Here is a 57,671-nt window from a genome sequence, read left to right as displayed (position 1 = left end):
CGGCCGCGCGCTCTGCGGTTCAGCGTTTGCGCGCTCAGGCCGCCGTGGTGCTGACCGGTGCTGACACCGTGCTGGCCGATGGCGCGCGTTTGACTGTTCGTGCTGACGAACTCGGTATGGACAGCGAGCAAACCGCGCTGGCCATGAGCCGTCCGCCATTGCGTGTGCTGATCGACGGACGCCTGCGGGTGCCGCTCGATGCGCCGTTCTTCAAGGCTGGCCCGGCGTTGGTCGCCACGTGTGTCGCGATCGAAGAGCAATACGCTCACGGCCCGGAATGCCTGATCGTGCCAGGTGATGACGGTCAGGTCGATCTGCATCAATTGCTGATCGAACTGGCTGGCCGTGGCGTCAACGAGGTGCTGGTCGAGGCCGGGCCGCGATTGGCCGGCGCTTTTGCTCAGCTCGGTCTGGTAGACGAGTTCGTGATCTTCATCGCCGGCAAGTTCCTCGGTTCCACGGCGCGTCCATTGCTGGACTGGCCGCTGGCCCATATGAAGGATGCCCCGGAGCTGAAAATCACTGAAATTCGTGCGGTGGGCGATGACTGGCGAGTCACTGCCGTCCCTGTGCCATCGGCGAGCGTATAATTCCCGGCCATCGCGTTAGCGCTGGCCCAGTTCTCAAGGAGAACCCCATGTTTACCGGCATCATCGAATCCATCGGCAGTATCCGCGCATTGACCCCAAAGGGCGGTGATGTGCGGGTCCACGTCGCCACCGGCAAGCTCGACCTGAGCGACGTCAAACTCGGCGACAGCATCGCGGTCAACGGCGTCTGCCTGACGGCGGTTGAGCTGCCGGGCGACGGCTTCGCTGCCGACGTCAGCCGCGAAACCCTCGACTGCACCGCCATGAATGACCTGAAAAGCGGCAGCCCGGTCAATCTGGAAAAAGCCCTGACCCCGACCACCCGTCTCGGCGGACATCTGGTCAGCGGCCACGTCGACGGTGTCGGCGAAATCGTCTCGCGTTCCGACAATGCCCGCGCCGTGGAGTTTCGCATCCGCGCGCCGAAGGAACTGGCCAAGTACATCGCCCATAAAGGCTCGATCACCGTCGACGGCACCAGCCTGACCGTGAACGAAGTCGATGGCGCCGAGTTCATGCTGACGATCATTCCGCACACCCTGAGCGAAACCATCATGGCGTCGTACAAGCCAGGTCGCCGGGTGAATCTGGAAGTCGATTTGCTGGCGCGCTATCTGGAGCGTCTGCTTTTGGGCGACAAAGCCGCAGAGTCGGCATCCGGCGGCACCATCACCGAAAGCTTTCTGGCCCAAAACGGCTACCTCAAATCCTGAAGCTCTAAATTTCGAAAGAAGGGGGGTGCCTTGTGGCGCTCAATAGCATCGAAGAACTGGTTGAAGACATCCGCCAAGGCAAGATGGTCATCCTCATGGATGACGAAGACCGCGAGAACGAAGGCGACCTGATCATGGCCGCCGAATGCTGCCAGGCCGAACACATCAACTTCATGGCCAAGCACGCCCGTGGCCTGATCTGCATGCCGATGAGCCGCGAGCGCTGCGAACTGTTGAAGCTGCCACTGATGGCACCGCGCAACGGTTCCGGTTTCGGCACCAAGTTCACCGTCTCGATCGAAGCGGCCGAAGGCGTGACCACCGGCATCTCCGCCGCCGACCGTGCACGCACCGTGCAAGCGGCTGCTGCCAAGGATGCCAAGGCTGAAGACATCGTCAGCCCGGGCCACATCTTCCCGCTGATGGCTCAGGCCGGCGGCACCCTCGCTCGCGCCGGCCACACCGAAGCCGCTTGCGACCTCGCGCGCATGGCCGGTTTCGAACCGAGCGGCGTGATCTGCGAAGTGATGAACGACGACGGCACCATGTCCCGTCGCGCCGAACTGGAGGCGTTCGCCGCTGAGCACAACATCAAGATCGGCACCATCGCCGACCTGATTCACTACCGGATGATCCACGAACGTACCGTTCAGCGGATTGCCGAGCAGCCACTGGACAGTGAACTGGGCCAATTCAACCTGGTGACCTATCGTGATTCGGTGGAAGGCGACGTGCACATGGCGCTGACCCTGGGCACCGTGTGCGCCGAAGAGCCAACGCTGGTTCGTGTGCACAACATGGACCCGCTGCGCGACTTGCTGATGGTCAAACAACCGGGCCGCTGGAGCCTGCGCGCCGCCATGGCTGCGGTTGCCGAGGCCGGCAGCGGCGTGGTGCTGTTGCTCGGTCACCCGCTCGACGGCGACGTGCTGCTGGCGCATATCCGTGAAACCGGTGATCAGCCTGCACCGAAAAAACCGACCACCTACAGCATCGTCGGTGCCGGTTCCCAGATCCTGCGTGACCTCGGGGTACGCAAAATGCGCCTGATGTCGGCGCCAATGAAATTTAATGCGATATCCGGTTTCGATCTGGAAGTTGTAGAATACGTGCCCTCCGAATAATGACCGGTCGTTTCCGGACTCCGATTCGCGGCAAATAAATCACTGAGGGACGCGTAGCAGACGCGTCCCGGCTCTTTAAGAGATCTGACGAATGACCCTGAAGACCATCGAAGGTACCTTCATCGCCCCTAAAGGCCGCTACGCTCTGGTAGTGGGCCGCTTCAACAGCTTCGTGGTTGAAAGCCTGGTCAGCGGTGCAGTTGATGCCCTGGTTCGCCACGGCGTGAGCGAAAGCGACATCACCATCATCCGCGCACCTGGCGCCTTCGAAATCCCGCTGGTTGCGCAGAAAGTCGCCCAGAAAGGCGAGTTCGCAGCCATCATCGCCCTCGGCGCAGTCATTCGTGGCGGCACTCCGCACTTCGAATACGTGGCCGGCGAATGCACCAAGGGTCTGGCCCAGGTGTCCATGGAGTTCGGCGTGCCGGTCGCTTTCGGCGTCCTGACCGTTGATTCCATCGAGCAAGCCATCGAACGTTCCGGCACCAAGGCCGGTAACAAAGGTGCCGAAGCTGCCCTGTCCGCTCTGGAAATGGTCAGCCTGCTGGCGCAGTTGGAGGCCAAGTGATTACCGACGATAGCGATCGTTTCAACCCGCGCGATCCGAAACCTGCGGATGCCGGCAAGCCCTCGAAAAGCGTCAAGCGTCGCGAAGCCCGTCAGCTCGCGACTCAAGCGCTGTACCAGTGGCACATGGCCAAGCAATCGCTGAACGAGATCGAAGCGCAGTTCCGCGTTGATAACGATTTCACCGATGTCGACGGTGCTTACTTCCGCGAGATCCTTCACGGGGTTCCGCAGTTCAAGACCGAAATCGACAACGCCCTGTCGCCTTGCCTGGATCTGGCGATTGAAGAGCTGGACCCGGTTGAACTGGCGGTTCTGCGCCTGTCCACCTGGGAACTGCTCAAGCGCGTCGACGTGCCGTACCGCGTTGTGATCAACGAAGGTATCGAACTGGCAAAGGTTTTCGGTTCGACCGACGGCCACAAGTTCGTCAACGGCGTGCTCGACAAGCTGGCCCCGCGCCTGCGTGAAGCTGAAGTGAAGGCGTTCAAGCGCTGAAGCGCGCTTGAAACCTCATGGGCGAGTTCGAGCTGATCCGTAATTTCTTCGCCGCCGCGCCTTGTGCGCAGGGCGGCGAGGGCGTTGCTCTGGGGATCGGCGATGACTGCGCCTTGCTCGCTGTTCCTTCCGGGGAACAGTTGGCGATTTCCACCGATACGCTGGTGGCCGGTGTGCATTTCGCCGACCCCTGCGATCCGTTTCTGCTCGGTCAGCGCTCGCTGGCCGTCGCGGTCAGCGATCTGGCCGCCATGGGCGCCACGCCCGTTGCCTTTACCCTTGCCCTGACTGTGCCGACGGTGACCGCCGATTGGTTGCAAGCCTATGCCCGCGGTTTGAACCGCATGGCGCAGAGTTGCGGCGTGACCCTGGTGGGCGGCGATACCACGCGTGGGCCGTTGAGCCTGACCGTCACGGTGTTCGGTCGGGTGCCGGCGGGGCAGGCGTTGACTCGTTGCGGTGCGCAGCCGGGCGATTTGCTGTGTGTCGGGGGTGAACTGGGCAATGCCGCCGGCGCCTTGCCGCTGGTGTTGGGTCAGCGTGATGCTGACCCAGCAATCGCCCAGCCATTGCTTGAGCACTATTGGTCACCACAACCGCAACTCGCCCTCGGTCAGGCGTTGCGCGGCAAAGCCACGTCGGCGCTGGATATATCCGATGGCCTGCTCGCCGATTGTGGCCACATCGCGCTGGCCTCAAAGGTTCGGCTTGAGATTGAACGCGAGCGCGTACCGCTGTCGGATGCTTTAGTGGCGTTCCTCGGCCAGCGCGGCGCCGAACGTGCGGCGCTGAGCGGTGGCGATGATTACGTGTTGGCGTTCACGCTACCGTCCGTCGAGTTACCCGCATTGCTGGCCAAAGGCTGGCCGATCCATGTGATCGGTTGCGTGGCCGAAGGTCAGGGCGTGGTGCTGCTGGATCGCGAAGGCCATGACATCACCCCGCAAATCCGGGGCTATCAACATTTTCAGGAGACACCGTGACAGATCACCCGAAACAGGTTCCGGCCGAATTCGTTCCGCCGTCGGTCTGGCGCAATCCTTGGCATTTCCTCGCGTTCGGCTTCGGTTCCGGCACTCTGCCGAAAGCACCGGGCACGTGGGGCTCGTTAGTTGCGCTACCCTTTATTCCGTTGTGGCAGATGTTGCCCGACTGGGGTTACTGGCTGATGCTCGGGATCACCATGCTGTTCGGCTTCTGGCTGTGCGGCAAAGTGGCCGACGATCTGCGGGTACACGACCACGAAGGCATCGTCTGGGACGAAATGGTCGGGATGTGGATCACCCTCTGGCTGGTGCCGGAAGGCTGGTACTGGTTGCTCGCGGGTTTCCTGGTGTTCCGCTTCTTCGACATTCTCAAGCCGTGGCCGATTCGCTGGATCGACCGACACGTTCACGGCGGCGTCGGCATCATGCTCGACGACGTGCTGGCCGGTGTTTTTGCCTGGCTGGCGATGCAGGGGCTGGTGTGGATTTTCGCCTGATTCCGAGGGAAATCAGGGTCAAGTGAGGGACTAGGGATGGCTCGACGCTGGTTGGCGCTAGTGATGTTTGCTTTACTGAGCACTGTTGCCAGTGCGCAGGAAGCTGCGCCGACGCCTGCGGTCATCCATCTGGCCAGCGAAGACTGGGAAGACTACACCGCCGCCGACGGTCATGGCCTCGGTTGGGACGTGCTGCGCAAGGTGTTCGAGCCGGCCGGGGTCAAGCTGGACATTCGCACCGTGCCGTACACCCGTTCGATCGGACTGGTGCAGTTGAAGGAAGTCGACGCGCTGGTCGGCTCCTATCGCGACGAAGCCGAGCAAGTCCTGTATCCGCACTGGAATTTCGATTCCGACCATATTTACGCACTGGGTCTGGCGAGCAACCCGTCGCCGACTCAGGCGACGCTGGGCAAGTATCGACTGGCCTGGGTGCGTGGCTATCGTTACGAAAACTATCTGCCGAACATCAAACGCTACAACCAGATCGAGCGTCGTACCGGCATTCTGTCGATGCTCAAGCAGGGGCGCGCGGATTTCTACATCGATGCGCTGACCGAGATCGAAGCGGTGGTGAAAACGGCGGCGGATTCGACTCAATATCGCTATTCGCATCTGATCGAGTTGCCGCTGTACCTCGGCTTTGCCGACACCGCGCAAGCCCGGACGCTGATGGCGCTGTATGACCAGCGTATGGAGCAACTGGTGAAGAGCGGCGAGTTGAAACCGATATTCGAGAAGTGGCAGCAGCCGTATCCGTTCGGCTCGAACTGACGCGGTTGCCCGGCTGATAAAGAACCCTGTGGGAGCTGGCTTGCCAGCGATAGCGGTGGCTCAGTCACCAGAATGGCGGCAGATATACCGCCATCGCTGGCAAGCCAGCTCCCACAGGGGGCGCAGTTATCAAACTTTTTGATCGTTATGCCCGATAATTCAGCCTAAGCGTGTGCAGGAACCTGCTGTTACAATGCCCGCCTGCGAATTTTCAGACTCTTTTAGATCAGGAGCACACCGGTGCCTGTCGTCTTTGTCGCCGCTTCCAAGCTGCCAACACCCTTTGCGCAATTCACCATGCACGGTTTTCTCGATGAAGCCACCGGCCGCGAGCACGTCGTGCTGAGCCTGGGTGAAATTGCCGACGGTGCTCCGGTACTCGGCCGGTTGCACTCCGAATGCTTGACCGGCGATGCCTTGTTCAGCCAGCGCTGCGACTGCGGTTCGCAACTTGAAGGCGCGCTGAAAGCCATCGCCCGTGAAGGCCGTGGCGTGTTGCTGTACCTGCGTCAGGAAGGTCGTGGCATCGGTCTGCTCAACAAGATCCGTGCTTATGAACTGCAGGACGGCGGCGCCGACACCGTTGAAGCCAACGAACGTCTGGGTTTCGCCGCTGACCAGCGAGACTACGCGATGTGCCTGCCAATGCTTGAGCATCTGGGCGTGAAATCCCTGCGCCTGATGACCAACAACCCGCGCAAGGTCAAAGCTTTGACCGACATGGGCATCACCGTCGCCGAGCGCGTGCCGTTGCACACCGGCCACAACCCGCACAACAAACTCTACCTGGCGACCAAGGCCAGCAAGCTCGACCACATGATGGGCAACGAGCATCAAGGCGAGGTTGATCGCGCGTGACACGCGGTCAGGTGCGACGCCGATTGTCGGTCGACTGGTGGAAATACCTGGCGCTGGCGCTGGTGCCGCTGTTCGTGCTCAACGCGCTGTTTGGTCAGGGCGAGGGGATTCTGCCAGTACTGGCAATGCCGTTCTTTATCGCCGGTGTGGCGTCGATGTTTGTCAGCCTGAAGTTTTTCGGTCGGTACAAGCACGCACTGATCGCCACCCAAAAAGCCCTCGACACACCTGAAGAACCGGCGGCGTGGATTGCTCTCGCAGCGCGTCGTCGCACTGCATTTCTCGCGGCTGCATTGCCGGCGTGGATCGGTGCACTGGCGGTGTTTGTCGGTCTCGAAGCCGTGCCGCTGATGCTGCTGGCGCTGTCCACGGCGGTGCTGTTCTATCTCTACCGTATCCCGCGTCAACTCGGCTGATGCGCCGTCTGTGGCTGGCGCTTCTGCTGCTGGCCGTCTCGGCTCCGGTGCTGGCGAGCCTGCGGGTGGTCAGCCTCGCACCGTCCCTTTCTGAAATCGTTGTCGAGCTGGATTCGGCTGACTTGCTGGTGGGCGTGCTGGATGCCGGTGAGCGTCCGACCGAGATTGCCAGCGTGCCGTCGGTTGGGCGCTATGGCCAACTCGACATGGAACAGTTGCTGAGCTTAAAGCCTGATTTGCTGTTGCTCTGGCCCGGCAGCGTCGGCCCGGCGCAGCGTGATCAGCTCAAGCGTCTGGGCATCCCGACCTTCGTTGCCGAACCGCATTCCCTCGAACAACTCGCTGCGCAGATCGAAGCCATCGCCGCGCAATTGGGGCGTCCCGAGCGTGGGGCGAATCGTGCGGCAGCGTTGCGCGAACAACTCGCAGCGCTTCGCCAGCGTTATCGCCGGGATGCGCCGATGCGGGTGTTCTACCAAGTGTGGGACAAGCCGCTGTACACCGTCGGTGGCGGGCAGATCATCAGTGATGCGCTTGAGGTGTGCGGCGCGCGCAATGTCTTCGGCGATCTGAGTCTGCCGGCGCCGCAGGTGAGTATCGAGGCGGTGTTGCAGCGTGATCCGGAGGTGATTCTGGCGGGGGATCAGGCGCAGTTGAATGCGTGGAAGGCCTGGCCGCAAGTGGCAGCGGTGAAACAGGGAAAATTACTGTTGGTCACCGATAAAGGCCTGGAGCGCCCCAGCGGCCAAATGATCGACGCCACCGCCAAGCTCTGCCAATTGATCGCGCCGGACAGGTGATTCTGTAGGAGCTGCCGAAGGCTGCGATCTTTTGACTTTGTTGTTTGACTGAGTCGGAAACGCCGAAGATCAAGATCAAAAGATCGCAGCCTTCGGCAGCTCCTACAGGGGGCTTAGTTGATTTCGGGAGTCCAGGTCACCCCAAACATCCACACCCGACCTTCCTCACGATAACCATACTGACTGCCGTCATAGCTGTAATTCGCCCGGCTGTAACCTTTGTCGAAAACGTTATCAACTTTTAGATCGAGCTTGATCTCACGGTTCAGCGCCCAACTGCTGCGCAAGCCGAACAGCGCATAGCCTCCCAGCGGGTTTTCATTTTTCAGATCGTCATAACTGCAGCTCACAGCCTGCCAACTTGCACCGACGCCGAGCTGGTCAAACTGTCGATCCAGATCCCAGCTCAACGTCCGCCGTGCGCGACGCGCCAATGTATGGCCGCTATCGCGATCGCGCGGGTCGATGATCGATAGGCCCAGATTGCTTTGCCAGTCGAACAGCTCCTGCTTCAGCGCCGCTTCAAAGCCGTTGATTCGTGCTGAAGCGACGTTTTCCGGACGTGAATTGCTGCCGAAGATAATTGCGTCTTCCAGATCCGTGCGGTAAATCGAGGCTTCGAGACGGCTGCTGTCGGTCAACTGGCTGCGCCATTGCAGTTCGTAACTCTTTGAAGTTTCGGGTTTCAGATCCGGGTTGCTGAAATCCGGGTAGTACAGGTCGTTGAAAGTCGGTGCGCGGAAGCCTTCGCTGTAGCTCAGCAACAGATCATTGTCCGGGTTCAGCGGCAGGGTGAACGTGCCGCTCCAGGTGTTCTGGCTGCCGAATTGTTGGTTGTCGTCGTGACGCAGACCGAGTTCAGTGGAGAAGTTGTCCGCCTGATAACGATGCTGGATAAACGCCGCCCGGTTCCAGCGGCTGTCCTCGTCAAACGCGGTGCTGCTGTTGACCCGGTCTTCGTACCAGTCGCCGCCGAGGATCAGGCTATTGCGCGCATCCAGGGTCAGGTCGTTTTGCCAGTTCACCGAGTCGCGGTAGGTGTTGAATACCGTGCGATCGTCGCTGAGCTTGTCGAAGGTCTTCTCGCGGTTCTCGGTGTGGCCGAATTCGACACGGGTTTTCCAGGTTTCGTTGATCCGCGCATCGACGTAACTGCTGACGCTGCTGACGTTGAAATCGCTGTAGGGCTGCTGCTGCATCGACTCGAACGTGGTCGTGTCGAAGCGGCCGAAGGGGTTGTCGAACTCGCTCTTGCCCCGGTTATCCAGGAGGTTGGCGCCGACTTCGATGTCATCGGTCAGTGCATGGCTGAGGCTCAGGCTGACGGATTTATTGCGATAGGCATCGTGATCACTATCGCTGGGGTACGACTCGTGAGTGCGGTCGATCCCGGCGGTTTCATCCAGGCTCGCACCCAGATTGAAGCGGGTCTTGTCGTCGCCCCCGGACAGCCCAAGGCTGCGCTCCCATGTCTGGTTACTGCCGAACCCGACGTGCATCCGCGGCTGCAAGCCCTGTTCGCTGCCACGGCGGGTGAAGATCTGAATCACCCCGCCAATTGCATCGCTGCCGTAAATCACCGAGCGCGAACCGCGCAGGACTTCCACGCGCTCGATCTGCTCAATGTTCAGGTGCTGCAGATTGCTGTCGCCCGAGGTCGAGTTGCCGATGCGCTGGCCATCGACCAGCACCAGGCTCTGCGCCGACTGCGTGCCGCGAATGTAGATGCCCGGCAGACTGCCGCGCCCGCCGGTCTGCGCCACTTGCACGCCCGGCACGCGTCGTAGCAAATCCGGCACGTCGCTCGGCTGCAGGCGATCGATGTCTTCACGGGTGAAAACGGTATTGGCAGCGCTGCTGTCGTTGCGCGCTTCGACCTGACGGTTGGCGGAGATCAGCACATCCGGCAGCTTCAGCGCTTGGTCACGCTCGAAGGTGTCAGCGAAGGCGTTGGCCGATGGCAGCAGGAAGAAGGATAGGGCGAGGCGCGAGAGGTTCATGAACAATCCATCGGGGAATATCGGGTGTACACAAATATTGGGTTAGCACAAAACACTGTGGGAGCGGGCTTGCCCGCGAAGGCGTCGGCACAAACAACATTGATGTTGGATGTGGCGACCTCTTCGCGGGCAAGCCCGCTCCCACAGTGATTGTGTGTGTGGCGGATCAGCGGTTGAGCAATTCCAGACGCTGACGAATCGACGTTTCGATCCCGGCCTCATCCAGCCCGCATTCGGCCAGCATCTGCGCCGGTTTCGCGTGCTCGACGTAAACATCCGGCAAGCCCAGATGCAGCATCGATTTGAGGATGTTTTCCCGTGCGAGGAACTCGCTGACCGCGCCACCGGCGCCACCCATGATCGCGTTCTCTTCGATGGTCACCAGCAGCTCGTGGCTGCCGGCAATCTCGCGCACCAGCGCTTCGTCGAGTGGTTTGACGAAACGCATGTCGACCACGGTGGCATCCAGCTTCTCGGCGACTTTCAGCGCTTCGGCCAGTTGCACGCCGAACACCAGCAGGGCGACTTTGCTGCCCTGACGACGGACGATGCCCTTGCCGATTTCGATCGGTTCGAGATCTTTGTCGATGGTCGCATTCGGGCCGTTGCCGCGCGGGTAACGCACCGCCGCCGGGCCGTTGTAGAGGTGGCCGGTGGTGAGCATTTTGCGCAGTTCGTTTTCATCGCTCGGGGTCATGATGACCATGCCCGGGATGCAGCGCAGGTACGACAGGTCGAAGCTGCCGGCGTGGGTCGGGCCGTCTTCGCCAACCAGACCGGCGCGGTCGATGGCGAACAGCACGTCGAGGTTCTGCACCGCAACGTCATGCACCAACTGGTCGTAACCACGCTGCAGGAACGTTGAGTAGATCGCCACCACCGGTTTTGCGCCTTCGCAGGCCATGCCGGCAGCGAACGTCACCGCGTGTTGCTCGGCAATCGCCACGTCGAAGTAGCGCAGCGGGAAGCGTTCGCTGAACGCGACCAGGTCCGAGCCTTCCTTCATCGCCGGGGTGATCCCGACCAGACGTGGGTCAGCGGCGGCCATGTCGCACAGCCACTCGCCGAACACTGCCGAGTACTTCGGTCCACCGGCCTTTTTCGGCGCTGCGGCCGGAGCGTCCACCGGTTCGAGTTTGGTAATGGCGTGATAACCGATCGGGTCGACTTCCGCCGGGGCGAAGCCTTTGCCTTTCTTGGTGACGATGTGCAGGAACTGCGGGCCTTTGAGATCGCGCATGTTGCGCAGCGTGGCGATCAGGGTCGGCAGGTCATGGCCGTCAATCGGGCCGATGTAGTTCCAGCCCAACTCTTCGAACAGCGTGCCGGGAACCAGCATGCCTTTGGCGTATTCTTCGGTGCGACGGGCGATTTCCCAGGCGCCGGGCAAGCGCGACAGGACTTTCTTGCTGCCTTCGCGCATGCTCGCGTAAGTACGGCTGGAAAGGATCTTCGCCAGATAATTCGACAGACCGCCGACGTTACGCGAGATCGACATGTCGTTGTCGTTGAGGATCACCAGCATGTTGGCGTTCACTTCTGGCGCATGGTTCAGCGCCTCGAAGGCCATGCCGGCGGTCAATGCGCCGTCACCGATCACGGCAATCGCCTTGCGATCACTGTTTTGCAGGCGGGCGGCAATGGCCATGCCCAGCGCAGCGCTGATCGAAGTGCTGGAGTGGCCGACGCCGAAGGTGTCGTACTCGCTCTCGGAGCGGCGCGGGAAAGCGGCAATGCCGTCCTTCTGGCGCAGGCTGCCCATGCGCTCGCGGCGACCGGTGAGGATCTTGTGCGGATACGCCTGATGACCGACGTCCCACAGCAGACGGTCGTCCGGTGTGTCGAAGACGTAATGCAACGCGATGGTCAGCTCGATCACGCCCAGGCCGGCACCGAAATGCCCACCGGTCTGACCGACCGTGTAGAGCAGTTCCAGGCGCAACTCATCGGCCAGGGTTTCCAGCTCGGCTTCGCCTAACCGGCGCAGGCCGTCCGGCGTGTTCGCGCGGTCGAGCAGGGGCGTGGTCGGGCGCTTGCGGGGAATCTCATGAAACGTCGTGGGCATCAGGCGAATCGTTATAGGTATAGAAGATGCGGCAGTTTACCTGATGCATCGCCCCCTGCCCACGCGTTGGTTTTTTTTGGCGGATTCGCCGTCAGCTGCGGCGCTCGACGATATACCGGGCCAGCTCGCGCAAAGGCTCGGCCGCCGCGTCAAACGGTCGCAGGGCGTGCAGGGCCTGATCACGCAGTTCCAGCGCGTAGGCCTTGGCGGCGTCGAGGCCGAGCAGCGCCGGGTAAGTTGGTTTGTCACGAGCGATGTCGGCGCCCTGGCGTTTGCCGAGGGTTTCGGTATCGCTTTCGACGTCGAGGATGTCGTCCTGCACCTGAAAGGCCAGACCGATGGCCCGAGCATACGTCTGCAACGCCTTGAGTTGATCCTGCTCGGCACGGCCGCTGGCCAGCGCACCCAGTTTGACGCTGACTTCGATCAGCGCGCCGGTCTTGTGCCGGTGCATCTGTTCAAGGGCTTGTTGATCGAGTTTGAGGCCGACCGAGCCAAGGTCGATGGCCTGACCGCCGACCATGCCCGCCGGGCCTGCCGCCTGGGCCAGCGCGGTGACCATTTGCAGGCGGATGTCGCTGCTGCAATCGCTCAGGCGCGGGTCGAGCACGGCGCTGAAGGCCAGGCTCTGCAAACCGTCACCGGCAAGAATCGCGCAGGCTTCGTCGAATTTTTTGTGGGTGGTTGGCTGGCCGCGACGCAGATCGTCGTCGTCCATTGCCGGCAGGTCGTCGTGAACCAGCGAGTACGCGTGGATCAACTCGATTGCGCAGGCGGCGCCGTTGGCTTGTTCAGCCTTGCCGCCCAACGCTTCACACGCAGCATAGGCCAGCAGCGGGCGCACGCGTTTGCCGCCATTCATCACGCTATAGCGCATTGCCTCATAGAGGCGCGCCAATTCCGGCAGCGGTGCGTTGAACAGGGTTTCCAGCGCCGCATTGACCCGGGCCTGGCTGGTCGCCGTATACGCTGCAATCATTCTGGCTGTTCCGCGTCGAAGGGTTCCTCGGCGAGTTCGCCATCGCGCTCCAGCAGCACTTGCACCTTCTGCTCGGCTTGCGCCAGCGCTGCCTGGCAGTCACGGGTCAGACCGATGCCCTGCTCGAAAGCGGTCAGCGAGTCTTCCAGCGACAATTCACCGTTCTCCAGACGCTCGACCAATGTTTGCAGGTCGGCGAGGGACTGCTCGAAATCCAGTGCAGCTTTTTTGCGGGCCATGGCGGCGATTTCCGGTTGACGTTAAACCGGCGCGACACTAGCAGATAGGGGGGTTATGGGCAAATGAGCGGCCTACCAAGGCTGCGTGAAAAACCCTGCTGTTATTCATCAGGCCAGGATTTATTCGGCTCATTTTGTGAGCCGAATAATCTCGCTATTCGGCTCACGCCTGCCCAAAGTCCGATTTCCTACAGTTATTGCACATGTATCCGATTGTTAAAAAACCGCCGAATAGCTAATCTTCGCGCCTTCTACGACCCAGCAGTCACGGGTCTTTCAGACGAAACGCAGTTTCACCGCTGTGAAGTACCGAGGATCGGGTGCAAGGTTTCGTTTAGGCATGGCAGGAGGCATCACATGCGTTCATTTCTTTTGCTGCTGATTGGCCTGGCTTTCGCGCCGGCGCTGCTGGCCGCGCCAAGCGCCGAGTTGTCGGAACCGGTGGGTGGCTGGCGCTATCACGGCTTGCTCGATCGCACTGAAAACCCGCAAGTCGCCTACCCGACGCCGCCGATCGATCGCGGCATCCAGCGCAATCGAACGATGATCCAGGGCCAGCTCAAGGCCATTGGGCACATGCGCCCGCCGCACAGTCTCGCCGTGAATGGCAATCCACTGAATCTGTACACCGATGACCAGGGCCGGTTCGCCCGGCCGTACGCGTTCGGCGCGGGCTCCAACAGCGTCGAAGTGATCAGCGCCGAGGGCCAGTCGCTCAAGCGCGTGCAATTTTATGAAGCAAATAACTTGCGCACGCCGGCGCGTATTCGTCTTGTCTTGGGATGGGACGATCCGAAAGCCGAACTCGATCTGCACATTGTCACCCCTGACGGTCAGCATGCCTTCTGGGCGCAACCGGCACTGAGCAATGGCGGCGGCCTCGACCCGGATGGCGTCGATGGCCCAGGCCCGGAAATGTTCACCATGACCGCGCCGCTGCACGGCACCTATCTGGTTTACGTCAACTATTGGGGCAACTTCGGCAACGGCGGCTATAACTTCGAGGAGACCAGCAACCAGAACGAGGTGATCACCTCGCAAATCACGCTGGTGCTCAACGAAAACACCGTCGACGAAAAACGCGAAACGTTCATCGTGCCCCTGCGGGCTATCGGTGATCTGCTGCTGGTCAAGACGTTCAACTATTAAGTATTCCGCCACGGATGAGATCGGGTTTTTGAAGATGAGCGATAACACTGTTACTTCGGCTGCCGACACGCCAGCGGCCAAACCTTCGCGACGCTGGCCTTTGCTGCTGGCCGGGTTGTGCCTGGTGGCCGGGGTGGCGGGCGGATTTGGCTGGCTGCTGCTCAAGCCCAAGGCGCCGCCGGCGGAACTGGCGAGTGACAAGCTGGGCCTGAGCCGTCCGGACGCTTTGCTCGAGACCCGCTCCCTGAGCCAGTTGCCCAAGGACCTGCTGACCGTGCCGTTCCTCAAGGCCACGCTCACCGAAGATTTCGTCTTCTATTACGAAACCCATGCCGACCGTCTCGGGCTGATCGGCAGCCTGCGCCGGATCATCTACGAGCATGACCTGAAGTTGCAGGACAGCCTGATCGAACAGCTTTTCGATCAACCGGCCGATGTCGCGTTGTGGCGTGGCGCGGATGGTCGCTTGAAAGATTTTCTGCTGGTGATGGACCGTGGCGGTCTGGCGAAACTGCTCGAGCCACTGGCGAAAGTCGCGCTGGATGACACGCAGCTCAGTCAGATGGGCGAACTCAAAGTCGGCGGCGATTCTGTGCCGCTGTATCAGTTGACCTACAACGCCAGCAAAGCCCTGTTGTTCGCTTCCCACGGCGACAAACTGGTGGTGTTGTCGAACCCTGCCAAGTATTACGACCCGGAAAACGGCGTCTCTGAAGAGTCGGGTCACGTCTCTTCGCAAGCGCTGGCGGCACTGCTCAACGGCGAAAAACTGTTCCCCGAAGCCTTTGGTCTGCCAGCGAAAACCCCGGAAACCAAACAGCGTTTATCGGTCAATTCCAGTGTCCTCGCCATGGGCTATCAGCGCTTTATCCCGAACTTCGCCGGGTTGCGCTTCGACATGGACGACAAGGGCTGGCACAGCTATCTCGCCATGGACGAACTGGAAAACCAGCCGGACTTCGATTTCAAACCGGTCTGGCAAGCGATGCCGCTGGGCGCCAGTGCCTGCGTCACCTTGCCGGTCGCTGCCGAACCGCAAAAACCGCTGCTGGTAAAACTCGGTGCCGAAGAAGCCGTGGCGCAAACCCTCACCGAACACGTCGCGGGTGCAGCAGGGCTGTGCTGGTACGCCGATTCGCGTTTGTACACGCCGTTGCTGGTGGCCAGTCTCAAAGACGAAGACAGCAGCAAACTCGATGGTGACCTCGGCAAACTGTTCGGTTCGATGGTCGGCGCGTTCGAGGCCAACGTTGAAGAAAATGTCTTCCCCGTGGTCGAGAAACAAGAAGGCCAGAACCACGTCTGGCAGCGTCAGGTCAGCTCCAACTTCGGCCCCTATGCGGCGAAGACTGCCGAGAACCCGGACGCGATTTCCGGCAGGGCGTTCATGAAAGTCAGCCTCGCCCGTCACGGCTCGACGCTGCTGTTTTCCCTCGACGACAAACTCGTCGATAAGGCCCTCGGCACCCTCGACAAACGCTTCCCACCGATGGCCGACGTGCTGCCCAAAGACGTGCTGATGCCGATCTACTTCGGTCCGGACTCGATGGCGCAACTGATGCAGCAGGAAACCCTCGACAGCCTGCCGCAAGACATGGAACCGGTGTTTTACAACGCCGCGCAAACCTATCTGATTCCGAAACTGCGCACCCTCGGCGGTTACGGCAAATATGCCCTGACCTTGCCCGAAGGCAGCGAGCCTGACGGTCACTGGCAATGGTTGCCGTTGGAATGGAAAGCGCTGTGACGCCACTGATCCGCAGCCTCGGCCTGCTCGCACTGTTGCTCAGTGCGGGGGCGCAAGCCGTTGAAGCACCGGCACTGAATCCTGCGCAATCCCAGGTGTTTCGCGCCTGGTTCGTGCGTATCGCCCAAGAGCAACTGAGTCAAGGCCCGAGCCCGCGCTGGTATCAGCAGGACTGTGCCGGACTGGTGCGGTTTGCCGCCAACGAAGCGCTGAAGGTCCACGACGACAAATGGCTGCGCAGCAATGGCTTGTCCAATCGTTATCTGCCGCCGGAGCTGTCGCTCAGCGACGACCAGCGCAAGCTTGCCCAGCAATGGCAGCAGGGCGGCGGCAAGGTCGGGCCGTATGTCAATGCGATCAAACTGATCCAGTTCAACAGCCATCTGGTCAGCCGCGACGTCGCGCAGGCGCGGCCCGGGGACTTGATGTTTTTCGATCAGGGCGACGACCAGCACCTGATGATCTGGATGGGCCGCTACATCGCCTATCACACCGGCACCACCACCCCGACTGACAACGGCATGCGTTCGGCAAGCCTGCAGCAACTCATGACATGGAAGGACACCCGATGGATACCCGACGCAGCCAACCCCAACTTCATCGGCGTCTATCGACTGAACTTTCTCTCCCAATGACCGGTGCCCGCATGTTGCGACTCTGTTCCCGAATTCCATTGCTGCTGGCGCTGTTGCTGCCAATGGCGACCGTCAGCGCCGAAGATTCGGTCGAGCCGAGCGGTTATACGCCGATATCCGGCGAGAGCTTTTTCCTGCTCGCCGACAGTAGTTTCGCGGCAGACGAGCAGGCGATGGTGCGCCTCGAAGCGCCGGGCCGTGATTACCGCCGCTTCCGCATGGAACCGTACGGCGGCGCTGACATTCGCGTGTACCGCATCGACAAACCGCTGGATTTCCTCAAGCGCCAGAAGAATCTGCATCGTGTGGTCAGCGACGGCCAGTTCAAGAGCGAAGGCCTGTCCAACACCCTCGCGTACCTGTGGGATAACTGGTACCGCAAATCCCGTCGGGTGATGCAGCGCGCGTTCTCTTATGAATCGCGCAAACAGGTCACCGAAGAAGTGCCGGAGCTGAAGATGGGCAACGCCATCGCCGCACCGACACCGTACGACGCGCAGCCGCAATTCGCGCTGATTCCGGGCCTGCCGGTGGTCAGTCAGTTCCGTTATCCGTTGTGGCAGGCCAAGCCTATTCAGCCGCCTGCCGGGGTCAATCTGGCCGGCTCTTCCAGCGATTTCGTCAGCGTCGCGCCGGGCAATGTTTATATTCCGCTGGGCAACCTGAAACCGGGTCTGTATCTGGTCGAAGCGCTGATTGGCAAGTACCGCGCGACCACCATGGTCTTCGTTTCCAACACGGTGGCAGTGAGCAAAATTGCCGGCGATGAATTGCTGGTCTGGGCCGCGCGCAAACACGAGGGCAGTTCGGTGCCCAAGGTCAATGTGCTGTGGACCGATGGCCTCGGTGTGATGAGCAGCGGCGCGACCGACACTGACGGTCTGCTGCGCCTGAAACACGTCAGCCCGGAGCGTTCGTTCGTCATCGGCGAGGACGAAGAGGGCGGCGTCTTCGTCTCGGAAAACTTCTATTACGACAGCGAAATCTACGACACCAAACTCTATGCCTTCACCGACCGGCCGCTGTATCGCCCGGGGGATTGGGTGTCGCTGAAAATCGTCGGTCGCGAGTTCAAGAATGCGCGGGATTCGGTGCTGCCGGGGGCGGCGGACGTCAATGTCAGCGTGCTCGATGCCACCGGCACCGAGTTGCAGCGCCTCGATTTGAAACTTGATTCCAAGGCTGGCACTCAGGGCCGCTTCCAGTTGCCGGACAATGCGGTGGCGGGCGGTTACGAGATCCGCTTCAACTACAAGGATCAGGCCTACAGCAGCGCCTTCCGCGTGGCCGAATACATCAAGCCGCACTTCGAAATCTCGCTGAATCTGGCCAAGCAGGACTACCGCACTGGCGAGCCGGTCAAGGGCAGTCTGGTGTTGCTCTATCCAGACGGAAAACCGGTGGCCAATGCCAAATTGACCCTGAGCCTGCGCGCCCAGCAACTCTCGATGGTCGACAACGAGCTGCAATACCTCGGGCAATTCCCGGTGGAACTGACCAGCACCGAACTGACCACCGACAGCAAAGGCAACGCGACCCTCGACCTGCCGGCCGCCGACAAACCGAGCCGCTACATGCTCACCGTGTTTGCCAGCGATGGCGCGGCGTATCGCGTCAAGACCACCAAGGAAATTCTTATCGACCGTGGTGCCGCGAGCTTCCGCTTGAATGCGCCGCAACGCTTCAGCGCCGTCGGCGACAAAGTCGCGTTCAGCTATGCCAACGAGGGCGGCAGCGAGCAAGGCAAAGCAGTGACGCCGAGCAACTATGGCTGGGTGCGCCTGGAAGACCAGAGCACGGGCGAAGGCAAACTTGCGCCGGCGGATAAAGGTTTCAGTCTGGCCTTTGAGCGTCCGGGCACCTACAACCTGACCTTGAAAGATCAACACGGCCGAGTACTCGGTGCCACCGGGCATGCGGTCACTGGCGACGGCGTCAAAGCGGTACCAGGTACCGTGGAAATCGTCCTCGACAAGCCTGAGTACAAGGCTGGCGATGAAGCGCTGGCGCTGATCACGTTCCCGGAACCGGTCAGCGACGCTCTGCTTTCGCTGGAGCGCGACAAGGTCGAAGCCACCGCGCTGCTGGCCAAGGGCGGCGACTGGCTGAAACTGGAAAAACTCAGCGACACCCAATACCGCGCGCGCATCCCGGTGAAGGACAACTTCGCGCCGAACCTGACCTTCTCGGTGCTCTACACCAAGGGCGGTCAGTACAGTTTCCAGAACGCCGGGATCAAAGTGGTCGCGCCGCAAATCGACGTAGCGATCAGCACCGACAAGGCAGTGTATCTGCCGGGCGACACGGTCACGGTTGACCTGACCACGCAGTTCGCCGGCAAAGCGGTTCCGGCGCATCTGACCGTCAGCGTTGTCGACGAAATGGTCTACGCGCTGCAACCGGAAGTCGCGCCGACCATCGACCAATTCTTCTACCACCCGCGCCGCAACAATGTGCGCACCAGCGCCAGTCTGTCGTTCATCAGTTACGACGTTGCGTTGCCGGGTAGCCCTGGCGCACCGGGCAAGGCCAACCGCAGCGAGCGCGGGGTGAAAGTGCTCGAGCGCCCGCGTCGTGAAGACGTCGATACTGCCGCGTGGCAACCGGAGTTGTTGACCGGTGCCGACGGTAAAACCCGCTTCACCTTCAAGATGCCGGACTCGCTGACCCGCTGGCGCATCACCGCACGCGCCATCGCCGATGACGGTCAGGTCGGGCAGAAGAAGCAGTTCGTCCGTTCGGAAAAACCGCTGTACCTGAAGTGGAGCGGGCCGAGCGAATTCCGCAAGGGCGATCAGCCGCAACTTGGCGTATTCGCGTTCAGCCAGGCCGAGAAGCCGGTCAAGGCTGAACTGGTCACGCACTACGCTGGCGCCGAACAACGCCTGCCGGTGACCCTGAACAACGGCATCAATTACCTGCCGCTGCCGGCACTCGCCCTCGCTTCCGGCGAGTGGACGGCGGAGTTGGTGCAGGACGGTAAAACCGCCGACTCTCTCGCCGTGCGTCTGAGTGCGACCGGTGACGGCTGGCAAGTGACGCAGACGCATAGCCTCGATGTGGCCAGCGGCGACACGCCGTTGAGTTTGCCGGCGGACGCGACGGATATTCGCCTGCGTCTGGATGACAGTCCGCAAGCGCTGTTCCGTTCGGCACTCGATGATCTGCTCAGCTATCCGTATGGCGGTGTCGAGCAGACCGCCAGCCGTTTGCTGCCGTTGAGCATTGCCTATCCATCGCTTGCATCGAATCCGCAGATTCGCGACCGCTTGCGCTTGATCATGCAGAACAGCCGTCTGCGTTTGGTGCAAATGGCCGGGCCGTCGGCGAGTTTCACTTGGTGGGGTTACGACGGTGAGCCGGATGCGTTCCTCACCGCTTACGCCTATTACGCCGACTTCAACGCCAGCCAGGTGCTGGAACTGAGCTTGCCGCCGGAGCACTGGCAGCGGGTGCTGGAGGTGTACGCCAAGCAAGCGCCGAACACGCCGTTGCTGCAACGCGCGCTGATTCTGTCGTTCGCCAAGCAGATGCATCTGCCGGTGAATACGTTGCTGACAGGATTGATGGAGGATCTGGCCAAGGCCGGTGAAGGCAATGCTGAAACCATGCTCGACGATGGCGAAGACAGTCTGGTGATGGGCGATCCGGATTCGGCGCTCGGTCTGGCGGCGGCGCGGGTGTTGACCGCAGCGCTGGCCACTCAGTCGAAAGTGAGCTTGCCGGATGCGTTCAATCGTCAGGTGGCCACTGCGCAACAGCGTCTGTCGGTCAGTTCGCAGCCGTTTGCCGAAGCGCTGAACCTGTCGCTGCAACCGTTCGATCAGGCCCGGGCGACAGCGCTGTTGCAACGTCTGCTACCGCAGCAGTCCACCCTTGAGCGCGCACTGGCGCTGACCTGGCTGCAACGCAGCATCGCCCAGGCTTCGCCGACCATCGCGTTGACGCCGGGTGAAGGCTGGAAGAAACACTACGGTGCAACCGGTGAGATGTATTGGACATGGCAGGGCACGACGCCAGTGCCGAGCGTGTTGACGGTGTCCGGCACGCAAGAGCGTCCGCTGCGCGCGGCGCTGAGCTTCCAGACCCAGCAACCGCCGGTCGATCCGATGGCCGTGACCATCACCCGTCGCCTGTCGCGACTGGTGCCGGGCGATGAAGCCTTCACCTTCAAACTGGAGCCGGTTGGCAGCAAGCCGTTGTCCAGCGACAGCCTGTATCTGGACGAAGTGATCCTCACCAGCAAAGCGCCGAAGCCGCTGCGCTACGGCATGCTCGAAGTGCCGCTGCCACCGGGCGCCGATGTCGAGCGCACCACGTGGGGCATCAAATTGCAGGGCAAGGACGGCACCGAACCGACCGCGCTGGAGAAGGCGCGCTTCGAACCGGGGCAACTCGCTTACGCGGTGCCGGTGGATGCCCTGAGCGGCGAATTGCGTCTGCGCCATCTGGTGCGTTTCTCGCAGAAAGGCCAGTTCAACCTGCCGCCGGTGCGCTTCACCCAGGTGTACGCACCGCAGCATCAGGCCCAGGAAGCGAAAGTTGCTCTCGGTCAGGTCACGGTCAACTGACATGACCCGGCCGCTGCTGTGGCTGCTGATGTGTGTGATGCCTGCGCTGGCGACGGCGCAGGACGAATCGTTGCGCGTGGCGTACAAGGGCGAGCTGCTGTCGTTGAGTCAGACGCAACTGATCAAACGTGAACCGTTGCCGTCATCGCTGGAGACTCCGCTGGGCAGCCTGTGGAAGTTGTTCGTCTACGCATGGCTGGTGGATACCGGCGCACGGGAGCCGGCGTATGAGTGTCGCGGGCAGTCGAAGGAAGAGGTTTATTGTTGTTCGGCGGGCGGCAAGATCGAGCGTGATCAGGCCTTGGTGAAATCCTGCGGGTTGTATTTTGAGCCCGCACGGTTGGGAATTGCGGCGGGGGATTGGCGTGCGTATTGGCAGGCGCGGCAGGCGCCGTCGTGGTTGCTGGATTTGCCGTCGGTGCAACCGGCGCAACGGGTTTCCGTGGTTGAGTTACTCAAAATATTGGCCACTTTGCCGGCGCAGGATCAGGCGCGTCGGGTGTTGCTCGATGTGGTGCTGAACGCGGCAGACGGCAATGTCGTCGGCGAACTGGGCGGGCGTCTGCGGGTGAAAACCTGGAGCTGGCTCGGTGATCAGGACCCGCAATCGAGACAGGGTGGTTTCGCTGGCTGGACGGTGGATGGCGCGCCAGTGTGGGCGGGCGGTCGCGGGACCAGTCAGATGGTTCTACGTCATTACGGACAGGCATTGGCGACGGTGTTGCCTGCGGCTTGGCCGGCAGAGGCGGGACGTTGTGTTGAAGTCGGACTGTTCTCGCGCTATCCGCTTAGGCGCGTTTCGACTGGCGAGCGAGTGGTGACTTCCGGTCGGCTGCAGGGCGATTACCGCGTCGAGTTCGCCAACGGCAACGCGCTGGATATCCACAGCGACGGTGAACTTTTTCTGCTCAACGACAAACTCGTCGCAAGGCTTGATCGCGAAGAATACGTCGCCCGAGTGCTGGAGCGCGAAGCCAGACCCGAACCGGCCGAAGCGGCCAAAGCCCTCGCCGTCGTAATCCGCACGTATCTGTTGCAAAACGCCACGCGCAACGGCGATTGCCTGAGCATCGACGACAGCAGCAATCGCCAACGTGTAGCGCCGCGCCCGGCCTCGGCCGAATCACGCAACGTCGCCGCATGGACAGCAGATTTGGTTTTGGCCGGAAGCACCGTCACCTATCACTCCGATCAACCCGGCCCGGACAAACTCGCCTGGCAACAAGCCGTCGAGCAAGCCAATGCCGGTCAGCGCTACGACGCCATTCTGCTGCACGCCTATCCGCGCGCCAGCCTCAGCCGCTGGGACAATCCGGTTGCCTCCTGCGAAGCATTGCCTGCTGCACAAGACTGGCTGCAAAAACAACGACGGGGCTGGCGTCCGAAGCTGGAAAGCGAAACCGGCTACAACGACGTCAGCACTTTCGCCGTGTGCAAACTCGCCTTCGGCCGTCCCTTCGTCGACCGCGAACGCCAGCGTATCTACGTGCGCGGCGTACTGACCTTGCAGGATCGCCTCGACCTGACCCACGAATATCTGCACCTGGCGTTTGAAGCTCATCCCAACGGCCAGGATGAAACCTACATCGAAGGGCTCGCCCGTCACCTTTTGCTGGAATAGACCATGACACTCCGTTATCCACAGGTCTTGCTGCTGCTCTGCACATTGACCGCGCTATCGCCGGCCTTCGCCGCCGACAGCGTCAAACTCGACACCCCGGTCGGCGGCTGGCGCAGCGGCGCGCCCGAAGGCGAGGGCGAAAGCTTCCGCCAAACCGTCAACTACCCGGCCTCGTCGGTCAACACTCCGGTCGGCCAGGCCAACACCGCCCGCATCAGCGGCGATATCAAGGCCTCGCCCAAGAGCAACGAGCCCGGACGGCTGATCGTCAACGGCGTCAGCATGCCACTGAAAATCGACGACAGCGGCCACTTCGACCGTCCGTTCTCCTTCCCCAACGGCAGCAACAGCGTCGAAGTGCGCAGCCCCGACGGCCAGCAACGTCACCGCACGCAATTTCTCAATACCAGCGGCGGCGCCACCCCGGCGAAACTGCGCGTATTGCTGGCCTGGGACAGCGACGGCACTGACCTCGACCTGCACCTCGTCACCCCCGACGGCGCACATATTTGGTACGGCAACCGCACCGCCGCCAACGGCGCAGCGCTCGACGTCGACGTGACCACCGGCTACGGCCCGGAAATCTTCGCCATGCCCGCGCCGATCAAGGGCCAGTATCTGGTGTATGTGAATTATTACGGCGGAGGGTATCGCGGTGATGACGAGGGCGGGGATGAAGCCGTGCAACCGTTGACCACCGCGCAGGTGACGGTGATCACCGAAGAAGGCACGCCGAGCGAGAAGATGGAGACGTTCCTGATCCCGATGCGCGCGGTGGGGGAGTTGACGTTGGTGAAGTCGTTTAGTTATCCGTGAGGGGGCAAGGTGCTCTAGCGCAGATGAGTAGGTCAGCAGGTTGCTGACCTATTTCTGGATTATGGATAGCCGCATGAGAATCACAGTTCATGCAGACTTACCTTTACTCGCTGTGGCGCGGCGAGTCGTTCGGTGACGACACCAATGAGTTTTTCATTATCTTCGCTGAGCAATGACTGATTGAGCGGCAGCTTGACCCGGTCGACGACATATTTAAGTGTCTGATGCAGCCCCTCTGATCGGCGTGACCTCGATTTTTTTCAACTCGGACTATCCGCACTTTCTTTCAGGCATTAAAAAAGCCGGCTTGTGGCCGGCATTTCTTTAGTTCGCAGCTTTTCGCAGACTTCCTCAAAGCCTAGATTTTACAAGGCTTTAAGCCTACTATCAGTTCATAAGTGTCCGCCGTTGATCGCTGAAAACCGCGATTAAGGTGTGGGTCAAAGTGTGGGTCGGATTGAGGAAGCTTTTATGGGCAAGCTGACGATCAAGGCAATCGAATCACTTGCCCGGTCTGGAGACGCAGGCAAGACCAACGACGGTGATGGTCTGTATTTCCAGATAAGCAAAGCTGGGGTGTCCAGTTGGATCTTCCGCTACAAGATTGAGGGCAAAGGTCGTGAAATGGGCCTGGGTCCTTATCCAACCATCACTCTTGCGAAGGCCCGCGAACTGGCCGCAGATCAACGCAAGATCTTGGCTGCTGGCAGTGACCCTCTGGCCGCCCGTGATTTCGAGCGAGAGGTGAAGCGCGAAGCCGAGCGACAAGCGCAATCGCGTCGGGTGACTTTTGAGTCGCTTGCGACTGAATACCGCAACGCTCATGGTTCCACTTGGTCGGAAAAGTGGCGTAAAGGCTGGCTGCGAAAACTGGAGCTGTATGCCTTCCCCATCATCGGCAAGCTGCCTGCTGCTGAGGTTCAGACCGAGCAGGTCCTGAAAGTACTTCGCCCCATCTGGGCAACCAAGACCCGCACTGCCGACGAGGTGCGTGGACAAATCGAGCAGATCCTAGATGCCGCTAAAGCGCACAAGTTGCGTGATGGCGACAATCCGGCACGCTGGCGCGGACATCTGGACAGCCTGCTGAGCAAGGTAGAAAAGAAAAAAGCTCGCCAGCGCCAGCACTTCCCTGCGATGAAGTGGAAGGATGTGCCGACACTTATGGTCAAGCTGGCGATGGACGAAACTCGCGCCTCTGTGGCGGCTCGACTGCTCATCTTCACTGGTGCGCGGGCGCTCATGGTCCGCTTTGCAAAATGGTCGGAGTTCGACTTGAAGGCCGGTATATGGTCACTGCCTGCCGAGCGGATGAAAATGCGCCAAGCCTTCAACATTCCCCTTGCTCCCGAGGTCGTTGAGCTGCTGAAAGCCCTGCCGCGCGACGACGACAGCTCGTACCTTTTCCCTGGTCAGGGCAAGACTGGCGTTATGCATGCCAACGCTATCCGCAACCTGTTGCACGGCTTCGGGCATGACGATGTGACCCGTCACGGCTTCCGGTCGAGCTTCCGTGACTGGGCAAACGAATGTACTCAATATCCGCGTGAAGTCTGTGAGCTGGCTCTAGCCCATGACGAGCGCGACCAGACCGAGGCCGCTTACTCCCGATCCGATTTCCTCGAGAAACGCCGTGCCTTGATGGCTGATTGGGCGAATTTCATTACCACGCCGCCAGCGTCAAACGTCATTCAAGGTGGCTTCAAGCGCGCCTGATCAGGTTACGACCAGCCTAACCCGGTTGGGCGAAAAGCGGGAATACCCACCCTGCTGACTGGTCACGTTCTATGTGGGTCGCCTGTGGAGGCGCAGCAGTGGCAAAAATTGACCGAGTAAAAGACCTGCCGGTTTGGTTTGATCTGGAGAAGTACTGCCAGGCTGAAACGTTCGGGGACAAAGAGTGGTTCGAGCAACTGGCCTATCGAAAATGGTTGCTGACGAACAATCCGGAATACCCTATTCGTCGGACGATAACGCGCGCTATCGCCAAGGAAATCACATACAAAGATGAGAACGGTGAAATCGTATCGGACGGAGCATTATTGTTCGCCGGAGAGGTCGCTATGGATGACGCCGAAGCGATGTCTGAATGGAGGAAATGGGTTGGTAACGCTGCCTCTGCGTTGCGCGAATCCCCATTCGCAGTTGAGTGGGACAATAAATACATCAAGAACGCGCAACCTGTATCGAGCATGACTATAGGTGACATGCACGGCGTGCTTGTACAAGGAGCCTTGACGACAAAAAGGAGCGGAACCTCGTCCCTGTTGCAAGATTACATAGACACCTTCAAGTGCGAGGCGGTTAGCCGCAAGGCTATTTATCATCGTCCTTTCGCCCTAGAGCCAGTAATCAGGGCGGCCGTCATGATTAATCTCGATGCAACCGATGGCGAGATTAAACAAGGAATTGATATGTGGCTGAAGGAAGTCCGTGCTAATCAGCAGACCAAAGCAAAGCGTCAAAAACCATCTCATACGAATTGGGCACGTTATGGGCTGCTGCCATACCTCGACCTATTGATTTGGGCGATGGAGACCGACACCAATATTCCCGACCGGGTAATGTCCGCAGCCGTAAGCAAATACGACGCTGGCGAGGCTAATTTGCGCAAAACCTTAGTCCTGTTGGCTGCAGATCTGATGGCTAGCTTATCGACCCTTCAAGCGATGGTTGCTGCCCGAGTTCCAGCCGATCCGGAAGAACTCAAGGACTGAGTCTTTCCGGAAACACTCGAGGGCTGAGTGTTTCCGGAAACTGTTGATAGTAGACACTTGGATCGAACTCACCCGCGTTGGTGTATTGAATACGTAGCCATCCGCAGCGCCGCTGCGAAGTCGAGAGGAAAACGACAATGGCTGCAACCAACCAAGAATACGCCCAACAGAAAACCACCCAGCGTCGCATCATGCGGCTCCCTACTGTGAAGTCTGCAACGGGTTTGGGACGTACCAAAATCTACGATTTGATGAAAGAGGGCCGTTTTCCTAAGGCCCGCCGCATCGCAGGCTCGCATGTTGTTGGCTGGGACTCTCTGGAAGTAGAAGCTTGGATTTCCGAGCAGTTGGAGTGCCAGTAATGAAAAACGGCCACTCCCTTCGCCCGCAGAGTAACCACGCCCGCGGCTTTGCACTGATGCCAATCCACGCACTGATTCAGCGCATCGCTAATTCCGCTCTGGTGTATATCTACAATCTGCTGATTGACTGGCTGCCGGATGGCACTCGCAAGGGCAAAGAATATTGGGCGATCAATCCGGTGCGCGGTGACCGTAAGCCCGGGTCGTTCAGCATCAACCTGCACACTGGCATCTGGCACGACTTCGCCAGTGGTGACAAAGGCGGCGACCTTGTGTCGTTGCTGGCCTATCTGCGCGGCTGCCGGCAGATCGATGCCGCTCGCATTATTGCTGGGCAACTTGGGCTGCCGTTTGACGGTGACCACAAACGTGACCTGCTCGCCGAGAAAATCGAGCGCCAGCGTATCGCCCGCCAGCGTGAACAACGTCTGCAGCAGGCTGATGTAGAAACGCGGGCCAAGTGGGAGCAGGCCGCCACTCCTGCGCGTCGCGATTGGGCGCTCGCCGGCCCAGCTGATCCAAACCATCCGTACCTGGCCCGCAAGCGCATTAAACCTCACCATCTGCGTCAGCTCGGCAGCGTGCTGCTGGTCCCCATCTGCTGGCGCGGCGAATTGGTGAGCCTTCAGCGCATCAAGGCCAATGGCAAAAAGAGTTTCCTTAAAGGTGGCCGAATCACCGGCTGCTACTGTCCGTTCGGGCGTGTCGAGCCTGGCGTCGAGCTGTTCATCGTCGAGGGTATCGCCACGGCCGCCACGCTTCACGAGCAGACCGGCAAGCCGGTCGCTGCTGCGATGAGCGCTGGCAATCTTCCTCCGGCTGGCTTGGAGCTCAAGCGCCGCTATCCCAATGCCGTGCTGATCATCGGCGGCGACGATGACCGTGCCAAAGAATCCGAGGGCAAGCCCAACGCGGGCAAGCTGGCTGCCATCCATGCGGCTGCGATGCTTAACTGCGGCTACGTCCTGCCAGCCTGGCCGAAGAGTGCGCCGCTGCATCTGTCCGACTTCAACGATTTGGCCGTCTGGCGGGAGGGCCTGGTATGAACGGGTCACTGATGACCGAAGTAAAAGAGCCGGCCATCGAATGGCGCGAGCCTGATCCGCTGCCAATTGAGTTGCCGCCTAAGCCATATCCGAGCAACAGCCTTCCACGGACCATGCGTAATGCTGTGCTCGCCACCGCCCGACTTGTCGCCGCGCCGGTAGCGCTGGCAGCCCAATGCTTCATCGCTGCCGCCGCCTACCTGGCACAACCGCGGGTCAACGCGCCACATCTGCATAATCCGGAGGGCATTCCTTGCTCGCTGTTTCAGTTGGCCCTGGCCGATTCCGGTGATCGCAAGAGCGAATGCTACCGACTTGCCTTCAAGATCATCGAAGAAGCTGAGCGGACCAATCGTGATGAGTACACCAGGACAATGGCCCAGTACCGCAGTATGCAAGAAGGTAAGAGCGGCAAGGCATTGCAAGAGTTCAAGGAACAGGTAGCGTTGCCAAGCAATCCGCGCACGATGTATGCCGATGCTACCTACGAGCGTATTGCCGGTGACTTCGTTAATGGCATGTCCTCAGCCATGTGGACCACAGATGAAGGTGGCCGCATTCTCGGCGGGCACAGCATGAAATCCGACACCGTCGCAGCGACTATCGGGGGGCTGGTCAAATTGTTCGATAGTGGCCGGGTCGAGCGTGACCGGGTAGGTGAGTTTGGCAACGGCATTGCCTATGACCGCCGCTTCGGCATTCATATGTTGGCTCAGGAAGTCACGGTACGGTCGGCGCTCAACGATCCGCTGCTGCAAGGGCAGGGCTTCCTTCCTCGTTTCCTGATGGCCGCTGCGCCTTCGCTGGCGGGTACTCGCTTGTTGACCATCGAAACGATGAAAGCCAGTGCCCACTGCGACCCGGCAGTGCAACGCTATTGGGATCGCTGCGAAGAAATCGCGCGGATGAAGTCGTTCTCCGACCCAGATGGTGCGGTGAAACCACCTGTCATCGAGTTGACGCAAGAGGCTGAGCTGGTTTGGATGGCGTTCTACAACCGCGTTGAGGTCGAGCAAGGGAGCCTTGGCGAGTATGGCGGGCCACTCAAGCCGTTTGCCAGTCGCAGCGGCGAATTGGTACGTCGAGTCGCCGCCGTCTTCGCGCTTTTCGAGGGGGAGCCGGAGATTAGCGAGCAGACCATGATCGCGGCTTGCGAGATTGTTGAGCATTCACTGCAGGAGTGGTCGCGCTACCTCGGCCAAAACGCGGCAGAGTCCAACGGTAACCGCGAAGCATTGGAGCTGCTCGAATGGCTGAAGATGCAGCCTACTGTACGCACTGTGACGGCTATTACTAAGGTAGGGCCGCGCAAGTTTCGCCCTGTGGCCAAGGCTCGTGGTGCCTTGCTTACCTTGATCACAGCCGGGTGGGTGGTTTTCCCAAAAGGCGATAACCAAGCATTCGAGATCAATCCGCACCAGCACGTCCATGAAGTGGCGAATTTGGCGAATCCGGCGAAAACCAGCGTCAACGCAGACGTAGTGGTCGGCGAACTCATGGCGAACGATGGCGAATCTACGGCTGAGCAAGATCGCAGCGTTAACGTGCCTGGTGAAATTCGCCAACCTTCGCCACTCGTTCGCCACAGCAGCATCCAGCATATTCAAGAATTTTCGCCAAAATCGCCAAATTCGCCGCCTGCGTCTGCAGAAGGCACCAGCGGTTGGAGCATGACGGTATGAACGCCGCCGACCTGATTCGTCGCGCCGCCAATGCCGGCGTGTCAATGATCCACGGCGATGGCGCGTTGCAGTTCTACGCGGAGCGCCAACCGCCCGCCGATCTGCTGGCCGAACTGATCGCGCACAAAATCGAGATCATCGCGGCACTGGGTGCCGCCAACGATCCGATCCTGTCGAGCGCCTGGCTTAACCGTGTCGCACGCCTGCTTGATACCCGTCCTGCCGTACTGCTGGAGGAGGGGCATTTGGAGCCGCACGACCTTGTCGAGCTGGCCGATGCGGACGTCGTGCTAGTGGCCAACATCATCCGAGCTAGCCCGGCGTGGATCGACAGGCCGCAGCGTGTCGAGCAATCGGCCGAAGTCCACGCGGTGGAGGACGTTAAGCTGCAGCACATCATCCACACCGCCGCTACGGCGTCACAGGCATGGCGAGAGGCCGCTGTGGCGTACAACAACCACTGGATGAGTTGCCCTGACTGTTATACGGCAGCCGGTCGTTACTGCGTGGCTGGCCTTGATCTGCGCCAGCGTTATAACAACACCCCGATGGAGGCGAGCAAATGAACGATGCCCCGGCAGTGGAGTTTGTCATTGAGGAGAATGAGGAAAAGGCCAATGCCCGCAATTACCTGACTCCGGAGTGCAAGAACGCCGCATTGCTTGTCAGCAGTAACCTGCTCGGCCAGACGCCATTCCTCGAGGCTGTCCTGGAACTGGGTCGGCAGACGACTGCAATCAACCGCGGCGACATGACCCGAGCAGAAGGCATGTTGGTGTCGCAAGCGCACACCCTGGATGCTCTCTTCGTGCATCTTGCGGGCCGGGCACTGTCGTCTAAAAACATGAGCGGGCTGGAGTCCTACATGCGCCTGGCACTCAAGGCCCAGAATCAGGCCCGGGCCACCTTACAGACCTTGGGCGAACTCAAGGCCCCCAAGCAGGTCGCTTTCGTAAAGCAGGCGAACATCGGTAATCAGGTCCAGGTCAACAACGGTATCCCAGAGAAACCCGCGCGCACGCGGAAAATCAAAAAAGCGCAGAACGAACTATTGGAGGTTGAGCATGGCGAACGGCTGGACACCCGAGCGACGAGCACGGCAGGCGGAGCTGATCCGGCAATGGCGACCTTGGGACCAAAGCACCGGACCTCGTAGCGCTGAGGGTAAGGCTGCTTCGTCGTGCAATGCCTGGACAGGCGGGATTAGACCGCTGCTGCGAGATTTGGCCGAAGAGTTGCGGGAGCAAGACAAGATTCGTCGCGAAATTCTGGACTGAGCCAAAGCGCCACGGATGGCGCATAACCCCAATCAAACAAATTACTACGCTCCAAGTAGCGCCGAATCCGTTCATTTGCCCCAGTTGTTGGCTCGATTGAATATTTAGTCCTGATGTAATCAGCCACATCGCGTTGGAAAACCGGGTAGGACTCGCACTCACCGTCCCGTTCGCAGGAGCAGACCTTCCCTCCCGCTCTAATCACTCTGTAATTCCTTCCGATCTGATCCAAGCAAAACCTGGGATTGGACTTAACCAATAATTCATCCCTGTATCACTTTGCCTGCCTCCGATTTACTGCAACGGAAAGAACCTTCTCATTCCGCAAAAAACCAATTATTTCAGCCCCCTTTGAATCCGGATGTGTGTATCACTTGATGTGCACATAAACTGAAACGTAAAGCAAACCATGTTCATCCGTGCATACACACGCACCACTGGCATGGCTCCACTTGGTGGTTCTGGAGTCCGGAGCGGTCGTGCGGCATTTCCTCGAGCAGACTGCGGCAGAGGACGAGCAGGATGCTTTGCGGCCCCATGGCGCTCTGCTGCTATCTGTAGTGCCCGTGCCAGGTATCGAACGAGTGCTGACCGACAAGGAAATCGCCAAGGCCCTTGCCGGCAAGTTGGCGAAGCAACCGACGCCCGTAATGGATGGCGAGGACTGGCTGCGTTGCCTGGCGGCCCATCTGGGCGCCTCGCCCGAGTACTTACTAAAGCAAGGTTTTCTCGACAAGCATGACTTGGTGGAACAGCAACACCAATTGCCTAAGGCCGTGACATGTCTGATCCGCAGCAATCCGGACTGGCATGCTCCTCCTGTGGATCACTGATCGCCAAAACACTGCTGAGCCCCCATGAAACCGCACCACCCGTCAGGCCAAAAACCATGAGCAAAAACATGATATTCAAGGAAACACCCAAGACCCGGCTGATTGTGTCAGTTGAAACTGAAACCGTGAACGCGATTGATCGGCTGATCCGTTATCCCAGCGCCAACCGTTCAGAGTTCGTGCGTCTGGCTATCGAAGAGAAGCTGGAGCGTGACGTGGTTCTGTTCCAGAACCGTGTTTCAGCAGTTCCCTAAGCGTTCTGAAACAGTTGGATTGTCGTCGGCCCTAAGCGTGCGGATTTTGATGATTTTCAGACCAGTACGCGCATGCGCGCGTGCGCGCGTATATAAAGCAGAACACTCAAAAAATCGTGGCTTTATGTACGTTGGATGGCGGTTTCTTGTCGATTTCCGCCGACTGAGATAGTCAGCAATCGGCCAGCCGGGTAACACTTCCATCGAACAGATGGCCCTCGTCAACCGATCATGTAAGACGTTAGAAAGATACTGGCTTTGGGTCGACTGCGGCCCTTCGCGACAGGCAACAATCGGCCAGAAGCGGACGTTCTCCAGCAGCTAATTTAAGCCAAAAAAGACCTTCTCGGATTCATGACTAAACTTCCAACTCCATTCAAGCGTAACGGGAGTTCTCATGAAGAGAGCCATACTTGCCGCGTCCCTGCTTTCAATAGCGGTTCCGGCCTTTGCCCAGATTTCGGACAAAGTCGCAGAAGACGCCTACATCTATGCCTACTCGATAGATGAAGCCTACAAGTTCTTCTATGAAACGGCGGTGAAAACCGACACTCCACTCAATCGCTTCCAGAACATCCGTCACCTGGCCGACGACACCTATACCGCGCACCCGACCATCAACAACGACACCCTCCACCTCATGGGTTGGCTGGACGTCGCATCGGAACCGGTGATCATCAGCGTGCCCGACATGGACAAGGGTCGTTATTGGGTCCTGCACACCATGGACATGGGCCACTACACCACCTCAATGATCGGCGCCCGCACTCGCGGCACTAAGGGCGGCCACTTCATGTTCGCCGCCAAGGACTGGAAAGGCGAAGTCCCACCAAGTGTCGACGAAGTAATCCGCGTTGATTCCAACCTGGTGAAGGTGATGGGCCGAATCATGGCCACCAGCCCCGACGATGAAAAATTCGCACTCAAGTACATGGACGACTGGAACGTGCGGACGCTGTCGGCCTATCTGGGCGAGCCAGGGCCGAAAGAAAAGCAACGCACTTACCTCGACCCGGCCAAGACCAACTGGTTGCAGCGAGTCAACGCGGTACTGTGTGACGGCACCATGGGCAGCGCCGACAAGAAGTGGCTGGATCAGTACAAGGACATTGGCCTTGTACCATGCAATGAGAAGTTCACCCCGGAACAACTCGCCGCCGCAAAAACGGGCGAAGAGCTGGGCATGAAGCACATCAAGGAACTGGCGCCGAAGATGACCAACGCCGGCAAGTTGCTGGGCACTCGCGAACAGTTGGGTGACGGCGAGCGTGACCTGTTCGCCGAGGGTACTTATCTCGGTCAGTGGGGCTTGCCGCCGGATGAGAGCGTCTACCTAAAATCGGAAACCGACAGCAGCGGTAAACACATCAGTGGTGCCAATGGCCAGAAGTACCGCATGCACCTCAAGGCGCCCGACGTCAGCCAGTTCTGGTCGTTCACAGTCTATGCCTCGGACAACCGTCTGATGGCGCACAATGACTTGAATCGCCACAGTCGTGGTGACCGCACGCTCAAGCCTGACGCCGATGGAATGTACACCATCGAAATGAGTGCCAAAGGCGACGGTAGCAACCCCAACTATCTGCCTATCCCGGAGAAAGACGCCTACATCATCATGCGTATGTACGGCCCGAGCAAAGCAGTCCAGGAAGGCGCGTATAAATTCCCTGCCATCGAAGCCGTAGACAAGTAGTCAGCGCTGTTGCTCAGTGGCCTACGGCATTGCCGTGCGTCATTGAGCAGCATGCGGTGCTCGAACGGCTGCCAAGGGTCGATTGTCGCCCTTTGGGGCTGGCAACAATCGAACAGAAGCGGTCATTAGAAATGCGCCAAAAACTTGCTGGCGACCGGCTATCGGTCGCCAGCAAGCCAACATCATTTGACTTTCTTGATGACCGGCGGCTTCCAACTACCATCGAGGATGGCCTGCTCGCCCCAGTACGCTCGGATGTACAAAGAGATATTCTCCTTCGGCGAAGGCAGCCAGTTGGTTTCCTTGTCCTTGCCCGGCGAAGTTGGCCCCACATACAACGTCAGCGACCCATCGGCATTGTGCTTCAGATCCTTGTTCTTGGTGCCCAAGGAGTAACGTTTGAGCGCGTTGTCGCTAAACAAGTGGTGCTGGTTATAGAGCGTCAGTGACCAGAACCCCTGAACCGGTGGCTCTTGCCCTCTGGCGAATGTGACTTCGTAGCCATGGCTACCATTGAGCTGTGCACCGGCGCCATCAAGATCACTGTAAAAGTATTGAGTTTCGGTGGGGCGGTTGTCGAACATGTTCGACTTGGCCGTGCCGGTGCGATTGTAGTAGTCCACACCCCACTGGGCGTTGTTGGCGGATCGGTTCCAGCCATTGCCGGCCGGACGACCGTTATGTTTCCACTGGAAGAAAGGTTTGATCACCTCCTGCTCAGCTTGCTTGGCTACCTCAACGATTGCTTGCTTGATGGCAGGGTCCTTGGCGGCGGCATCCATCAACTGCCGGAATTGGGCGTAGAGCGATTCTTCACCGGGTAGCGGTGGAACCATTTTCAGTATTTGCGGGAACTCATCAAAGAACTTCTCGGGGACCACCCATTTGGTTTCACCGGCACTGGCAGAGGAAGCATTCGGGTTAGGGATGATGGGCGATTGCTTCCAGTCAACGGTTTTCATTTTCCCGTCAAAATCGCTGAGGGGGTAAAAGACAATCTGGTTGAGACTCTCCTCAATGGCCTTGCGATCTTCGGGCGTGCTGTCCATGAACACCCTTGGTATGACGTTGGCCAACGCCGTGGGACTGCGGATTATGCCTTCGACGCCTTCAGGTTTCTCACCCTTCCAATTGGGCCCGACCAATAGATAAAACCCGGGTTTGGTTTTGTACGGCTTACCCACTTCGCCAAACTGGTCGGTACGCTGGTCGTACAGGGCATAGACCCAGAAGCGATCACCGAAATCCGGCACCTGGGCAATGACCGGTTGCTCGTCCAGCGAGAAAAAGCCCAAGCCATAGGTCACGTCTTGATTCGGGCAAGTGACGAAGGTCTCTGACGGCAGAATGTAATCATGCAACATCGAGACATGGCCGAAGGGTGCCACCGGTAGAATCCCACCCAGCAGACCGGGCTTGGGCGCCTTGGTGATGGTCTGGCTGCGGTTGAGCATGTTCACCATTGGCCAACCCCACACATACGCCATACGCGCAATCGTCTTGGCGTACTCGGTGTGCATGGTCACATCGCTGGTCGGCTGCGTGAGGCTCGCAGGACTGACTTGAGCTTGCTCCTCAGCGTGGAGCGCGGGTGTACAAAAGGCCAGAACGGCCATGGCTGATGTAAGGGTTCTTAAAGCGTGTGTCATCGTCGACTTCCTCGCATGGTTTGACATCTGCGGCGTAGAGTCGAATTTATGGGCTGGTGTGAAAGTCTTGTGTAGCGGACACCCAGCATCCGTGCTCCCGACCAACGCGTAGGAGTCTAGATGGCAGGTGTTACATGGCAAGAATGAGTTCTGGTCGATAGGGTGGTTCGTTTCAAAACTACCCGTTTAGCTTTCGGCATGCCCCGCCTTATCACGTTTGTCGACTACGCTTCGGGCTGGAGGTTAATCGCACTTTCCTTCACACAATCTCGATTATCTGGTCGACACACATCGCCCGGTTCGCAACTACTTTTTAATTGCAGTCGATGGGAAATAAAGGAATGGAACCTATGATCGGCATGAGAAAAATTCTGCTCTGTACAACTCTATTGGGGGCGACCACTGCAAACGCCGGGATGCAGGTGACACCGGACAACTATGCCCGCGCCGAAGTGGACGAATCCTATAAAAATATCGTGAAAGATGTGGGCTCAAACGCCTTTCGCCACGACAGAGCGCTCATGCCTCTGGCAAAGCAACCTGCGGTCACCATGAACCGTGACACGGTGTATTCATTTGGTGTGTATTACGTGCCCAAGGGCACGACCATCACCTTACCGAAATCAGCCGACAATCGTTACCAGTCGGCCATGATCATGCAGAACGACGACTTCACCGATCAGGTTTTTTACGCACCGGGGACTTTCGAGATCAAATCGAACACCGAGTTTGCGGCGGTGGTCATGCGTACGCAGATCAATCCGAACGATCCCACCGACACCCAAAACGTCAAAAAGCTTCAGGACGGCATCAAGGTCAATTGGCCAAAAGGCACGGTGCCCAAGGAATACAAAATCGTCGACTGGGATGAAGCCAGCCGCATGAAACTGCGTGCCGAATATCAAAAAGAGGCCGCGAAGCTGACGAATTTCAACGACACCTCGGGCGCTCGTGGGGTCATCAAGCCTGAAATGCTTCGGCTCAGTGCGTCAGTTGCACTCGGGCTATTGCCGGCGAAAGATGCCGTGTACCTCTATCGTGATTACGGCTTGAGTGGCGATAAATGCTACAAGGCGACCTATGCCAAGCCCGAGTTTCTGGAGGGTGGGTTCTTTTCCTTCACGATGTATGGGGCCGATAAATACCTGAAAAGCGAAAACTCCAACCTGAACAATCGCGCCATACACTTCAATGAAGACGGTACCTTTACTGTGCACTACGGCCCGAAAGAAAAATGTGGGGAGGTCGCGAATTGGCTGCCTACACCGGGCGATAACTGGTACCTCGGCATGCGCATCTATCGCCCTGGCGAAGGTGTTATCAGCGGCAAATACACCATACCGGAACCAACTGCTGTCAATTAGGCGGTTCGATTCAGGGCTGAGATTTGCAAACCCTTAAACAAGCTTTGGCCAGCGGGCGGGACACGCGCCGGCCAAAGTGTTTTTCAGCGTGGGAATAGCATGGTGATGGCGAAACGAAAACCCCAACCTTGTGGACCATCGTCAGGGCTGTCGAGCCAGTAACGTGGTCCCGCCTGCACCGTCAGTGGCTGGCCGCCGATTTTCAGTAGTTGCGTAACGGTCAGGTTGACCGGCACCGACCATTCGCGTGATTGCCAGTTGTAAGTTGATTCAGTGTTCACGCCCCACGTGGTCAACGTGCTGGTGGTATAGGACAGGAAGGGTTGCAGGAAGGTCTGGTTGACCTTGTCCTTGTCATCCGGCGGGCTGCCGTCCAAGCCCCAGATGTGATTGGCCAGGATGCCGTGAGTCCAGCCATTTTCCTGTTTAAGGGCAACCGCTGTCGGGCCTATCCCCCATTGCTCGCTGCCGAGCAATTCATCACTGCCCGTGGGAATCAATATCGCCGGGCCGACCCCGAGTATCCAGCCACTTTCCGTGGGTTGCTTGGGAGAGAAGAAAAAACTCTGCGTGATATCGCCAACGCCGGATTTGTCCGCCGCGCCATTCGGCGCCAGGCCGTGCTGGTCGATGACTGGAAGTATGGTGCGGGAAATCAGGTTCCAGTCATCGTTAAGGGTAAACGGCAGCACGGGTTGAATATTGGTGACACTGTGCATGCCCTCACCGGTCGGGCCCATTTTCTGATCCCAGTTGTACTGCACCGGCAGGCTGTACATGGCCGCCACCGGGTTCAGGGCTTTCTTGGCCAGCTCTGCGGAATCCTCAGCCTGAGCCCCTGGCATGAACCCCAGCATGGCGACCAGCGTCGCTCCAGCACTTAAAAACGGCTTTTTAGCATCCATATCTGGTCACCTCTGAAATGATCGTCAATGGGTGACAGGCTTTGGCTCGGGCAATTTGTACTCATTGTTCTGAACGGATTTGTCCGGCATGTAAACCCGGAAAGCCAGCGTCCAGTTGTCTGTAGGCGCGATGAGCAAGTTCGCTGCATCCTTGCCACAGCTTTGGGGACTGCCAAAGTGCAGGGTGAAGGTCTTGCCATCCTTATTGGGCACGATCTCGTGGTTCGAAAGGCTGGAACCCTCTTCGGTGTGCAGGTATAGATCGTCACCGTAAATCGTCATGGAATAAAAGCCCAACTGCGGGTTGGCCATGCCAGGCACTGGGTAGTTCGCGGTGTAGCAGGTGTCCTTCTTGACCTTGTAGGACTTGAAGGAATACCAGGCATGCTGGTCGGGCAACAGCCCGGTCGCCACTGCCACGCCGACGTTGATGTCATCCTGTGGGATCGTTCCGCGAGCCCCCATGGTTTTACTCACTCCACGGGTGTCGGCGACTTTCACGTAGTGCGCTTTCACCTGCTTCAGTTGGTCCTGATTCCAGTCAATGGCCTTGAAGGCTTTTGGCGTGTACCCAGCCGGAAAGCTGACCTTGTACTCATCCTGAATGGCATTGGCCTTTGCCACGTCTGCTGGATCATTCGGGTTCACCTGAGTGCGGATATTGACTACGACGAAATCAGTGACGGTTTTCGGGTCGATGGTGTATTCACCCCCGCCGTAATAGACGTTGTCGGTGACATGGTCATGCTGCATGACGTGCACCGAGGTGTAACGCCCATCGCCCTTGGGCACATGGATGGTGGCGCCGTGAGACGCATCGATGATGGCGAAGGAATACAGCGTATCGCGATTCATCAGCACGGCTGGCTGCTTGTCGAGTTCCATGGGTTTGCGGTGGTTATAGAACTTGTTGGTCGCGCCGAGCTTCACCTCATTTTGCATGGACTCATCCAGTACAGCGAAAGCAAAGTTTTCACGGGTAACAGCAACGTTCTTTTCGTTGACCAGCGTCGACTCAAGTTTTCGGGCCGCATCCAAGGTAAGCAGGGGTGTTTTATCCTCGGCCTGTGCAGCATGAATACTCGTTGCCAATAGACTCAACAGAACAGCAGTTGGGGCCAGTAAATTCATCGAGAACGCTCCTTGCATAGATTAAAGTAAAGCTTGTCAGTGATTCAGCAGTGCGGTGCCGCCGGTAGATGGGAGGTCTAATGCCATTCGGCAAATGCGGTTCTCTGGCACGCCGCTGCCACCATCGATTGGCCTGATTTTTTAGTCCGTTACTTCACCTTGACGACATCGTCAGGCTTCCAGGTTTGGTCATAGAACGCGTCTTCCGCGCCATAGAGGCGCAAGGCAACCAGGAAATTGCGACCGGGGATGGTCTGGATGAACGCGGAGTCCGCGACATCAGCAGGTTTGTCCGGCCCGAACCAGATTTCGATGGAACCGTCCGTCTGCTTGGGAATGTCGTAATAACCGTTGGTGGAGGGCATCAGTTGCTTGGTCTGCGGCATGGTGCCGTCGGTGATGTTGTAGGCCGTAACAGCCCAGAACAAGGCTGCCGGTGCATTCGGCGGCAGACGCAGCTTGTAGGTGCCGCCACCTTCGAGGTATTTCCCGTCCTTGTCGCGAGCGGTGAACGGATACTTCGAACCGGCGCCAGTGGTATGCATCACCATTGCCGGTGCCGATGAATAGGCGAACTGGAAGAAGTTGGCGCGCTGACTCACGTCCAGGTAACTGTCTTGCATCCACTCCGCCGTGCCACCCGCCCAGGTGTTCTCGTACTGGCGATCCGTATAGTAGAGATTACGCTTGTCCTCGCGTCCCAACTGGCGGTTAGCGAGGATCATTCGAGGCGCCATCTCGACCGCCTTCTTCAGCAGGGCCTGCTGCTGCTCGGTGGGTTTGAACGGCTCGCCCTTGATGATACCGATGGACGCCAGCACCCCGCGCAACTCAGGGTCAATTGCCTCTACCGGCTCGTAGTCGACAAACGCCTTCAACTTGGTCCAATACTCATTGTCCGTCGGATACATCATATTCAACGCCTTGCCACTGGCGTCAGGGAACTCCATGGGCTTGGCGTCCTTCTCCGTCGCCCACAGTGGATAGACACGGGTAGTCTCCGCAGATTTGACTGCCGGCACCGGGTCAGGCTTGCCTTCGCCCTTGGCCATGACGGTGCGGAAGAACAGAAACACGTTATAGGTGCGCGACTTGACAACGAAATAGCTGGCCGGTACCGGCCCGGTGTAGTCCGGAGGCAAAATCAGATACAGGCCACCCCGCGCGCGGTCTGGCCCGACAGCACCGACATCGGTAAGCGTTCGCTGGAAGAAGTCGGTAAACATGCCGATGACGTTAGGTGGCGCCTTGACCACCAGCGGCCCGGCTTTCTTCAGATCCAGGTAGCTCATGGAATAGATCACGTCAGCATTGGGCGTCGGCACCATGGCACGTGAATCCATACGCTGCTTCCAGATTGGCAGCACGTTGTAGCCACTTCCGAACGCTTTCTCCGATCCGTCACGCAAGCCGATGACATTGAGCGCCGGCAGCATGGTCATGTAGGCGTGAATTGCGCGCTGGTAGTACAACTCGTCACGCAGGGATTCGGCCTCCTTCGGATCGAGCCAGTTACCATTGTTGAGCTGTTTGAGCAGCGGAGAAGAAGGCGCCTGTTCCTCCGCACTGACCATCGGCGTGAAGCACAGCGCGACGACAAGCGTCGAGGCGGTCAACGTCATTGCCACTGAAAGCTTTTTTAACGCGTGAGTCATCTTCGATGTCCTTGCATGAAAGCGCTCTCAAACGAAGCGTCGGACTGCTGCAAGGCCATCTATTGAGGCTGGCATTCAGCATCCGTGCTCCCCATTTATGTGTTCAGGAGTCTAGATGCTGAGTGCCATATGACAAGGAAGGTCGATTGGAACGTCTGCTAAGGGTCGTTCACTGCCGGTCATGTTCGCTAAGGGAGTGGGTCAAATCCGGCGCAGATGGCTGGTTAGGTCGAATGCAAATGGGTGGTCAAGTCAGTGTAATTGCCTAGGCGTCAGCGCTCGCGCCCGCGGCTAGCTCAGCTAGTCTTCCCGCACCAGCTACTCAAGGACGATACCCGTGTCAGATAACTCTGAAGCCAACATAGCCACAGCAGACGCACTCACACTGCTCCTGCACAACCAGCACGCCATATGTGCGGCCATTGAGGAAGTGACCAAGTGGCTTTCTGAGAATGGAGTTGGGTGCGTTGCCACTAACGCAATTGCGGCCATGGAAACGCTGGACCGGAATGCTCAAGACATCTCAGACGCCATCATGCGACTACGGCAGTTATAGGTATGCCTTAGCTGATACGGGCATTTTCAAATTTATTTGCCCTTTCTGCTTGATAAGTTACACCCATAGTGCAACATTATTAGTAGAACACCCTAACTGATACGTGAGGCACATTATGTTCATCCGCGCATATCTCCGAGCATCAACCGAAGAGCAAGACGCCAGCCGCGCCCAGGCCTCGCTTGAACAGTTCGCCTGCCACCATAACAAGGTCATCGCGAGCGTTTACCTGGAGAATGCCAGCGGCGCCTCCGCAGACCGGCCCGAGTTGCTGCGCCTGCTGAAGGACGCCCGCAAGGGCGACGTGCTGCTGGTGGAGTCAATAGACCGCCTCTCACGTCTTCCTGTAGAGGATTGGCAGAAGCTCAAGGCTGCGATCGACTCCAAAGGCTTGCGCATCGTTGCGCTCGACCTGCCGACCAGCCATCAAGGAATGCAGGACACCAAGGGTGACGAGTTCACCGGTCGGATGCTGGGCGCGATCAACTCCATGCTGGTGGAAATGATGGCCGCGATCGCACGCAAGGATTACGAGCAGCGCCGCGAGCGTCAGGCTCAGGGCATCGAGAAGGCGAAGGCGGCGGGTAAATATCAGGGGCGGCCGATGGACACCGATCTACACAAGCGCGTGACCGAGTTGCTAACCGCGGGATTGGGCATCCGAGCGACTGCGCGTCATGCAAACTGCTCAACCACCACAGTGCTAAGAATTCGGGATCAACAAAGCCCTCCTACCAGTTGTTGAATGGGATAAACGACCAGCGAAGATCGATGTTCTGGTAGCCAAACGTTTCAAGCGCCATTTCGGCGGACTTCAGGCAGCGTGACTGATCAGGGTTAGGGCCCACGACAATTTCTTGAAGAGTGGTCTTGCTCTGCAAAATATTGAGCTCTACATACGGAATTAAGCACGAGAGCCCCGCGCGATACTTCAGGGGCGTGTGAGGATGTTTAACCACAATCCTCCATTCGGCCTCTTCATGAAAACCGTCATTTTTATACAACGGTGCTAGCTGAGCCAGTTCCTCACAGAACCAATTAACTGCCCCTTCAGCTTGAGCTTTGTGCTCGCCAACGGTTACAGACATCCTGTATTCGTGCGCAAAATTGACGGATTGATTAGGTGAGAGCCTGGCAAACTCAGCTCGACCTAAAGGTGGATGCGGGAACATATCCCAGCAATCATCAATCAGCTTTCTAATCTCCTCGGAGAGCGAATCTCGCTCATAAATGCATCGCTCAAACCGATAGCCATTCTCCCCGCAGTAAGCCTTGATGCTCTCAGCGTCAAAGCCCACACACATACCAGATCCTCCTGGACAGTAGCCACGCCACTGACTGAGCAAATCCGCTTTTTCGCTGAAGGAGGTTATGAAAAGACTGGGGGTGTCAGCGTACTGAAGGGTACTGCTGAGGGTGAAAGCGAAAACATCGAGGTAGTCGTCATAGTCTAGGATCGCCCCAACCATTTGCTTTGCGGTCTCAAAAGCGTGGCTGCATTCGCTTGAGTCGTTCAAAAAGCTGGTATGGGAGGCCCAGACTCCTCCGGCTTGGAGAATCCCCAGAAAACCGAACTGACTGGTGTAGTGATACAGCTTTTGTTTTTCGTCCATATGCTCTATCCGATGATGCATTTGCACCCGTGGTGCACCCATGGAAAAAAAGCGATGACTCAAAACTGCTGTAACTACTGAATTATATGGTGTCCCAGGGCAGGTTCGAACTGCCAACCTTCCCCTTAGGAGAGGGCTGTCATAGTAACATTTGTTTGGCGTAACTACGTGTGATAAAGGACATTGTCACATATAGAAACCAGAGATGGCCAACGGCTACCCGGCACCGAGGAAGTCAGACGAAAAGCCATCGACCCGTTATTATGCTGCCCATCTTCGCCCCGGCCCTCGGTGGTTGGGTTTTCATTTTTTTACCGCGCTAATCATCGGCGTGGGGTAGGAGCAGTGCATGACGGATCAAAAGAGCGAACTGGCCACCAGCAGTCTCGCCGAGCAGGCACTTGATCAGGCCCGGGCACGTTTGGCGCCAAGCGAAAACGCTGCCGAGCCAGAATCCGAGCCGCTGAAGAAAAAACCGGGGCGCAAAGCCGCGGTGAGTGCCACCAGCAGCACCTTGCAGGACTTGGAAAAGACCCTGTGGGCCACCGCCGATAAGCTGCGCGCCAACATGGACGCTGCCGAGTACAAGCACCTTGTGCTCGGGCTGATCTTCCTCAAGTACATCTCCGACAGCTTTGCCGGGCGTCGCGCCGAACTGGAGCGCCGGTTTGCCGAGGCCGGTGACGATTATTACCTGGGCAGTGACGACGCCGACCTGCTGGCCAGCGAGCTGGAGGAGCGCGACTACTACAAAGAAGTGAATGTGTTCTGGGTACCGGATGTGGCGCGTTGGGAATCCATCCGTGCCAATGCCAAGCAAGTCGATATCGGCAAGCGTATCGATGAAGCCTTGGCGATGATCGAGGCGGAAAACCCCCAGCTAAAAAACATCCTCGACAAACGCTATGCCCGTGCCCAGCTGTCCGATGGCAAGCTCGGCGAGCTGGTCGATCTGATCTCCATCATCGGCTTTAGCAGCGATGCCAATAAAGCCCGTGATCTTCTCGGCCAGGTCTACGAGTACTTCCTTGGCCAATTCGCCAGCGCCGAAGGCAAGCGCGGCGGACAGTTCTACACCCCGGCCAGCATCGTCAAAACCCTGGTGGCGGTGCTCAACCCTCACCACGGCAAGGTCTACGACCCTTGCTGCGGTTCGGGAGGCATGTTCGTGCAATCGGAAAAATTCATCGAAGCCCACGGTGGCAAGCTCGGTGACGTCTCGATTTACGGCCAGGAATCCAACCCGACTACCTGGCGCCTGGCGGCGATGAACCTGGCGATTCGTGGCATAGACTTCAACCTCGGCCGGGAGCCGGCCGACTCCTTTATCCGCAATCAGCACAGCGACCTGCGTGCCGACTTTGTCCTTGCCAACCCGCCGTTCAACATCAGCGACTGGTGGCACGGTAGCCTCGAAGGCGACCCGCGTTGGGTCTATGGCACGCCGCCACAAGGCAATGCCAACTACGCCTGGTTGCAACACATGCTGTTCCATCTCAAGTCCAACGGACGGGCCGGCATCGTCCTGGCCAATGGTTCGATGAGTTCCAGCCAGAACAGCGAAGGTGACATCCGTCGCGCCATGGTTGAAGCCGATGTGGTGGAGGTGATGGTCGCGCTACCCGGTCAACTGTTCTTCAACACGCAGATCCCGGCCTGCCTGTGGTTTTTGGCCAAGCAGAAAGTCGCTCGCCCCGGCGAAGTACTGTTTATCGATGCACGCAAGCTCGGGAGCAACGTCAGTCGGGTGCAGATCGAACTGCTCGACAGCGACATCGAACGCATTGCGCAGACCGTGGCCAACTGGCGTGGGGTGCCGCTTGATGTGGGTGGTGAAATCGCTGAATACATCGATATCCCAGGCTTCTGCCGCAGCGTGAGCCTGGCCGAAATCGCCGAGCACGGCCATGTGCTGACCCCGGGCCGCTATGTGGGGACCGAGGCGGTGGAAGACGACGACGAAGCCTTTGCCGACAAGATGCAGAACCTCACCGCCCTGTTGGGTGAACAGCAGGCCAAGGGCGCAGAGCTCGATCAGTTGATCCGCCAAAAGCTGGGGGGGCTGGGCTATGAGTTTTGACCTTCCAGTTCTTCCTCAGGGCTGGAGCTATGTTCCTCTTGAACAATTGGCTCATAAAAATTCCGTAACCTACGGTGTAGTGCAGCCAGGCTCGCACGTTGGTCATGGTATTCCGATTGTTCGTGTGAACAATTTCAAAGATGGCCGTATCGAGCTAACGGAGCTCATGCGAATTGAGCCTGAAATTGAAAGTAAGTACGGCCGTACTCGACTACAAGGTGGTGAAGTTCTTCTCACTCTGGTTGGTAGCGTGGGACAAGTAGCTGTCGTACCCGAAACTCTCAAAGGCTTCAACGTAGCTAGAGCTGTGGCAGTCATCCACCCACAAGAGGTCGACCCAAATTGGCTGGCCATTTGTCTTAGATCACCCTTGTCCCAACATTTGCTAATTAGCCGAGCAAATACAACCGTTCAGACAACCATCAACCTGAAAGACTTACGGGCGCTTCCAGTTCCCATTGCCCCGCAGCATGAACGTGAACGAATCATTCAGCTGATTGGCTCCCTAGACGACCGCATCACCCTACTGCGCGAAACCAACGTCACCCTGGAATCCATCGGCCAGGCCTTGTTTAAGTCCTGGTTCGTCGATTTCGACCCGGTGCGCGCCAAGGCTGAAGGGTTTGAGCCGGAAGGCCTGGATGCCGCCACCGCAGCACTGTTTCCCGAGAGTTTCGAAGAGTGCGAGCTGGGTTTGGTACCGAAAGGGTGGAGCTATGTAAGCTTAAAAGAAGTTACCTCAATTTTTGACTCTCAGAGAGTTCCTTTGGCCGGGCAAGAACGTGCCAAACGGAAGGGGAACTATCCCTATTACGGTGCTGCAGCGTTGATGGACTGGGTTGACGGTTACCTTTTTGACGGTATCTATCTGTTAAGCGGTGAGGACGGCTCAGTAGCTGACCCTTTGGGATACCCCATTACCCAATATGTCTGGGGGCGGTTATGGGTAAACAACCATGCTCACGTGCTTCAAGGAAAAAATGGTGTCAGCACTGAACATTTGATGCTTTCGCTCAAGCAAACAAATATCACTCCGTTCATCACTGGAGCTGTTCAGGCCAAATTAAGTCAGTCGAATATGTGGCGAATTAATTTCCTGATGCCTTCAAGAGAGATTGCTTTGGCATTTGGTGAGTTGCTGAAGCCGCTTTACGCGAGCCTTAGACATAACACTGAGCAAGCCCAAACCCTCACTCAACTCCGCGATACCCTACTACCGCGCCTGATCTCCGGCCAGCTGCGTCTGCCGGAAGCCGAGGTGATGGTCGAGGAAATTTGTGCATGAGCAAGGGAACGATTCCCGCACTGCCTGAGGGCTACGCCGACTGGCTGACTCAGCTTAAAGGCGACATCACTCAGGCCCGGCAGCGGGCGGCGCTGGCCGTCAATGCCGAGTTGGTGCAGCTGTATCACCGCCTCGGTAGCGAGATTCAACAGCGCCAGGAGGCCCATGGCTGGGGTGCCAAGGTCATCGAGCGCCTGGCCCGCGACCTCAAGGATGCTTTTCCGGAGATGAAGGGTTGGTCAGCCAGCAACCTCAAGTACATGCGCTTCTTCGCTCAGCATTGCCCGGATCGCCAATTTGGTCAGCAGCCTGCTGACCAATTGCCCTGGTTCCATGTGGTGACCCTGCTGACCAAGCTGGACAGTCCTGCCGAGCGCGCGTGGTATGCGCAACAAACCGTGCTGCAGGGCTGGTCACGCAGCACGTTGGAACTGAACATCAAGAGCCGTCTGCAGCAACGCCAAGGCTCAGCAGTCACCAACTTTGTCAGCCGCCTGCCCGCCGCGGATTCGGCCTTGGCCCAGGAAACCCTCAAAGATCCGTACCTGTTCGATTTTCTTGGCCTGGGCCACGACGCTCAGGAACGCGAAATCGAAGAAGGGCTGATCCGTCATATCACCCGTTTCTTACTGGAGTTAGGAGCCGGTTTTGCCTTCCTCGGCCGGCAGTTTCGCCTTGAAGTCGGTGGTGATGAGTTCTTCATCGACCTGCTGTTTTATCACACCCGACTCAAGTGCTATGTGGTCGTGGAGCTCAAGGCGACAGCCTTTAAACCCGAACACGCCGGCCAGTTGAATTTCTACCTGGCGGCGGTGGATGCACAGATCAAGGCCGAGGACGACAAACCCACCATCGGTCTGCTGCTGTGCAAACAGCAGAACCGGCTGGTGGCCGAGTACGCGTTGTCGGGTATCGACAAACCCATCGGCGTCGCCGAATACCAATTGCTGCGCGATTTGCCCGACACTTTGGGCCGAAATCTGCCGAGCATTGCCGAGATCGAGGCGGAGCTGGCCGGTGAACTGAACACAGGAAGTGAAGTGGAATGACCGAAGACCAATTGGAACAGGAAACCCTCGGCTGGCTGGCAGAGGTGGGATACACCCATGTGTACGGCCCGACCATCGCCTATGACGGCGAGAGCCCTGAGCGTGTCAACTACCGTCAGGTGGTCTTGGTCGAGCGGCTGCGCAGCGCCATGGCCAAGCTCAATCCCAAGGTGCCACTGGCCGCGCGCGAAGATGCGCTCAAGCAGGTGCTCGAGCTGGGCCTGCCGGTACAGCTGTCGGCCAACCGCCTGTTCCATCGCCTGTTGGTCGGCGGCGTACCGGTGCAGTACCAAAAAGACGGCGAAACTCGCGGCGACTTCGTGCGCCTGATCGACTGGCTTGAGGTGAAAGCCAACGATTGGCTGGCCATCAATCAGTTCAGCATCCAGGGGCCGAAACATACCCGGCGTCCGGATATCCTCCTGTTCGTCAACGGCTTGCCGTTGGTGTTGCTGGAGCTGAAAAATCCGGCGGATGTGAAGGCTGACCTGGGCAAAGCCTTCGACCAGATCCAAACCTACAAGGAACAGATCCCGGACCTGTTCCAATACAACGAAATCCTGGTGATCGCCGACGGCAGCGAGGCGCGCATGGGCTCCTTGTCGGCCGATGCCGAACGCTTCATGAACTGGCGCACCATCGACGGCAAAGATCTTGACCCGCTGGGTCAATTCAACGAGCTGGAGACGCTGGTACGCGGTGCCCTGGCGCCGAATATGCTGCTCGATTACCTGCGCTACTTCGTGTTGTTCGAGGATGACGGCCGGCTGGTCAAGAAGATTGCCGGCTATCACCAATTCCACGCCGTGCGCGCCGCCATTCAGCAGGTGGTCAGTGCCTCGCGTCCCGGCGGCACCCATAAAGGCGGGGTGGTCTGGCACACTCAGGGCTCGGGCAAGAGCATCACCATGACCTGTTTCGCCGCCCGGGTGATGCAGGAAGCGGCAATGGAGAACCCAACCATCGTGGTGATCACCGATCGCAACGACCTGGATGGCCAGTTGTTCGGGGTGTTCTCGCTGTCCCAGGATCTACTGCGCGAACAGCCAGTCCAAGTGGAGTCACGCGGTGACTTGCGCACCAAGCTGGCCAACCGACCCAGTGGCGGCATTGTGTTCGCCACGATCCAGAAGTTCATGCCTGGAGTGGATGAAGACACCTTTCCAGTGCTGTCCGACCGCTCGAATATCGTGGTCATCGCTGACGAAGCCCACCGCACCCAGTATGGCTTTGGCGCCGAGCTGAAGACGTCAGAGGGGCAGACTGCCGAGAGCCAGACCCGTTACCAGGTGGGCTATGCCCAGCACCTGCGCGATGCAATGCCGAACGCCACCTTCGTGGCTTTTACCGGCACCCCGGTGTCCAGCGAAGACCGTGACACCCGTTCGGTGTTTGGTGAATACATTCACGTCTACGACATGCAGCAGGCCACCGAAGACGGTGCGACCGTCGCCATTTATTACGAATCGCGGCTGGCCAAGTTGTCCTTGAAAGACAGCGAACTGCCCGCGATTGACGATCAGGTCGATGAGCTGGCCGAAGATGAAGAAGACGACCAGCAGTCGCGGCTGAAAAGCCGTTGGGCCGCCCTGGAAAAGGTGGTCGGGGCCGAGCCTCGGATTCAAAGCGTGGCGGCCGACCTGGTCACACACTTTGAGGAGCGTAATCAGGGGCTTGTGAGCATGGGGCAGATGCCCGGCAAGGCCATGGTGGTGGGCATGAGTCGCGAGATCTGTGTGCACCTATACAACGAGATCGTCGCTTTGCGTCCAGAGTGGCACGACGAAGATCCGGAGAAAGGTGCGATCAAAGTCATCATGACCGGCAGCGCGTCGGACAAGGCCTTGCTGCGACCGCACATCTATTCAGGGCAGCTCAAAAAACGCCTGGAAAAACGCTTCAAGGACCCGCTTGATCCACTCAAGCTGGTGATCGTCCGTGACATGTGGCTAACCGGTTTCGATGCGCCGTGCGTTCACACCCTGTACGTGGACAAACCCATGAAAGGCCACAACCTGATGCAGGCCATCGCGCGGGTCAACCGCGTGTTCAAGGACAAGCAGGGCGGTCTGGTGGTGGACTACATCGGTATCGCCAATGAGCTGAAAGCCGCGCTCAAGGAGTACACCGGCAGCAAGGGCAAGGGACGGCCGACCGTGGATGCCCATGAAGCCTATTCGGTACTGGAGGAGAAGCTCGACGTTTTGCGCAGCCTGATGCATGGCTTCGACTGCAGCGATTTTCTCACCGGCGGGCACAAGCTGCTCGCCGGGGCCGCCAACCATGTGTTGGGCTTGGAAGACGGTAAGAAGCGCTATGCCGATACTGCACTGGCCATGAGCAAGGCCTTCACGCTGTGCTGCACCTTGGATGAAGCCAAAGCCGTCCGCGAGGAAGTGGCGTTCTTCCAGGCGATCAAGGTGATCTTGATCAAGCGTGAAGTCAGCCAACAGAAAAAGACCGACGAAGAGCGCGAATTGGCCATTCGCCAGATCATCGGCAATGCCGTGGTCTCTGGCGACGTGGTGGACATTTTCGAGGCGGTGGGCCTGGACAAGCCCAATATCGGCCTGCTCGACGACGCGTTTCTCGCCGAGGTGCGCAATCTTCCCGAGAAGAACCTGGCGGTAGAGCTGTTGGAGCGTTTGCTCGAAGGCGAAATCAAGAGCCGTTACAGCACCAACCTGGCCCAGGAGAAGAAGTTCTCCGAGCTACTAGCCAATGTGATCAAACGCTACCAAAACCGCTCGATTGAAACCGCTCAGGTCATCGAAGAACTGATCGAAATGGCCAAGAAGTTCGCGGCCGCCAGCCAGCGTGGTGATGCGCTAGGGCTCAACGATGACGAGCTAGCATTTTACGATGCTCTAGCTAATAACGAAGCTTCGGTGCGTGAATTGGGTGACGAGATCCTCGCCAAAATTGCCCACGAACTGACCGCTAGCCTACGGGCTAATGTCAGCGTTGACTGGAGCAGCCGTGAAAGCGTGAGGGCCAAACTGCGCATTCTGGTACGGCGAATTCTGCGCAAGTACAAGTACCCGCCGGATCAAGCCGAGGAAGCGGCCCAGTTGATACTCAATCAGGCGGAGACGCTCTGTGAGGCGTGGCTATAGGCGTGAGCCATGAGACGACACAGATCGTTGGTGTCACAGAAATCGAGTCGAGGGAGCAGCGGCTAACCAAGCGTTTGAGTGTGGGTCAAAGTGTGGGTCAAAGATGGTGTTTTGTATCCGGCCCGCATTCTACGTGGCTTTCAGGCATTAAAAAGCCGGCTTGTGGCCGGCTTCTCGGGGACTGGCTTGGTTTATTTTTGGTAAACCGCGCCAGCCTTCAAAACGTACATCCGGATCTGCGTCCGGCTGTGGGACTTGGTCAGACGTTGGTCTGCCGCGTCGGGCGCTCTCTGAGCCGCGGGGCGGGTCGATGCGCAAATGTGGGGCGCAGGATACTGAGTTTTGCCGTGAATTCCCAGTCTGAAGTGCGGTTTAGAGCGACTGCTGCAGTAGAAATTGGGGATTTGTACTGTTTTTCAGGGCCTCATCGCGAGCAGGCTCACTCCTACAGGAGGAGGTGCTAGCCGTCAGATCAGAGAAATGGCACCACCGGCCGGCGTTTGCTCAGGGTCGACCACCAGAACACCCAGCCCAATATGTGAATCCTTTGCTCTTCGATCTGCGCCGGGCGGAAAACTTCGTCCGGGTATTCAGCGCTGTTGTGGCTGCGCATGCGCAGGCCGTTGCCGGGCATGCGGTGCAGGTATTTGATGCGCAGCATGCCGTCGTGTTCGATGGCGTAGATTTCGCCGTCGACGACCTGAGTCAGGCCGCGGTCGATGGCGACAATGGAACCGTCTTCGATGCGCTCGGCCATGCTGTTGCCGATCATTTGCGCGCAGATAGCATCTGAGTGTCTGACTTCCAGTTGATCGAGCTGGGCGCGGAGCAGGCGGATGGATTGATCCGGGTCCTGGATGACATGGGTTTTGCCGGAGCCGTTGCTAAGCGGGGTTTCCTTGAAGAACACCAGGTCGATGTCGTTGGGGTCGATGACGGTGTAGACACCGCGAATGGCTTGGGCGTCGAAGGTGTCGCCGTTGCTGGCGTTCTGCAGGCGCGGCGATTCTTTGGTGCCCTCGCCGGTTTTCAGCCAGTCGCTGTTGACCGACAGCAGGCGCGCGACTTCTTCCAGACGATAGGCCGGCACACCTCGGGTGTACCAGTTGTGGACATTTTGGGCTTCCGTGCCCCAGAACTTGGCGAATCCCGTGGTGGTGATGTTCGCTGCTTCCAGGAGTGCCTTGAATCGTGGACCGCTAGTGTTCTTTCTCATAAACACGGAGTCTACGGCCGAGCTAGAGCGGTTTGAATAAACCGAGCGTTCAAAAAGCGCCTGTATTTTGCGACGGGATGTAAGACGCTCCTGTGGGAAATTACACAGGTTAAAACTTTTCTGTAGTCCTCCATAAACACTCTGTTTAAGAGGGCATTTCCCACGCACAAAAAACCCCGGATCAACCGGGGTTTTCGTCAAGCATCACGCGGGTCGCAGACGCTTAGCCTTTGTAGGCAGCAACCGACTTGGTGATCGCTTCGCGGGCGGCGTCAGCACCGGCCCAGCCTTCGATCTTGACCCATTTGCCTTTTTCGAGATCTTTGTAGTTCGCGAAGAAGTGCTCGATCTGCTGGATCAGCAGAGGAGGCAGGTCAGTGTATTCCTTCACATCGACATAGAGCTGGGACAGCTTGTCGTGCGGCACTGCGATGACTTTGGCATCGCCGCCGCCGTCGTCGGTCATGTTCAGGATGCCGACTGGGCGGGCGCGGATCACCGAGCCTGGCGCAACCGGGTAAGGGGTCACAACCAGCACGTCGAGGGGATCACCGTCGTCAGCCAGGGTGTTCGGAATGTAACCGTAGTTGGCCGGGTAGAACATTGGGGTGGCCATGAAACGGTCAACGAACAGGCAATCGCTGTCTTTGTCGATTTCGTATTTGATCGGCGCGTGGTTGGCCGGGATCTCGATCGCGACGTAGATGTCGTTCGGCAGGTCTTTGCCAGCCGGAATCTTGCTGTAGCTCATTGGGCGTTGCCCCCGTAGTTGACAAAAAACACTTGGCCGGATTGACCAAAAAGTGGCGGCGATTATAGGCATATTCCTACGCCGACGCCACGTACCAGAAGTCGTGCAGCGCTTACTCGTGCGCCTGATAGACCGGGTCTGTGGCCTGAAGTTGCCGCAACCTGCCCAACGGATCCTGGCGGTAAAAAAGCTGCAACTGCGCATAGACCTGTGGATAAGCCTCGTGCAGCAGATCCGGGGCGCTGAAGAAGTACTCGCTGGTGACCGCAAAGAACTCCGCAGGGTTTTCGGCGGCGTAAGGATCGATGGCCGTTTCGGCATCGGGGTTGCGCTCGAGCTGGCCATCGAGATCGTCATAAGCGGCCTGCATGACTTCAGCCCAGTCGCTGACACGCATATCGGCGTGCAGCGGTGGCAGGCCGTTGGCGTCGCCGTTGAGCATGTCGAGTTTATGCGCCAGTTCGTGGATCACCAGGTTGTAACCTTCCCAGCCACCACTGGCCATGACGCCGGGCCAAGCGAGAATGATCGGACCCTGTTGCCACGCTTCGCCGCTGTGTTCGCCGTCCCATTCGTGCTCAATGCCGCTGGCGTCGCGATGGCGCTGGGGGCTGAGGAAGTCGTCGGGATAGAGAACGATTTCGTGAAAACCCTGATACCAGTTCAGATCGCCGAGATTGAGCAGCGGCAATTGCGCCTGGGCTGCGAGCAACAAGCGTTGCTCCTGATGCAGCTCGACGCCGGGCAGGGCGGTCAGGTGTTTTTCTTCGAGGAACAGCACGCAGGCTTCGCGTAGCCACTGGTCTTGCTCGGCAGTGATGCCGTCGAGAAAGCTCAGGTGATGGCGCACCCGTTGCCACATGTCGTCGGCAATCGGGTGTTTCGCCAGGATGCGCCGGCGACGCCAGGCGCTCAGCGACCACATTGCTTAGTGCGATTCGACTTTGCTGCCGCCGAAACGGCTGCGAACCACGCCGAGAATCATCGGTATCAGCGACAGCAGGATGATTGCGACTACCAGCAGCGACAGGTTTTTCTTGATGAATGGCACGTTGCCGAAGAAGTAACCCAGCGTCACCAGACCGCCCACCCAGAGGATGGTGCCGAGCACGCTGAAGCCGAAAAAGCGTGGGTAAGGCATCCGCGCCACACCGGCGACGAACGGCGCAAAGGTACGAATGATTGGCAGGAAGCGCGCCAGGGTCACGGTCTTGCCGCCGTGCTTGTCATAGAAATCGTGGGTTTTTTGCAGGTAGTCGCGACGGAAGATTTTCGAATTGGGATTGCTGAACAGCTTTTCCCCCGCCGTTCGTCCGATCACGTAGTTGGTACTGTCCCCCATGATCGCTGCCAGCATCAGCAAACCGCCTAGCAACACGGGGTCCATGCCCCCGCCAGCCGCCACGGCGCCGGCAATGAACAACAGCGAATCGCCCGGCAGGAACGGCATCACGACCAGACCGGTTTCACAGAAGATCACCAAAAACAGGATGGCGTAGATCCATGGCCCATAGTTGTTCACCAGCAAATCGAGGTAAACGTCGAGATGCAGGATAAGGTCGAGCGGGTTGAAATCCATGGGGGCACCTGTGGTGGCGGCCCGACTCAGCGGGTCTGTGCGGGTAAATCGGGAGTAAGCCTACAGCGGGGTGTAGTTTTTCTTACAAGCCGGAAAGATCGGGATTATACGGTCTGAAGGACGAAAAGCGCGTTGGTTTTGTAGCGAGGGATGTCGAGGTGTGAACAATTGTCAGGGATGTGATTTGCGTTTCTGAGGGAGCGGGCTCCCTCATCACAGGTTGTAGGCGCGATCAGAGCTCGTCGCTGATCGGCAGTACATAGTTCTTGAACTCGGTGTCTTCCTTGAACCCGATGGATTCGTAGGTTTTCTGCGCGACTTCGTTATTGCTGCTGGTGGAAACGCGCATGCGCACGGCTTGGGTTTCCTTGGCCATTTTTTTCGCGGTGCGGATCAGGTTGTCGGCGACCAATTGGCGGCGGGCGTCTTCGGCGACATAGATGTCATTGAGGATCCACACGCGCTTGAGCGACAGCGAGGAAAAGCTTGGGTAGAGCTGACAGAAGCCCATCAGTTTCTTGTCGTCATCATCGGCCAGGGCCAGATAGATCACCGATTCCTTGCGGCGCAGGCGTTTTTCGAGAAACGCGCGGGAGGAATCCGGGTAAGGCAGGGAACCGTAGAACTCGCGATATTTGACGAACAACGGGGTCAACAAATCCAGATGTTCGAGGGTCGCTTGAATAATCCGCATGATAGGTCTCGTCTTCAAGTGGCTGTCTTCAACTGCTCTGACGGCGATGGGAAACCCGGGCGGCCGTGCATCGATCCTGCCTGAAACCAGCGCAGAAACGCAATGCGGAAACGGTTCAGGTTGTGGGCGGGTCGAGTAGGAAATTGCCCTTCATATCTACACCGGCATCCGATTCCAGCGTCTGAACCTGTGCTTCGTCCTTCAGGTTGACCCCCGACAACTGCCGTCGACAGGCTTCACGCATCAGATACAGCAAGCGATGCGCCGCCATGCCGTAGCTCAAGCCTTCGAGCCGCACGTTGGAGATGCAATTGCGGTAGGCGTCGGTCAGGCCGATTTTTGGATTGTAGGTGAAATATAAACCGAGGCTGTCCGGCGAGCTGAGGCCCGGCCGCTCGCCGATCAGCATCACCAGCATTTTTGCGCCGAGCAACTGGCCGATTTCATCACCGACCGCGACGCGGCCCTGTTCCACCAGCACGACCGGTGCAATTGACCAGTCATCGCCGGCCATTTGTTCTTCCAGACGGGTAAGAAACGGCAGCGTATGGCGATGCACCGCCAGCGCCGACAGGCCATCAGCCACGACAATTGCCAGATCCACGCCGCCCGGATGCGCCGCCGCATAGTCACGCAGGCTTTGTGCTGAGTCATCGCTGAGCTTGCGCCCCAGATCCGGGCGTTGCAGATAGCTGTTGCGATCCACGGCGGCGCTGTGCAACAGCAGGCTCTCGCGCCCGCGCTCAATCAATTGCGTACTGAGGCCAGCGTGATCGAACGGCAGATGCACAGCATCGCGTGCCTGGGCGTGGGCGAACTGGAAATCCAGTTGCGCGGTCGTCGGCAGGCTGGTGCCGGTGCGACCGAGAGCGATGCGCGCCGGGGTCAGTCGGCGTAGTTCCAGCCAAGGGTTTTGCGGGTCCACGGGCGGTTTTTCCATACGGCTCATCCCAGTTGCGCCAACGCCTGGCGGAAGGCCGGCGGCAGGTTGTTTCCGAAGCGAACCTTGCCGTCCGCTTGCGTGAAGATGCCCATGTTCGCCAGCCACTGCTCGAACTCCGGGGCGGGTTTCAAGCCCAGGGTCTGGCGCGCGTAGAGCGCGTCGTGGAACGACGTGGTCTGGTAGTTGAGCATGATGTCGTCGGAGCCGGGGATGCCCATGATGAAGTTGATCCCGGCGACACCCAAGAGCGTCAGCAGGGTGTCCATGTCGTCCTGATCGGCTTCGGCGTGGTTGGTGTAGCAGATGTCGCAGCCCATCGGCACGCCGAGCAGCTTGCCGCAGAAGTGGTCTTCGAGGCCGGCGCGGATGATCTGCTTGCCGTTGTACAGGTACTCCGGGCCGATAAATCCTACGACGGTGTTCACCAGGAACGGCTTGAAGTGTCGCGCCACGGCGTAGGCCCGCGTCTCGCAGGTCTGTTGGTCGACGCCATGATGGGCGTTGGCCGACAGTGCGCTGCCTTGACCGGTCTCGAAATACATCAGGTTTTGTCCGAGGGTGCCGCGATTCAGGCTCAAACCGGCGTCGTAGCCTTCCTGCAATACGTTGAGGTTGATGCCGAAACTGGCGTTGGCCGCTTCGGTGCCAGCAATCGACTGGAACACCAGGTCGAGCGGCACGCCTCGGTTGATCGCCTCGATGGACGTGGTGACGTGGGTCAGCACGCAGGCCTGGGTCGGGATGTCGTAGCGCTGGATGATCGCATCGAGCATCTCCAGCATCGCGCAGATCGAGGCAATGCTGTCGGTGGCCGGGTTGATGCCGATCATCGCGTCGCCATTACCGTAGAGCAGACCGTCGAGAATGCTCGCGGCGATGCCGGATGGTTCGTCGGTTGGGTGATTCGGTTGCAGGCGCGTCGACAGGCGCCCGCGCAGGCCAAGGGTGCCGCGAAACTTTGTTACCACGCGAATCTTCTGCGCCACCAGCACCAGATCCTGCACGCGCATGATCTTCGACACGGCGGCGACCATTTCCGGGGTCAGGCCGGGTGCGAGGTTGCGCAGGCTGGTTTCGTCAGCTGCGTCACTGAGCAGCCAGTCACGGAAGCCGCCGACGGTGAGGTGGCTGACCAAGGCAAAGGCTTGTTTGTCGTGGGTGTCGATGATCAGTCGAGTGACTTCATCGGACTCGTAGGGAATCAGCGCTTCCTGCAGGAAATGCGTGAGCGGGATGTCGGCCAGCGCCATTTGCGCGGCCACGCGCTCGCCGTCGTTGAGCGCGGCGACACCGGCGAGGAAATCCCCGGAGCGCGCCGGGCTGGCCTTGGCCATGACGTCCTTCAGGCTGTCGAAGCGATAGGTCTGGGCGCCGACGGAATGGGCGAATGCGGCCACAATATCCTCCTGTAAACGATAAACCCCCTATAGGAACTGCCGAAGGCTGCGATCTTTTGATCTTGCTGTTAAGAAGATCAAGATCAAAAGATCGCAGCCTGCGGCAGCTCCTACAGGGTTCCAGCACAGTGCCTGACTGGGCGCTGTGCACTTTTATATGGCAGTCAGATACCTTCGAGCATAGCGTCTGCCGGCGCTTCGGAGCGTTGCTTGGCAGTCAGCTGGAAATACAGATACCCGGCGGCCATGAAACCGAGGAACACACAACCGATCAGCGTGTTGAACCACGCCATCGCCACCAGGCACACCACCGCCAGAAACAGCGCAATCGCCGGCACCACCGGATAGCCCGGCGCCCGGAAGGTGCGTTCCAGATTCGGTTCGGTTTTGCGCAGTTTGAACAGGCTGAGCATGCTGATGATGTACATCACGATCGCGCCAAACACCGACATGGTGATCATCGCCGCCGTCAGGGTCATGCCTTGCAGATTGACCAGACCATCGCTGTAGATCGCCGCAATGCCGATCACGCCACCGGCCAGAATCGCCCGGTGCGGGGTCTGAAAGCGCGAGAGCTTGGCCAGGCCTTTCGGCAAATAACCGGCGCGGGCGAGGGCGAAGAACTGTCGCGAGTAGCCGAGAATGATCCCGTGGAAACTCGCCACCAGCCCGAACAGACCGATCCACACCAGCATGTGCATCCACGTCGAGTTATTGCCGACCACGGCTTTCATCGCTTGCGGCAGCGGATCGTTGATGTTCGACAGCTGACGCCAGTCGCCAACGCCGCCGGCCATGACCATCACGCCGATGGCCAGGAACACCAAGGTCAGAATGCCGCTGACGTAAGCCTTGGGGATCGTGCGTTTCGGGTCTTTCGCCTCTTCGGCGGCCATGGCGGCGCCTTCGATGGCGAGGAAGAACCAGATCGCGAACGGTATCGCGGCAAAGATTCCCGGAATCGAAGCCATGGTGAATTCGTTGGCACCCGACCAGCCATTGAGCACGAAATTGCTGAAGCTGAAGCCCGGCGCGACCACGCCCATGAACACCAGCAACTCGGCGACGGCGAGTACGGTGACCACCAGCTCGAAGGTCGCCGCGATGCTGACACCGAGAATATTCAGGGTCATGAACACGAAATAGGCGCCGACGGCGGCGATCTTCGGATCAAGCTCG

51 protein-coding genes (2 of these 51 cut by a window edge) are annotated in these 57,671 nt (G+C 58.8%); 34 read left to right on the top strand and 17 right to left on the bottom strand.

Features of this window, described 5'->3' with window-relative positions:
• The 11 genes from ribD to EJA71_RS11355 all read left to right on the top strand — a co-directional run.
• Nucleotides 1-590 carry the 3' portion of a bifunctional diaminohydroxyphosphoribosylaminopyrimidine deaminase/5-amino-6-(5-phosphoribosylamino)uracil reductase RibD gene (gene ribD / locus EJA71_RS11405; RefSeq protein WP_158956859.1) on the top strand. It extends 544 nt beyond the left edge of the window, so 590 of the gene's 1,134 nt are visible here — the last part of the coding sequence; its start codon lies beyond the left edge, outside the window; its stop codon occupies nt 588-590.
• Between the two features lie 47 nt (nt 591-637).
• Nucleotides 638-1,303, top strand: a complete 666-nt coding sequence (locus EJA71_RS11400; RefSeq protein WP_158956857.1) for a riboflavin synthase — start codon at nt 638-640, stop codon at nt 1,301-1,303.
• Between the two features lie 32 nt (nt 1,304-1,335).
• Complete coding sequence (gene ribBA, locus EJA71_RS11395) at nt 1,336-2,427, top strand: bifunctional 3,4-dihydroxy-2-butanone-4-phosphate synthase/GTP cyclohydrolase II (protein ID WP_008081846.1); 1,092 nt, start codon at nt 1,336-1,338, stop codon at nt 2,425-2,427.
• A 91-nt stretch (nt 2,428-2,518) separates the two neighbouring features.
• Nucleotides 2,519-2,995: a 6,7-dimethyl-8-ribityllumazine synthase gene (gene ribE / locus EJA71_RS11390; protein ID WP_003228649.1), complete on the top strand. Its 477-nt coding sequence runs from the start codon at nt 2,519-2,521 to the stop codon at nt 2,993-2,995.
• Nucleotides 2,992-3,492 (top strand): transcription antitermination factor NusB, encoded by a 501-nt coding sequence (nusB, locus tag EJA71_RS11385; RefSeq protein WP_122592657.1) that lies wholly within the window; start codon nt 2,992-2,994, stop codon nt 3,490-3,492. Before ribE ends, nusB begins: the two co-directional genes overlap by 4 nt.
• A gap of 17 nt (nt 3,493-3,509) precedes the next feature.
• Entirely contained in the window at nt 3,510-4,475 is a 966-nt protein-coding gene (gene thiL, locus EJA71_RS11380) for a thiamine-phosphate kinase (protein WP_158956855.1), read from the top strand.
• Nucleotides 4,472-4,975 (top strand): phosphatidylglycerophosphatase A, encoded by a 504-nt coding sequence (locus EJA71_RS11375; protein WP_007910933.1) that lies wholly within the window; start codon nt 4,472-4,474, stop codon nt 4,973-4,975. The genes thiL and EJA71_RS11375 overlap by 4 nt, the downstream gene beginning before the upstream one ends.
• A 36-nt stretch (nt 4,976-5,011) precedes the next feature.
• Nucleotides 5,012-5,749, top strand: a complete 738-nt coding sequence (locus EJA71_RS11370) for an ABC transporter substrate-binding protein (protein WP_158956853.1) — start codon at nt 5,012-5,014, stop codon at nt 5,747-5,749.
• A gap of 240 nt (nt 5,750-5,989) precedes the next feature.
• The gene (gene ribA, locus EJA71_RS11365) at nt 5,990-6,607 is read left to right on the top strand and encodes a GTP cyclohydrolase II (protein WP_016984117.1); all 618 of its coding nucleotides are present in this window, start codon (nt 5,990-5,992) and stop codon (nt 6,605-6,607) included.
• On the top strand, nt 6,604-7,023 hold the full coding sequence (locus EJA71_RS11360) for an MFS transporter (RefSeq protein ID WP_158956851.1): 420 nt from the start codon (nt 6,604-6,606) through the stop codon (nt 7,021-7,023). The genes ribA and EJA71_RS11360 overlap by 4 nt, the downstream gene beginning before the upstream one ends.
• Nucleotides 7,023-7,823, top strand: a complete 801-nt coding sequence (locus tag EJA71_RS11355; protein ID WP_158956849.1) for a cobalamin-binding protein — start codon at nt 7,023-7,025, stop codon at nt 7,821-7,823. The genes EJA71_RS11360 and EJA71_RS11355 overlap by 1 nt, the downstream gene beginning before the upstream one ends.
• Nucleotides 7,824-7,936: 113 nt before the next feature.
• Here the strand turns inward: EJA71_RS11355 and EJA71_RS11350 are convergent, their stop codons facing one another.
• From EJA71_RS11350 to EJA71_RS11335, 4 genes are all read right to left on the bottom strand, one after another.
• On the bottom strand, nt 7,937-9,823 hold the full coding sequence (locus EJA71_RS11350) for a TonB-dependent receptor domain-containing protein (protein WP_158956847.1): 1,887 nt from the start codon (nt 9,821-9,823) through the stop codon (nt 7,937-7,939).
• A gap of 166 nt (nt 9,824-9,989) precedes the next feature.
• On the bottom strand, nt 9,990-11,888 hold the full coding sequence (gene dxs, locus EJA71_RS11345; protein ID WP_158956845.1) for a 1-deoxy-D-xylulose-5-phosphate synthase: 1,899 nt from the start codon (nt 11,886-11,888) through the stop codon (nt 9,990-9,992).
• A gap of 91 nt (nt 11,889-11,979) precedes the next feature.
• Nucleotides 11,980-12,867 carry a (2E,6E)-farnesyl diphosphate synthase gene (gene ispA, locus EJA71_RS11340; RefSeq protein ID WP_158956843.1) on the bottom strand — a complete coding sequence of 296 codons (888 nt, stop codon included), beginning with the start codon at nt 12,865-12,867 and terminating at the stop codon, nt 11,980-11,982.
• Nucleotides 12,864-13,106 carry an exodeoxyribonuclease VII small subunit gene (locus EJA71_RS11335; protein WP_003228627.1) on the bottom strand — a complete coding sequence of 81 codons (243 nt, stop codon included), beginning with the start codon at nt 13,104-13,106 and terminating at the stop codon, nt 12,864-12,866. Before EJA71_RS11335 ends, ispA begins: the two co-directional genes overlap by 4 nt.
• A gap of 357 nt (nt 13,107-13,463) precedes the next feature.
• On the opposite strand from EJA71_RS11335, the gene EJA71_RS11330 reads away from it, so the two are divergent.
• The 16 genes from EJA71_RS11330 (at nt 13,464) to EJA71_RS11255 (ending at nt 33,509) form a co-directional block, all read left to right on the top strand.
• Nucleotides 13,464-14,255, top strand: a complete 792-nt coding sequence (locus tag EJA71_RS11330) for a YfaP family protein (RefSeq protein ID WP_158956841.1) — start codon at nt 13,464-13,466, stop codon at nt 14,253-14,255.
• Nucleotides 14,256-14,289: 34 nt separating this feature from the next.
• Nucleotides 14,290-16,002 carry a DUF2138 domain-containing protein gene (locus EJA71_RS11325; RefSeq protein ID WP_158956839.1) on the top strand — a complete coding sequence of 571 codons (1,713 nt, stop codon included), beginning with the start codon at nt 14,290-14,292 and terminating at the stop codon, nt 16,000-16,002.
• The gene (locus tag EJA71_RS11320) at nt 15,987-16,637 is read left to right on the top strand and encodes a DUF1175 domain-containing protein (protein WP_158956837.1); all 651 of its coding nucleotides are present in this window, start codon (nt 15,987-15,989) and stop codon (nt 16,635-16,637) included. Before EJA71_RS11325 ends, EJA71_RS11320 begins: the two co-directional genes overlap by 16 nt.
• Entirely contained in the window at nt 16,634-21,208 is a 4,575-nt protein-coding gene (locus tag EJA71_RS11315) for an alpha-2-macroglobulin (protein ID WP_158956835.1), read from the top strand. The genes EJA71_RS11320 and EJA71_RS11315 overlap by 4 nt, the downstream gene beginning before the upstream one ends.
• A 1-nt stretch (nt 21,209) precedes the next feature.
• The gene (locus EJA71_RS11310; RefSeq protein WP_158956833.1) at nt 21,210-22,829 is read left to right on the top strand and encodes a DUF2300 domain-containing protein; all 1,620 of its coding nucleotides are present in this window, start codon (nt 21,210-21,212) and stop codon (nt 22,827-22,829) included.
• A gap of 3 nt (nt 22,830-22,832) precedes the next feature.
• Complete coding sequence (locus EJA71_RS11305) at nt 22,833-23,645, top strand: YfaP family protein (RefSeq protein ID WP_158956831.1); 813 nt, start codon at nt 22,833-22,835, stop codon at nt 23,643-23,645.
• A gap of 471 nt (nt 23,646-24,116) precedes the next feature.
• Entirely contained in the window at nt 24,117-25,361 is a 1,245-nt protein-coding gene (locus tag EJA71_RS11300; RefSeq protein ID WP_158956829.1) for an integrase arm-type DNA-binding domain-containing protein, read from the top strand.
• A gap of 98 nt (nt 25,362-25,459) precedes the next feature.
• Nucleotides 25,460-26,362 (top strand): DUF6387 family protein, encoded by a 903-nt coding sequence (locus EJA71_RS11295; RefSeq protein WP_158956827.1) that lies wholly within the window; start codon nt 25,460-25,462, stop codon nt 26,360-26,362.
• A 137-nt stretch (nt 26,363-26,499) separates the two neighbouring features.
• Nucleotides 26,500-26,724, top strand: coding sequence for an AlpA family transcriptional regulator (locus EJA71_RS11290; protein ID WP_158956825.1), 225 nt, complete (start codon nt 26,500-26,502; stop codon nt 26,722-26,724).
• Entirely contained in the window at nt 26,724-27,770 is a 1,047-nt protein-coding gene (locus tag EJA71_RS11285) for a toprim domain-containing protein (RefSeq protein ID WP_256671662.1), read from the top strand. The genes EJA71_RS11290 and EJA71_RS11285 overlap by 1 nt, the downstream gene beginning before the upstream one ends.
• The gene (locus EJA71_RS11280; protein WP_158956823.1) at nt 27,767-29,452 is read left to right on the top strand and encodes a DUF3987 domain-containing protein; all 1,686 of its coding nucleotides are present in this window, start codon (nt 27,767-27,769) and stop codon (nt 29,450-29,452) included. Before EJA71_RS11285 ends, EJA71_RS11280 begins: the two co-directional genes overlap by 4 nt.
• Nucleotides 29,449-30,018, top strand: a complete 570-nt coding sequence (locus EJA71_RS11275) for a hypothetical protein (protein ID WP_158956821.1) — start codon at nt 29,449-29,451, stop codon at nt 30,016-30,018. Before EJA71_RS11280 ends, EJA71_RS11275 begins: the two co-directional genes overlap by 4 nt.
• On the top strand, nt 30,015-30,608 hold the full coding sequence (locus EJA71_RS27555; RefSeq protein WP_256671659.1) for a hypothetical protein: 594 nt from the start codon (nt 30,015-30,017) through the stop codon (nt 30,606-30,608). The genes EJA71_RS11275 and EJA71_RS27555 overlap by 4 nt, the downstream gene beginning before the upstream one ends.
• Nucleotides 30,609-31,208: 600 nt before the next feature.
• Complete coding sequence (locus EJA71_RS11265; RefSeq protein ID WP_158956819.1) at nt 31,209-31,562, top strand: hypothetical protein; 354 nt, start codon at nt 31,209-31,211, stop codon at nt 31,560-31,562.
• Entirely contained in the window at nt 31,511-31,816 is a 306-nt protein-coding gene (locus EJA71_RS27420; protein WP_218576480.1) for a ribbon-helix-helix domain-containing protein, read from the top strand. Before EJA71_RS11265 ends, EJA71_RS27420 begins: the two co-directional genes overlap by 52 nt.
• Nucleotides 31,817-32,213: 397 nt before the next feature.
• Nucleotides 32,214-33,509: a DUF1254 domain-containing protein gene (locus tag EJA71_RS11255; protein WP_158956817.1), complete on the top strand. Its 1,296-nt coding sequence runs from the start codon at nt 32,214-32,216 to the stop codon at nt 33,507-33,509.
• 182 nt (nt 33,510-33,691) lie between these two features.
• Here the strand turns inward: EJA71_RS11255 and EJA71_RS11250 are convergent, their stop codons facing one another.
• Nucleotides 33,692-35,125: a DUF1254 domain-containing protein gene (locus tag EJA71_RS11250; protein WP_256671657.1), complete on the bottom strand. Its 1,434-nt coding sequence runs from the start codon at nt 35,123-35,125 to the stop codon at nt 33,692-33,694.
• A gap of 383 nt (nt 35,126-35,508) precedes the next feature.
• Between EJA71_RS11250 and EJA71_RS11245 the strand changes: the two genes are divergently transcribed.
• Nucleotides 35,509-36,522 (top strand): DUF1214 domain-containing protein, encoded by a 1,014-nt coding sequence (locus EJA71_RS11245; RefSeq protein ID WP_256671656.1) that lies wholly within the window; start codon nt 35,509-35,511, stop codon nt 36,520-36,522.
• An 83-nt stretch (nt 36,523-36,605) separates the two neighbouring features.
• Here EJA71_RS11245 and EJA71_RS11240 read toward each other — a convergent pair whose 3' ends face one another.
• The 3 genes from EJA71_RS11240 to EJA71_RS11230 form a co-directional block, all read right to left on the bottom strand.
• A complete protein-coding gene (locus EJA71_RS11240) occupies nt 36,606-37,379 on the bottom strand; it encodes a transporter (RefSeq protein ID WP_256671673.1) in 774 nt (257 codons plus the stop codon).
• A gap of 72 nt (nt 37,380-37,451) precedes the next feature.
• Nucleotides 37,452-38,558: a DUF1254 domain-containing protein gene (locus EJA71_RS11235; protein WP_158956810.1), complete on the bottom strand. Its 1,107-nt coding sequence runs from the start codon at nt 38,556-38,558 to the stop codon at nt 37,452-37,454.
• A gap of 149 nt (nt 38,559-38,707) precedes the next feature.
• On the bottom strand, nt 38,708-40,213 hold the full coding sequence (locus tag EJA71_RS11230) for a DUF1254 domain-containing protein (protein WP_256671653.1): 1,506 nt from the start codon (nt 40,211-40,213) through the stop codon (nt 38,708-38,710).
• Between the two features lie 337 nt (nt 40,214-40,550).
• On the opposite strand from EJA71_RS11230, the gene EJA71_RS27550 reads away from it, so the two are divergent.
• Nucleotides 40,551-40,769 (top strand): hypothetical protein, encoded by a 219-nt coding sequence (locus tag EJA71_RS27550; protein ID WP_150672660.1) that lies wholly within the window; start codon nt 40,551-40,553, stop codon nt 40,767-40,769.
• A gap of 115 nt (nt 40,770-40,884) precedes the next feature.
• Nucleotides 40,885-41,514 carry a recombinase family protein gene (locus EJA71_RS11225; protein ID WP_158956808.1) on the top strand — a complete coding sequence of 210 codons (630 nt, stop codon included), beginning with the start codon at nt 40,885-40,887 and terminating at the stop codon, nt 41,512-41,514.
• Here the strand turns inward: EJA71_RS11225 and EJA71_RS11220 are convergent.
• Complete coding sequence (locus tag EJA71_RS11220; protein ID WP_158956806.1) at nt 41,501-42,382, bottom strand: DUF2971 domain-containing protein; 882 nt, start codon at nt 42,380-42,382, stop codon at nt 41,501-41,503. The two genes, EJA71_RS11225 and EJA71_RS11220, sit on opposite strands and share 14 nt — an antisense overlap.
• A 349-nt stretch (nt 42,383-42,731) precedes the next feature.
• On the opposite strand from EJA71_RS11220, the gene EJA71_RS11215 reads away from it, so the two are divergent.
• The 4 genes from EJA71_RS11215 to EJA71_RS11200 are packed head-to-tail and all read left to right on the top strand — an operon-like array spanning nt 42,732 to nt 49,912.
• Nucleotides 42,732-44,462, top strand: coding sequence for a class I SAM-dependent DNA methyltransferase (locus EJA71_RS11215; protein ID WP_158956804.1), 1,731 nt, complete (start codon nt 42,732-42,734; stop codon nt 44,460-44,462).
• Entirely contained in the window at nt 44,452-45,747 is a 1,296-nt protein-coding gene (locus tag EJA71_RS11210) for a restriction endonuclease subunit S (RefSeq protein ID WP_158956802.1), read from the top strand. Before EJA71_RS11215 ends, EJA71_RS11210 begins: the two co-directional genes overlap by 11 nt.
• Nucleotides 45,744-46,796, top strand: a complete 1,053-nt coding sequence (locus tag EJA71_RS11205) for a YhcG family protein (protein WP_158956800.1) — start codon at nt 45,744-45,746, stop codon at nt 46,794-46,796. Before EJA71_RS11210 ends, EJA71_RS11205 begins: the two co-directional genes overlap by 4 nt.
• A complete protein-coding gene (locus tag EJA71_RS11200; RefSeq protein ID WP_158956798.1) occupies nt 46,793-49,912 on the top strand; it encodes a type I restriction endonuclease subunit R in 3,120 nt (1,039 codons plus the stop codon). Before EJA71_RS11205 ends, EJA71_RS11200 begins: the two co-directional genes overlap by 4 nt.
• Nucleotides 49,913-50,384: 472 nt before the next feature.
• On the opposite strand, the gene EJA71_RS11195 is transcribed toward EJA71_RS11200, so the two are convergent.
• The 8 genes from EJA71_RS11195 to eat form a co-directional block, all read right to left on the bottom strand.
• Complete coding sequence (locus EJA71_RS11195; protein WP_158956796.1) at nt 50,385-51,128, bottom strand: S24 family peptidase; 744 nt, start codon at nt 51,126-51,128, stop codon at nt 50,385-50,387.
• Between the two features lie 223 nt (nt 51,129-51,351).
• Entirely contained in the window at nt 51,352-51,879 is a 528-nt protein-coding gene (gene ppa, locus EJA71_RS11190; protein WP_003205933.1) for an inorganic diphosphatase, read from the bottom strand.
• A 112-nt stretch (nt 51,880-51,991) separates the two neighbouring features.
• Complete coding sequence (locus tag EJA71_RS11185) at nt 51,992-52,804, bottom strand: zinc-dependent peptidase (protein WP_158956794.1); 813 nt, start codon at nt 52,802-52,804, stop codon at nt 51,992-51,994.
• A 3-nt stretch (nt 52,805-52,807) separates the two neighbouring features.
• Nucleotides 52,808-53,458, bottom strand: a complete 651-nt coding sequence (locus tag EJA71_RS11180; protein WP_158956792.1) for a DedA family protein — start codon at nt 53,456-53,458, stop codon at nt 52,808-52,810.
• Nucleotides 53,459-53,690: 232 nt separating this feature from the next.
• Nucleotides 53,691-54,152: an N-acetyltransferase gene (locus tag EJA71_RS11175; protein WP_003228592.1), complete on the bottom strand. Its 462-nt coding sequence runs from the start codon at nt 54,150-54,152 to the stop codon at nt 53,691-53,693.
• Nucleotides 54,153-54,267: 115 nt separating this feature from the next.
• Nucleotides 54,268-55,101 carry an ethanolamine ammonia-lyase subunit EutC gene (eutC, locus tag EJA71_RS11170; RefSeq protein WP_371925669.1) on the bottom strand — a complete coding sequence of 278 codons (834 nt, stop codon included), beginning with the start codon at nt 55,099-55,101 and terminating at the stop codon, nt 54,268-54,270.
• Nucleotides 55,098-56,492 carry an ethanolamine ammonia-lyase subunit EutB gene (locus EJA71_RS11165; protein ID WP_158956788.1) on the bottom strand — a complete coding sequence of 465 codons (1,395 nt, stop codon included), beginning with the start codon at nt 56,490-56,492 and terminating at the stop codon, nt 55,098-55,100. The genes eutC and EJA71_RS11165 overlap by 4 nt, the downstream gene beginning before the upstream one ends.
• A gap of 164 nt (nt 56,493-56,656) precedes the next feature.
• Nucleotides 56,657-57,671, bottom strand: the 3' portion of a protein-coding gene (gene eat / locus EJA71_RS11160; RefSeq protein WP_158956786.1) for an ethanolamine permease. The gene runs 356 nt beyond the window's last position; only the last 1,015 of its 1,371 coding nucleotides appear in the window; its start codon lies off the right edge, out of view; the stop codon is at nt 56,657-56,659.

This window comes from Pseudomonas sp. PB106 (assembly GCF_009764645.1).
In the GTDB taxonomy this organism is placed as follows: domain Bacteria; phylum Pseudomonadota; class Gammaproteobacteria; order Pseudomonadales; family Pseudomonadaceae; genus Aquipseudomonas.
This window is presented reverse-complemented; position numbering and strand designations above follow the sequence as displayed.

Coding starts and splice junctions, on each gene's coding strand:
- EJA71_RS11400 (WP_158956857.1), top strand. CDS start 638: ATGTTTACCGGCATCATCGAATCCATCGGCAGTATCCGCGCATTGACC.
- ribE (WP_003228649.1), top strand. CDS start 2,519: ATGACCCTGAAGACCATCGAAGGTACCTTCATCGCCCCTAAAGGCCGC.
- thiL (WP_158956855.1), top strand. CDS start 3,510: ATGGGCGAGTTCGAGCTGATCCGTAATTTCTTCGCCGCCGCGCCTTGT.
- EJA71_RS11370 (WP_158956853.1), top strand. CDS start 5,012: ATGGCTCGACGCTGGTTGGCGCTAGTGATGTTTGCTTTACTGAGCACT.
- EJA71_RS11355 (WP_158956849.1), top strand. CDS start 7,023: ATGCGCCGTCTGTGGCTGGCGCTTCTGCTGCTGGCCGTCTCGGCTCCG.
- EJA71_RS11350 (WP_158956847.1), bottom strand. CDS start 9,823: ATGAACCTCTCGCGCCTCGCCCTATCCTTCTTCCTGCTGCCATCGGCC.
- dxs (WP_158956845.1), bottom strand. CDS start 11,888: ATGCCCACGACGTTTCATGAGATTCCCCGCAAGCGCCCGACCACGCCC.
- ispA (WP_158956843.1), bottom strand. CDS start 12,867: ATGATTGCAGCGTATACGGCGACCAGCCAGGCCCGGGTCAATGCGGCG.
- EJA71_RS11335 (WP_003228627.1), bottom strand. CDS start 13,106: ATGGCCCGCAAAAAAGCTGCACTGGATTTCGAGCAGTCCCTCGCCGAC.
- EJA71_RS11330 (WP_158956841.1), top strand. CDS start 13,464: ATGCGTTCATTTCTTTTGCTGCTGATTGGCCTGGCTTTCGCGCCGGCG.
- EJA71_RS11325 (WP_158956839.1), top strand. CDS start 14,290: ATGAGCGATAACACTGTTACTTCGGCTGCCGACACGCCAGCGGCCAAA.
- EJA71_RS11320 (WP_158956837.1), top strand. CDS start 15,987: ATGGAAAGCGCTGTGACGCCACTGATCCGCAGCCTCGGCCTGCTCGCA.
- EJA71_RS11315 (WP_158956835.1), top strand. CDS start 16,634: ATGACCGGTGCCCGCATGTTGCGACTCTGTTCCCGAATTCCATTGCTG.
- EJA71_RS11310 (WP_158956833.1), top strand. CDS start 21,210: ATGACCCGGCCGCTGCTGTGGCTGCTGATGTGTGTGATGCCTGCGCTG.
- EJA71_RS11305 (WP_158956831.1), top strand. CDS start 22,833: ATGACACTCCGTTATCCACAGGTCTTGCTGCTGCTCTGCACATTGACC.
- EJA71_RS11300 (WP_158956829.1), top strand. CDS start 24,117: ATGGGCAAGCTGACGATCAAGGCAATCGAATCACTTGCCCGGTCTGGA.
- EJA71_RS11290 (WP_158956825.1), top strand. CDS start 26,500: ATGGCTGCAACCAACCAAGAATACGCCCAACAGAAAACCACCCAGCGT.
- EJA71_RS11285 (WP_256671662.1), top strand. CDS start 26,724: ATGAAAAACGGCCACTCCCTTCGCCCGCAGAGTAACCACGCCCGCGGC.
- EJA71_RS11280 (WP_158956823.1), top strand. CDS start 27,767: ATGAACGGGTCACTGATGACCGAAGTAAAAGAGCCGGCCATCGAATGG.
- EJA71_RS11275 (WP_158956821.1), top strand. CDS start 29,449: ATGAACGCCGCCGACCTGATTCGTCGCGCCGCCAATGCCGGCGTGTCA.
- EJA71_RS27555 (WP_256671659.1), top strand. CDS start 30,015: ATGAACGATGCCCCGGCAGTGGAGTTTGTCATTGAGGAGAATGAGGAA.
- EJA71_RS27420 (WP_218576480.1), top strand. CDS start 31,511: ATGTCTGATCCGCAGCAATCCGGACTGGCATGCTCCTCCTGTGGATCA.
- EJA71_RS11255 (WP_158956817.1), top strand. CDS start 32,214: ATGAAGAGAGCCATACTTGCCGCGTCCCTGCTTTCAATAGCGGTTCCG.
- EJA71_RS11250 (WP_256671657.1), bottom strand. CDS start 35,125: ATGGCCGTTCTGGCCTTTTGTACACCCGCGCTCCACGCTGAGGAGCAA.
- EJA71_RS11245 (WP_256671656.1), top strand. CDS start 35,509: ATGATCGGCATGAGAAAAATTCTGCTCTGTACAACTCTATTGGGGGCG.
- EJA71_RS11240 (WP_256671673.1), bottom strand. CDS start 37,379: ATGCTGGGGTTCATGCCAGGGGCTCAGGCTGAGGATTCCGCAGAGCTG.
- EJA71_RS11235 (WP_158956810.1), bottom strand. CDS start 38,558: ATGAATTTACTGGCCCCAACTGCTGTTCTGTTGAGTCTATTGGCAACG.
- EJA71_RS11230 (WP_256671653.1), bottom strand. CDS start 40,213: ATGACTCACGCGTTAAAAAAGCTTTCAGTGGCAATGACGTTGACCGCC.
- EJA71_RS11225 (WP_158956808.1), top strand. CDS start 40,885: ATGTTCATCCGCGCATATCTCCGAGCATCAACCGAAGAGCAAGACGCC.
- EJA71_RS11220 (WP_158956806.1), bottom strand. CDS start 42,382: ATGGACGAAAAACAAAAGCTGTATCACTACACCAGTCAGTTCGGTTTT.
- EJA71_RS11215 (WP_158956804.1), top strand. CDS start 42,732: ATGACGGATCAAAAGAGCGAACTGGCCACCAGCAGTCTCGCCGAGCAG.
- EJA71_RS11210 (WP_158956802.1), top strand. CDS start 44,452: ATGAGTTTTGACCTTCCAGTTCTTCCTCAGGGCTGGAGCTATGTTCCT.
- EJA71_RS11205 (WP_158956800.1), top strand. CDS start 45,744: ATGAGCAAGGGAACGATTCCCGCACTGCCTGAGGGCTACGCCGACTGG.
- EJA71_RS11200 (WP_158956798.1), top strand. CDS start 46,793: ATGACCGAAGACCAATTGGAACAGGAAACCCTCGGCTGGCTGGCAGAG.
- EJA71_RS11195 (WP_158956796.1), bottom strand. CDS start 51,128: ATGAGAAAGAACACTAGCGGTCCACGATTCAAGGCACTCCTGGAAGCA.
- ppa (WP_003205933.1), bottom strand. CDS start 51,879: ATGAGCTACAGCAAGATTCCGGCTGGCAAAGACCTGCCGAACGACATC.
- EJA71_RS11185 (WP_158956794.1), bottom strand. CDS start 52,804: ATGTGGTCGCTGAGCGCCTGGCGTCGCCGGCGCATCCTGGCGAAACAC.
- EJA71_RS11180 (WP_158956792.1), bottom strand. CDS start 53,458: ATGGATTTCAACCCGCTCGACCTTATCCTGCATCTCGACGTTTACCTC.
- EJA71_RS11175 (WP_003228592.1), bottom strand. CDS start 54,152: ATGCGGATTATTCAAGCGACCCTCGAACATCTGGATTTGTTGACCCCG.
- eutC (WP_371925669.1), bottom strand. CDS start 55,101: ATGAGCCGTATGGAAAAACCGCCCGTGGACCCGCAAAACCCTTGGCTG.